This is a genomic window from Streptomyces sp. NPDC002130, assembly GCF_040296465.1.
In the GTDB taxonomy this organism is placed as follows: Bacteria; Actinomycetota; Actinomycetes; order Streptomycetales; family Streptomycetaceae; genus Streptomyces.
Genome location: NZ_JBEOXI010000009.1, coordinates 1 through 57,671 on the forward strand (window position 1 = coordinate 1; position 57,671 = coordinate 57,671).

A 57,671-nucleotide genomic window follows, 5' to 3' on the forward strand; every position below is an offset into this window, starting at 1 on the left:
CAGACGCGGGGCCTGGCACGCGCATCTGCGGCGTTGTCGTCGGTCACCGACGCTCCGCGTCGACTCCCTCCTCCGCCTTGCAGCTCCACGCGCCAAGCCCCGCTCACCGGCGTTGAAAGGATCCGCCGATTCCCTGCGGCCTGATCCAAACGACAGGCCCTAGCCGTCCCTCTTGCGAGCGGTCGCCGATCTCGAAAGCCGACGAGGTGGCCGCCTTCGCCGTCCGCGCGCCCGGTGGCTCGCCGGGGAGTCAGAGCTCCGTGGGATCCAGCACCCCGAGCTGCTGCATCAGCCCCAGCCGGTCGTACTGCCACCAGCCCTCGGCGATCTTCCCGTCCGGAGTGCAGCGGTGGACGGTCGTCCCGGTCATGGTGACCTCCTGACCGGTCGGCGGGATCCCGAGGAACTCCCCGGTGTGCCGCCCGTGGAAGGTCCAGCGGGTGCACACCCGGTCGCCCTGCGCCATCTGGTCCTCCAGGGTGAACGAGAAGTCGAACCCGCCCCGCCACACCTCCACCTCGCGCCGGACCGCGTCCAGCCCGATGACGTCCTGCACATTGCCGGGGTCGTGGTCGTGGTAATCCTCGATGAACACGTCGTTGAACGGCGGCGCGTCCCCCTCGCCGGGCGCGAGCTCGAAGAACCTGCGCGCGGTGGCCGCGTACAGCTGCTCGTCCCGCACCACGTCCAGGTCCGTGAAGGTCGGCGTCTCGTCGCAGAGCGCCACCATGTCCTGGAAGATCCGGTCGGTCTCCGGCAGCCCGGAGTTGCGCATCGCCTCCTCGTACGACGGGAACTCCACGATCTCCACGATGTGTGAGGCATCGGCTCGATCCTTCGCCACCACACTGTGCGACGCGGTCCGCTTCCCCTTGGTCTGCTCGACCCACCGGTCCATCAGCCGGTTCATCTCGTCGAGCCGGCTGGTCCTGCATTCGATGAGCTGTACGAAGGTCATGGCCTCGCCTCCGGCCCCCCTGGGTCCGGCTGAACAGCTCTATTGTCCCAAGAGGCCGGTCCGGGTGCCTCCCGGTTCCGGGGTGGGGGGGAGGAGCCGGCCGGGCCGGCCGCGGGCGCCTACTGCGGCCCGTACTTCCGGCCGGTCTTGGAGGAAACGGCCCCCAGCATCCCGCGCGGCACCAGCTTCGCCGCCCCCATCAGCGCCTTGTAGCGCGGGTCCGGAATGGACAGCGTCTTGCCGCGCGCCAGATCGTGCAGCGCCGCCGCCACCAGCTTGTCCGCGTCGAGCCACATCCAGCCCGGGATGTTGTCGGTGCCCATCCCCGCCCGGTCGTGGAACTCGGTGCGCACGAACCCCGGGCAGAGCGCCATCAGCCGTACGCCGCTGCCGGCCAGGTCGCGCGCCGCGCCCTGCGTGAACTGGACGACCCAGGCCTTGGAGGCGCCGTAGGTGCCGCGGGGCACGAAGGCGGCCACCGACGCGACGTTGACGACGCCGCCGCGGCCGCGCTCGCGCATGGCCTCGGTCGCCGCCGACGTCAGCCGCAGCACCGCTTCGCAGTGCACCTTCAGCATCCGCAGTTCGTCAGCCATGGAGACGTCGAGGTAGCGGCCCTTGTTGCCGAACCCGGCGTTGTTGATCAGCAGGTCGACGGGGTTCTTGCGGTCGCCGAGGCGCCCGGCCACCGCCTCGATGCCCTTGTCCTCGGCCAGGTCGGCCGTCAGCACCTCCGCCTCGATGCCGTGCCGGTCGTGCAGCTCGGTCGCCTGCTCCCGAAGCCGCTTGGTGTCGCGGGCCACCAGCACCAGGTTGTGCCCGTCCGCCGCCAGTCGCCGCGCGAACGCGGCCCCGATGCCTGCCGTCGATCCCGTAATCAGAGCCGTTGTCATGGCAGAAGGTTAGTGACCCGGACTGAGTGCATCCGCTTCCCCTCGGGGCCGTCCGTGGTGAAGGGTCGGTGGACGGGCGTGGTGAGCGGCCGTCAGGCCCCGTACTTCTCCTGATACTCACGGGCCGTCCTCAGCACCTCGGGGTGCAGGGCCTCGCCCGCGGCCACCAGCCGCGGCAGCAGCGTCCGCTCGGTCGTCACCGCCCGGAACTGCAGGGCCACCGTCACGTCGTGGCCGGGCCGGTGCACGATCTCGACGGCATCGCCCGCGCGGATCTCCCCGGGCTCGATCACCCGCAGATACGCCCCCGGCGCCCCCCGCTGCGTGAACCGCTTCACCCAGCCCTTCTCGTCAAGATGGCCCTGGAACGTACGGCACGGGATCCGCCCGGAGGTGATCTCCAGCACCACCTCGGGGCCGATGCGCCAGCGCTCGCCGATCAGGGCACCGGACACGTCCAGGCCGCGGGTCGTGAGGTTCTCGCCGAACGCGCCGTCGGGCAGCGTCCGGCCCAGCTCGCGCTCCCACGCGTCCATGTCCTCGCGGGCCATCGCGTACACCGCCTGGTCGTCGCCGCCGTGGTGCTCCAGCTTGCACACCGCGTCCCCGGCCAGCCCGCTCCCGCCCACGCCCTTGGGCCCGGGCGCGGACACCCGCACCGGCCCGTCCACCGGCCGCTTGTCGATCCCGGTCACGCCCTCCGGGTTGTCCGTGTACGGCACGGCCACGGCACGGCCCAGATTCACTGACAGAAGCCTCATGCCCGAACGGTAGGCGATCGGTCCCCAAAGCGTCGACGCATTATTCGCAACGGAATCAAAGGGGGCCTTATCCTGGAAGGGTGATCGAAGCTCGTCATCTCCGCGTCCTGCGCGCCGTCGCGACCACCGGCTCCTTCTCCGCCGCGGGTCGCGAGCTGGGCTGCACCCAGCCCGCCGTCAGCCAGCAGATGAAGGCCCTGGAAACGTCCGTCGGCACGCCCCTGCTGATCCGCACCGGACGGGAGATGCGCCTGACCCAGGCCGGTGAGGCACTGGTGCGGCACGCCGCCGGGATCCTCTCCGGGCTCACCGCGGCGGAGGAGGAGGTCGCCGCCATCGCCGGGCTGCGCGCGGGACGGGTCCGGCTCGTCTCCTTCCCCAGCGGCAGCTCGACCCTCGTCCCCACGGCCCTCGCCGCCCTGCGCGAGGCACACCCGGGCACCCGCGTCTTCCTGGAGGAGGCCGAGCCGCCCGCGTCCGTCGGCCTGCTGCGCGAGGGTGACTGCGACGTGACGCTCACCTTCCGCTACGAGGGGGCGGCCGGTGCGGAGGAGTGGGACGACCTCGTCGTACGACCGCTGCTGTCGGACCGGCTCGTCGCGCTCGTGCCGGAGCGCCACCGGCTCGCGGGCGCGCAGTCCGTCGCGATCGGCGAGCTCGCCGAGGAGCCGTGGATCGCGGGCTGCCCGCGCTGTCGCGGACAGTTGGTCGAGGTGTGTGCGGCGGCCGGCTTCACCCCGCGCATCGACTTCGCCACCGACGACTACCCCGCGGTCGTCGGCCTCGTCGGGGCCGGGCTGGGCGTGGCCGTCCTTCCCCAGCTGGCCGTCGAGTCGGTCCGGCCCCGGGGGGTGCGCGCCGTGCGACTGGAACCGGCGGTGCGGCGGGAGATCGTCGCGCTCACCCTGCCCGACCTCGCACAGGTCCCGGCCGTGGCGGCGACGCTCGACCAGCTGGCCCGGGCCGCCCGCCGCCAATAGCGGTCCACCCGCGTCAAAAACCAACGGCACGCGTGCGCGTGCCCGTGTGCAGAAACGTTCCTTCAGTTGTTCGAGGCGGTGTGTCCGCCCGGTGCCGACGCCGACACCAGCCGGTTGCGCGCCCGCCCCATCAGCTCTTCGCGCTCGTCCTCGGTCAGCCCGCCCCACACGCCGTACGGCTCACGCACCGCCAGGGCGTGGGCAGCGCACTCCGCGCGTACCGGGCACCTCATGCAGACCTCTTTGGCCGAGTTCTCACGAGCGCTCCTCGCCGCACCGCGCTCACCCTCCGGATGGAAGAAGAGCGAGCTGTCCACCCCGCGACAGGCAGCCAGCAGCTGCCAGTCCCACAGGTCCGCGTTCGGTCCGGGAAGGCGGGAGAAATCTGCCATTACGTGACCCCTTGTAGCCGTTTTGGGCGGATCCGGTGTCTACGACCGTACAACTACGATCTAAGGAGATGAAAATATGACTCATTGCGAATCTAGCTCCAGACACTGGCAAAGCGGAAGAAATGGGTCTGAATGGGGCATAGCTTGTGATGAAAGTTCGAGGGTCTACTGTGCATGTCTGCACCGTGTCCGTCCCCTCACGTAGAGTGCCGAAGAGGGCAGCCGCCCCCGTAACTCTTTCGAGTGACCGTCGTTGAGAGTGCGAGGCGGTTGAAGGAACAAGTGCTCGGGCCTGCGTCCGAGACGGTCGACCGCACAGGTGACGATTTCGTACCAGCCTGGAGGCTCAAGGTGACGTGCATCAGCTGCGGAGGGCGGTCATGACTTCCGTCCTCGTCTGCGACGACTCCCCGCTTGCCCGAGAGGCGCTCCGTCGTGCGGTGGCGACCGTGCCCGGCGTAGAGCGCGTGACGACGGCGGCCAACGGCGAGGAAGTCCTCCGCCGCTGGGGGGCCGACCGCTCGGACTTGATTCTGATGGACGTACGCATGCCCGGACTGGGCGGCGTCGAGACGGTCCGGCGGCTGCTGTCCGCCGACCCCGGTGCGCGCATCATCATGCTCACCGTCGCCGAGGACCTGGACGGCGTGGCCCTCGCGGTCGCCGCCGGTGCCCGCGGCTATCTGCACAAGGACGCCTCCCGCGCGGAGCTGCGCGCGACGGTGACCCAGGCCCTGGCCGACCCGACCTGGCGGCTTGCCCCGCGCCGGCTGCGCTCGGCCGAGATGGGCGCGGCGCCCACGCTCACCGCGCGTGAGATCCAGGTCCTCGAAGGCATGAGCCACGGCCGCTCGAACGCCGAGATCGGCCGCGAGCTGTTCCTCTCCGAGGACACGGTCAAGACGCACGCCCGGCGCCTGTTCAAGAAGCTCGGCGCCTCGGACCGGGCCCACGCCGTGGCGCTCGGCTTCCGGTGGGGCCTGGTGCGCTAGGGCCTGTTGTTCGGATCACGCCCGTCCTACGGATCGGGCCGGTTCCGAGGCGGGGGCTCCGGCCCCGGCCGGAGAGCGGGGGCATGTGGATGCCCCCGCGGGAGCCGCAACCACGCGTGCCGGAGCGGGCGCCCGACGACAGCGCCGGCCGGGGTCCGTCCCTGCCCGCGCGAGGTCGAGAGTTCGGGAGGGCGCGGTCGAGGATCCACGTCCCCGGGCTGATTCGAACGGCAGGTCCCGGCGGTCGTCGTGAGGGCACGGAAAGCCAGGTGGGCACGGGTGGGGCGGGGGTCCGCAGGGTGCCCGCTGCTCGTTTCGCCGCGGATGCCGCATCCTTGAGGGTGTGGAGTTCCTCGGGGACGAGTCGGTCGAGCGGAAGGGGAGGGCGCAGGGGATGAGTGCCGGCGCACCTGCTCATAACGCTTCGGTGCACAACAACGGGCGCGGTGCCGCGGAGCCGGCGGCCGCAAGGCACCATGGACCGATGCGCGACGACGAGGCGGCCCATGCCCAGGGCGCGATCGGTGCGCTCGTCCACCGCGCCGTCGACGGGGACGAGCAGGCCACGCACGACCTGCTCGCCCATGTCCACCCCCTGGCCCTGCGCTACTGCCGCACCCGTCTGTCCCGTCTCCCGGGCGACGCCCGGCACTTCGTGGAGGACCTCGCGCAGGAGGTCTGTGTGGCGGTGCTCCTCGCACTGCCCCGCTACCGGGACACCGGGCGCCCCTTCGAGGCGTTCGTCTTCGCCATCGCCGCACACAAGGTCGCCGACCTCCAGCGCGCGGCGATGCGCCACCCCGGCTCGACGGCCGTCCCCTCCGACGAGATGCCCGAGCGCCCGGACGACTCCCTGGGCCCGGAGGAGCGCGCCCTGCTCAGCAGCGACGCGGAATGGGCCAAGAAACTCCTGGCCAACCTCCCCGAGAACCAGCGGGAGCTGCTGCTGCTGCGCATCGCGGTGGGCCTGACGGCCGAGGAGACCGGCCAGATGTTGGGAATGTCACCCGGTGCGGTCCGGGTGGCTCAGCACAGGGCGCTGAGCCGGCTGCGGGCGCTGGCCGAGCAGTAGCCCTGCTTGAAGAACCCCTCAGTTGAACAGGCGGTGTGCCGCTTCCGTACGAACATACGAAGCCCGGAGCCGACCGGAACCGTGGAATGAGACAGCCGCGCTTCCCGTTAGCATGGACATCCGCACCGATCAAGGCCATTTGGGGAAGGTGTCATGACTGCCAACGTCGACGGAGTGCCCGGAAAATTCGCGACACTCGGGCTGACCTACGACGACGTGCTGCTGCTGCCGGGTGCATCCGAGGTGCTCCCCAACGCGGTCGACACCTCGTCCCGCATCTCCCGCAACGTCCGGGTCAACATCCCGCTGCTCTCCGCGGCGATGGACAAGGTGACCGAATCGCGCATGGCGATCGCGATGGCCCGCCAGGGCGGCGTCGGCGTACTGCACCGCAACCTCTCCATCGAGGACCAGGTCAACCAGGTCGACCTGGTCAAGCGCTCCGAGTCCGGCATGGTCACCGACCCGATCACGGTGCACCCCGACGCGACGCTGGCCGAGGCCGACGCCCTGTGCGCCAAGTTCCGCATCAGCGGCGTCCCGGTCACCGACGGCAACAAGAAGCTGCTCGGCATCGTCACCAACCGCGACATGGCCTTCGAGACCGACCGCACGCGTCAGGTGCGCGAGGTCATGACCCCGATGCCGCTGGTCACCGGCAAGGTCGGCATCTCCGGCGCCGACGCCATGGAGCTGCTGCGCCGCCACAAGATCGAGAAGCTTCCGCTGGTCGACGACGCGGGCGTCCTCAAGGGCCTCATCACGGTCAAGGACTTCGTCAAGGCAGAGCAGTACCCCAACGCGGCCAAGGACTCCGAGGGCCGGCTGCTCGTCGGTGCGGCCGTGGGCGCCAGCCCCGAGGCCCTTGAGCGCGCCCAGGCGCTCGCCGGTGCCGGTGTGGACTTCCTGGTCGTCGACACCTCGCACGGCCACAACAGCAACGCCCTCAGCTGGATGGCGAAGATCAAGTCGAGCGTCGGGGTCGACGTGATCGGCGGCAACGTCGCCACGCGTGACGGCGCCCAGGCGCTGATCGACGCCGGTGTCGACGGCATCAAGGTGGGCGTGGGCCCCGGCTCGATCTGCACCACGCGCGTGGTCGCCGGCATCGGCGTCCCGCAGGTCACCGCCATCTACGAGGCGTCCCTCGCGGCCCGTCCGGCGGGCATCCCGCTGATCGGCGACGGCGGCCTGCAGTACTCCGGCGACATCGGCAAGGCCCTGGCCGCCGGCGCCGACACGGTGATGCTGGGCAGCCTCCTTGCCGGCTGTGAGGAGTCCCCGGGCGAGCTGCAGTTCATCAACGGCAAGCAGTTCAAGTCGTACCGCGGCATGGGCTCGCTCGGCGCGATGCAGTCCCGCGGCCAGGCGAAGTCGTACTCCAAGGACCGCTACTTCCAGGCCGAGGTCGGCTCCGACGACAAGCTCGTGCCCGAGGGCATCGAGGGCCAGGTGCCCTACCGCGGCCCGCTGGCCAACGTCCTGCACCAGCTCGTCGGCGGTCTGCGCCAGACGATGGGCTACGTGGGCGCCGCCTCCATCGAGGAGATGGAGACCAAGGGCCGCTTCGTCCGCATCACGTCGGCCGGCCTCAAGGAGAGCCACCCGCACGACATCCAGATGACGGTCGAGGCACCGAACTACAGCCGCAACAAGTAGCGGCCCGGCCTTCGAGGGCGGCTCCGGAGCATCCGGGGCCGCCCTCGCCGTGCCCGTCGGCGATACTGGAAGACGCTGCAACGCATCAGGGAAAGGCCACAGACGTGACTGAGATCGAGATCGGGCGCGGCAAGCGCGGCCGCCGGGCGTACGCCTTCGACGACATCGCCGTCGTCCCCAGCCGCCGTACGCGGGACCCGAAGGAGGTCTCGATCGCCTGGCAGATCGACGCCTACCGCTTCGAGCTGCCCTTCCTGGCCGCCCCCATGGACTCGGTCGTCTCCCCGGCCACCGCGATCCGCATCGGCGAGCTCGGCGGCCTCGGCGTGCTGAACCTCGAAGGCCTGTGGACGCGCTACGAGGACCCGCAGCCGCTGCTCGACGAGATCACCGGTCTCGACGCGGAGACCGCGACCCGCCGTCTGCAGGAGATCTACGCGGCCCCCATCAAGGAGGAGTTGATCGGGCAGCGCATCAAGGAGGTGCGCGACTCCGGCGTCGTCACCGCCGCCGCGCTCTCCCCGCAGCGCACCGCCCAGTTCTCCAAGGCCGTCGTCGACGCGGGCGTGGACATCTTCGTCATCCGCGGTACGACGGTCTCCGCGGAGCACGTCTCCGGCGCGCACGAGCCGCTCAACCTGAAGCAGTTCATCTACGAGCTGGACGTCCCGGTGATCGTCGGCGGCTGCGCCACGTACACGGCGGCCCTGCACCTGATGCGCACCGGGGCGGCCGGTGTGCTGGTCGGCTTCGGCGGCGGCGCCGCGCACACCACGCGCAACGTGCTCGGCATCCAGGTCCCCATGGCGACGGCGGTCGCCGACGTGGCCGCGGCGCGCCGCGACTACATGGACGAGTCGGGCGGCCGGTACGTGCACGTGATCGCGGACGGCGGTGTCGGCTGGTCCGGCGACCTGCCCAAGGCGATCGCCTGCGGCGCGGACTCGGTGATGATGGGCTCCCCGCTGGCCCGTGCGACCGACGGCCCGGGCAAGGGCCACCACTGGGGCATGGAGGCCGTGAACGAGGAGCTGCCGCGCGGCAAGAAGGTCGCCCTCGGCACGGTCGGCACCCTGGAGGAGATCCTCACGGGGCCGTCCCACACCCCCGACGGCTCGATGAACCTCTTCGGCGCCCTGCGCCGCGCCATGTCCACGACCGGCTACAGCGAGCTCAAGGAGTTCCAGCGGGTCGAGGTCACGGTGGCGGACTCACAGCACCGGCGGTAGTCGGTCTCGACGCTGAGAAGGGCCTGGTCACTCGGGGAGTGGCCGGGCCCTTCTGCATGCCCAAGTGGCTCTGACGGGGCGCGTGTTGTCGTCGGGGGCGCATGGGTGCCTTCGGGCCGTTCTGACCCGTGGAGGGCGGTTCCGAGGGGCTAGTGTCCGTGATCGGCGCCCCGGTTCTTCTGGGAGCCCCCTTCCAAGGACACGGTCCGGACCCCGCCCTCGGGGCCCGGCCCGATTCCGACGTGCCGTCTACCGGGTCAATGGGCGGCGTCGTGGAAGGGGGCGCCCATGGGACGTCACCGCAAGCCCACCCGCTGGGACCGACTCCGTCTTCGGACGGTGCAGTGCCGGAGGAGGTGGATCTTGCGGATTTTCGGATGGTGAGCGGCCGCCCCCAGGAGAACTAGGGGCGGGCACTCCGTGATCCATCCAGGAGCCTGCCGCAGTGACCGCTGCGGTGGGCTCCACCTTGTTTTCGGATGGTGAGCGGCCGTCCCCACGAGGACTAGGGGCGGACACTCCGTGATTTATCCAGGAGCCTGCCGCAGTACCCCCTGCGGTGGGCTCCGCCTGTGTCCGTAAGGTACCCGCGCCGCGTGCCTCATGCCACCAGTCGCCCGGGCGCACGCACCCCGCGCGCCCCCCTTCACAACCGATGCGCCGCCCCCGCGGGCGCCGCACCGCGCGTGTCCAGCAGGAGCTGGGCCTTCACCGACAGGCCTTGGAGGTCGTACGTGCGGTGCTGCTGGAGGAGGATGGTCAGATCCGCGTCGGCGGCTGCCTCGTACAGGGAGTCAGCGCGGGGGATCGGGTGGTCGTAGACGCTCCAGGACGGGACGTACGGGTCGTGGTAGCTGACCGTCGCGCCCAGTTCCCTCAGGCGCAGGGCGATCTCCCGGGCCGGAGTGCCCTGGAGGTCGGCGAGATCCGGCTTGTAGGTGACGCCGAGGAGGAGAACGCGGGCGCCCCGGGCCGACTTGCCGTGTTCGTTGAGGAGTGTGGCGGCGCGCTGGACGACGTAGCCGGGCATGCGGTCGTTGACCTGCCGGGCCAGTTCCACCATGCGCAGTCCGCGGCCCCCGGGAGCGGTCAGGTCCTGGGGGACGGAGTGGCCACCGACGCCGGGGCCCGGGCGGAAGGCCTGGAAGCCGAACGGCTTGGTCTCCGCGCAGCGGACGACGTCCCAGAGATCGACGCCGAGGTCGTTGCAGAGGGCGGCCATCTCGTTGACGAGGGCGATGTTCACGTGCCGGTAGTTGGTCTCCAGCAGCTGCACCGTCTCCGCCTCGCGCAGTCCACGCGCGCGTACCACCTTGTCCGTCAGCCGTCCGTAGAACGCCGCGGCCGACTCGGTGCAGGCCGGGGTGAGGCCGCCGATGACCTTGGGGATGGTGGCCGGTGTGACGTCACGGTTGCCGGGGTCGACCCGGCTGGGGGAGTACGCGAGGTGGAAGTCGCGCCCGGCGCGCAGACCGGAGCCCTCTTCGAGGAGTGGACGCAGGAATTTCTCCGTCGTCCCCGGGTGCACCGGTGACTCCAGGATCACCGTGGTGTGCGGACGCAGGTGGCCGGCCAGGGTGCGGGCGGCCGCCTCCAGCTGGCTCAGGTCCAGCCCGCCGTCCGCTCCGGGCGGGGTCGGCGCGCAGATGACCGCCGTGCGGACTCGGCCGAGCTCGGCCGAGTCGGTGGTCGGCCGGAAGCCCCCCGAGAGCATCCGGCGCAGCTCGGCGGGGCTGAGCGAGCCCGCCTCGGGTCCGGTCCGGTAGCCGATGGTGGGGATGCCGGCCGCGACGGCGGCCTGGGCCAGGGGCAGGCCGTACGGGCCGAGTCCGATGACGGCGAGATCTGCGGGCATGGCGGCCGTCCTTCCCGATAGCCGAAGTGGGACAGGTGCGCAAGCCCTGTGGACAGGACGGGCGAGCGCAATGTCAGACTAGGAGTAAATATGACCGATATGCGGGATTGCCCGGCCGAGTTTCGGTGAGTGTTCCGTGAGTGTTGTCCACAGGCTGCGGGCCCGTGGTGGCTGAAGCCGGGCAACCCGGTCAGAATCTGGGCAGGGGGATACGGACGGGGCCTCACCCGACGGGTGCGGCCCGCGCGACCGATGAGCGGGAGGCAGCGGTGAGGACAGCGACACTCGGACCGGCGCAGCGCGCCGAGTCACTCGCATCTATGGCCGAGCGCGAGCTGGACGTGCTGGTGGTGGGTGCAGGCGTGGTCGGTGCGGGCACCGCGCTCGACGCCGTGACCCGGGGCTTGTCCACCGGTCTGGTCGAGGCGCGCGACTGGGCGTCCGGCACCTCCAGCCGGTCCAGCAAGCTCATCCACGGCGGCCTGCGCTATCTGGAGATGCTCGACTTCGCACTCGTCCGCGAGGCCCTGAAGGAACGCGGACTGCTGCTGGAGCGACTCGCCCCGCATCTGGTGAAGCCCGTGCCGTTCCTGTACCCGCTGCAGCACAAGGGCTGGGAGCGGCTGTACGCGGGTTCGGGCGTCGCCATGTACGACGCCATGTCCATGGCCCGGGGGCACGGCCGGGGCCTGCCGATGCACCGCCACCTGACGCGCTCTCACGCCTTGCGCGTGGCCCCCTGCTTGAAGAAGGACGCGCTGGTCGGGGCGCTGCAGTACTACGACGCCCAGATGGACGACGCCCGGTACGTGACGAACCTGGTGCGCACGGCGGTGGCCTACGGCGCGAAGGCCGCGAACCGTGCTCGGGTGACGGGCTTCCTGCGCGAGGGTGAGCGGGTCGTCGGAGCGAAGGTGCAGGACGTCGAAGGAGGCGGCGAGTACGAGATCCGAGCCAAGCAGGTGGTCAACGCCACCGGCGTGTGGACGGACGACACCCAGGCGATGGTCGGGGAGCGGGGCCAGTTCCACGTCCGGGCGTCCAAGGGCATCCACCTGGTCGTGCCGCGCGACCGGATCCACTCCACCACCGGGCTGATCCTGCGCACGGAGAAGTCCGTGCTGTTCGTCATCCCGTGGGGCCGGCACTGGATCGTCGGCACCACGGACACCGACTGGGACCTCGACAAGGCCCACCCCGCCGCGTCCAGCGCGGACATCGACTACCTGCTGGAACATGTGAACTCGGTGCTGGCGGTGCCGCTCACCAGGGACGACGTCCAGGGCGTGTACGCGGGTCTGCGACCGCTGCTCGCGGGTGAGTCGGACGCCACCAGCAAGCTGTCGCGCGAGCACACCGTGGCGCATCCGGTGCCCGGGCTGGTCGTCGTGGCGGGCGGCAAGTACACGACGTACCGGGTCATGGCCAAGGACGCGGTGGACGCGGCGGTGCACGGGCTCGACATGCGCGTCGCCGACTGCGTCACGGAGGACGTGCCGCTGCTGGGCGCCGAGGGCTACCGGGCGCTGTGGAACGCGCGGGCGCGGATAGCTGCCCGGACCGGACTGCATGTGGTGCGGGTCGAGCACCTGCTGAACCGCTACGGGACGATGACCGAGGAGCTCCTCCAGCTCATCGCCGAGGACCCGTCGCTGGGCGAGCCCCTGATCGCTGCCGACGACTATCTGCGCGCCGAGATTGTGTACGCGGCCTCCCACGAGGGGGCGCGGCATCTGGACGACGTGCTGACCCGGCGGACGCGCATCTCGATCGAGACCTTCGACCGGGGCGCCCGCAGCGCACGTGACGCCGCCGAGCTCATGGCGCCCGTGCTCGGCTGGGACAAGGACCAGATCGAGCGCGAGGTCGAGCACTACCAGAAGCGGGTGGAGGCCGAGCGGGAGTCGCAGCGGCAGCCGGACGACCTGACGGCGGACGCGGCGCGGCTGGGGGCGCCGGACATCGTGCCGTTGTGATCCTGCGGGGTGCGGCTGGGCTGTGCGGGGTGCGGCCGGCCGCACCGGGTGCGGTTGGTGCTGTGTCAGGTGCGGTCGGGCTGTGCCGGGTGCGGTTGCTGCTGTGCGGGGTGCGGCCGGGTCCGGCAGGCCTTGCCGGGGCTTGGTCTGCCGGACATCACCCGAACGAGTGTCAGGAAGCGGGATCTTCGTTCGGAACCCGGTCGTTCTACGAGGTGCGGGGGCAGAACTCGGCCGCGAGCACCGCGGGTTCGAGACCGGGATCGGCTATCGCGTCCGTGTTCACGCGGAAGGTGAGGACACGCCGGCCGTCGACGGTGGCTGCGGTGCGGACGTAGCTGCCGGATATGTGCCCGTTGTGTCCCCACACCGTCGTGCCGCACGGAAGCTTCTCGGGAAAGAGCCCCATGCCGTACGCGCCGTGTGTGGCACGGGTGTCGAGCATCTCGCGCAGCCGGTGCGGGGGCAGCAGCCGACCGCCGAGCAGGGCTCCGTAGAAGCGGTCGAGGTCGGCGAGCGTGGTCACCAACTCGCCCGCGGCTCCGGCCACCCGAGGGTCGAGTTCGGTGACGTCGGTTCCGTCGGCGGCGTAGGCGCGGCCGTGCGGGGAGGGCAGCGAGGAGCGGGATCCGGGGAAGGAGGTGCCCGTCAGACGCAGGGGAGTGATGATGCGCCGCTCGGCCTCCGTGGCGTACGAGTGGCCGGTGACCCGCTCGATGACCAGGCCGAGCAGGACGTAGTTGGTGTTCGAGTACGAGAAGCGGCCGCGTTCGGCCGGAGGGTGGGTGAGAGCGAGGTTCAGGGCCTGACGAGGTGTGACGGGCGCGGCTCCGTCGGTGTCCTTGGTGAAGTCACGCAGGCCGCTGGTGTGGGTGAGCAGGGAGCGCAGGGTCAGCGCGCTGCCGTCGTTGCCGGCTCCCCGCACCAGGCCGGGCAGGTGCTGCTCCACCGTGTCGGACAGTGACAGCCGGTGCCCGGCGGCCAGTTGCAGCACGACCGTCGCGATGAACGTCTTCGTGACGCTGCCCGCGCGGAAGTGGTCCGACCGGGCGATTCCCGAACCGGCGGCGGCATAGCGGGCGGTGGTGCCCTCCTGGGCGAGCAGGGCCGCGGCCGGGGCCCGGCCCTGGGCCACCAGCAGGGGCAGCACCGCGTCCGTGGGCGGCATCGTGAGGGCCGACGAGTCGGCCGGGGGCAGACCGAACAGGGCGGCGGCCACCGGCAGGGCCAGCAATGTCCGAATCGGTGGCATACGGGCTCCTCCCTGGTCAGAGCCCATCATGCAAGGCGGTGTGGGGCCTGCCGCACCCGGGTTCGCGGGGGGCGGGGCCGCCCGTGTCCGCCAGGGGGCCCCTGGGCGCCGGGCACTTGTCGGGTGAGAGACAATGGAGGCTCTGTCAGGGCGGGTTGTATGAGGGGACGCATGTCGGAGGCGGAGCGGGCGGGCACATCTCGTCAGGACACTCGTCAGGACAACAGGGAGCGTCTCCTCGCGGGGCGTTACCGGTTGGGCAAGGTGCTCGGCCGCGGCGGCATGGGCACGGTGTGGCGGGCCCAGGACGAGACCCTCGGGCGGACGGTCGCCGTCAAGGAGCTGCGGTTCCCGTCGAACATCGACGAGGAGGAGAAGCGGCGGCTGATCACGCGGACGCTGCGCGAGGCCAAGGCGATCGCGCGGATCCGCAACAACAGCGCCGTGACGGTCTTCGACGTCGTCCAGGAGGACGACCGGCCCTGGATCGTCATGGAACTCGTCGAGGGCAAGTCGCTCGCCGAGGTCATCCGGGAGGACGGCCTCCTCGACCCGAAGCGTGCCGCTGAGGTCGGGCTCGCCGTCCTCGACGTGCTGCGGTCCGCCCACCGCGAGGGCATCCTGCACCGCGACGTGAAGCCGTCGAACGTGCTGATCGCCGAGGACGGCCGGGTCGTGCTCACCGACTTCGGCATCGCTCAGGTCGAGGGCGACCCGTCCATCACCTCGACCGGCATGCTCGTCGGCGCGCCCTCGTACATCTCCCCGGAGCGGGCGCGTGGGCACAAGCCGGGTCCGGCGGCCGACCTGTGGTCGCTCGGCGGCCTGCTGTACGCGGCGGTGGAGGGCGCGCCGCCGTACGACAAGGGGTCGGCCATAGCGACTCTCACGGCCGTGATGACCGAGCCGCTGGAGGAGCCGAAGAACGCCGGTCCGCTGAAGGACGTCATCCACGGGCTGCTCACCAAGGACCCCGCGCAGCGGCTCGACGACGCGGGTGCCCGGGCGATGCTGAACTCGGTGCTGCACGCGCCGGCGACGGCCGAGCCGGAGCCGATGGACGCGACGAAGGTCGTGCCGCTGCCCGCGCAGCCGGACAGGTCCTCGCGCAAGGGGAGTTCGGCGGGCGCGGGGAGCAAGCGCGGCGAGGAGGCCGGGGAGCGGCTGCGCGGAGCACTGCGTTCCGTGCGCAAGGCCGCGTCGGGATCCGCTGCTGCGGGATCGGCTGCTGCGGGATCGACGGCGGCTTCCGCCACGTCCGCCTCTGCCGGGTCCGGTGCCGACGAGGCCGCTGCCGGGCCGGCGGGTACGGCCTCCTCCGCGTCGGACAGCGGCGCGGGGCGGGCCGGGGGCGCGGGTGCGTCCGTGGCGCAGTCGGGCTCGGCGGCGGCCGCGGGCACCGGTGAGCGGAGTGCGCCGGAGTCCAAGACGGCCTCCGGAGGGCGGAGTTCGGGATGGCCCGTGGTGCCGCCGCCGGACCTGCCGCCGAGGCCGGTGCCCCGCGCGCCGCTCACCGACGTGGTGCCGCGGCGGACCCTGATGATCATCGCGGTGGTCGTGGTGCTCGCCGTGATCGGCACCGTGCTCGCCATCGCGCTCAGCGGTGACGACAAGGGCTCGGAGGGGGCCTCCGGCAAGGGCGGCGGGAAGACCGTCGCCACCGCGTCGAGCAGCGCGGACACCAAGGGCGACGAGAGCGATGGCACGCGTACGGACGGCACGGAGACCCAGGCGGCGCCGTCCGGAGCCGCCTCGAACAGCAAGCCGGACGGCCAGGCGAGCGGCTCGTCGGACGAGGGCGGCTCCGGCGGGAAGGGCACCGCCGCGGAGTCGACTCACCAGGGGAACCAGGGGTACTCGATCGGTCTGCCGAAGGGCTGGAAGTACCAGTCGACGGGTGCGGCGGGCGACCGCTTCACCGGGCCCGACGGGCAGAAGCTGCTCATCGCCTGGACGTCCACGCCCAAGGGCGACCCGGTGGCGGACTGGAAGAACCAGGAACGCTACATGGTGCGCGCGCAGTACAAGAAGATCCGCATAGAGAAGGTGGACTACCGCGGCTGGAACACGGCCGACTGGGAGTTCACCTACTCCGACGGCGGCACCAAGTACCGGACGATCGACCGGGGGTTCGTGGTCGACGACCGGCAGGGATACGCGCTGATGTACACGGCGAAGGCGTCGGACTGGGACGGCGCGCTCCGCAAGGAGACGTGGCGGACCCTGACGAAGACCTTCGAACCCAAGTCCTGAGCATGAGGCCCCCGGGGTTTGGGGAGTGAGATCTGGCATCCCAGCATTGCGGGTTGCCTGCGGCACGTATCGTAAATGTTTGCGGACCGTGCGCAGTCGAAGCGGACCGTGGGGCGAACGGATGTGACCGACCGGGCTGCCGGGGGAGGCAACGTGGACGACTACGCGGGTCGGGTGCTGGCCGACCGCTACCGCCTGCCGCTGCCGCCGTCCGACGAGTACGAACTCACCGAGACCCGGGCCTTCGACACCTACAGCGGACAGGAAGTCCTGGTCCGGCAGGTCCCGTTGCCCGAGGTGGTCGAGGCCGAGGTGCTCGACGCGGAGGGGTTGCCCGACGGTTTCACGGCCAGGGACGGCGGTGCGCGGCGGTCCGGCACGCGGGGTGGCACCCGGCGGCCCACGGACCCGGTGGTGCGGCGCGCGGTGGAGGCGGCGCAGGCCGCCGCGGCCATTCCCGACCACCCCCGGCTCGACCAGGTCTTCGACGTGTTCGCCGAGGGCGGCTCGCTGTGGATCGTCAGCGAGCTGGTGGCCGCGCGCCCGCTGGCGGCGCTGCTCGCCGAGAAGCCGCTGACGCCCTACCGGGCGGCCGAGGTGGCCTCCGACGTCCTGATGGCCCTCCGGGTGCTGCACGCGCACGGCTGGGTGCACCGGAACATCACCGCGCGGACGGTGCTCGTCTGCGACGACGGCCGGGTGATGCTGACCGGGCTGGCCGTGGGTGCTGCCGAGGAGGCCCTGTGCGGGTACGACCCGGTTCCGGAACCGGCCTTCGAGGAGTCCGAGCGGGGGCCGGGGCAGGAGGGCGGCGGTGCCGGGCCGGTCCAACGCCTCGGTGCTCCGGGAGCTCCCGGGCCGGCCGGTGGCGCGGGTGATCCCGAGGCCGCGCGGCGCGCTGCCATAGAGGCCCGTGAGGCCAGAGGGCTGCCCTCGGCGGGGGGTGACACGGCGGGCGGTGGACCGGTGGTGCCCGCCCGCGGGCCGGTGCAGGGCAGCGGGGACCCGCGGGCGGCGCGTGCCGGGGCGATCGCGGCCTACCGGGCGGGCGCCCGGGCCGCCGCACGGGTGCAGGAGGTTCAGCAGGGCGGGCGGGCGGCACTGCCCGGAGCCCGGCCCGCCCCGGAGGGCGACGCCGCGCCCTACGGCAACGGATCGTCACAGTCGCCGTACATCCCCGGGCAGGGCACGGCCCCCGGAGCCGTACCGCCGGGGCGGATCGCCGACCCCTACGGTGTGGGCGGCGGTCCGCGGACGAACGCGTGGCATGGTGCGACACCCCGTGGCACGACCGGTGGCGCCCCGGCGCCGCGCGGTGGGGAGCAGGCGGCGCTCCCGCCGGCCCCGGACACCGCGGCCCCGGGCGAGTCCACCCGGTGGGACGACCTGGTCGCCGGCACCCCCGCCCCCCGGCGAGGCCCGGCCACGGCGCTGGCCGCCGAACGGGCGCGGCAGGCGCGGATGGCCGTGGTCGGGCCGGTGACCGAGCGCTGGGCGCCGGAGCAGGCCGGACCCGTGCACGAGAACTGGCAGTTGGCGGCGCCGATCGGTCCCGCGACCGACCTGTGGGCGCTCGGCGCGCTGCTCTTCAGGGCCGTACAGGGGCATGCGCCCTACCCGGAGGAGTCGACGGCCGAGCTGGTGCAGATGGTGTGCGCGGAACCGCCCGCCTACGCCGAGGAGTGCGGGCCGCTGCGGCCGGTCGTGGAGTCGCTGCTGCGTCAGGACCCAACCGAACGCCTCGACTTCGAGGAAGTGCGGGGCTGGCTGCGCTCATTGGTGCGCTCGGCGCCCGAGCCGGAGGCCGGGGTGCACGTCGTAGCGGCGCCGCCCGTGGACGCCAGCCGGCTGCCCGTCGTACGGCGCCGGGGCGAACTGGTGCGCCGGCGGAAGGCAGGGTTGCCCGCGCATCACGGGCGGCACAAGCGGGCCAGGAAGGAGTCCGGTTCGCCGCGCCGCCTCGGCCGTACGCTGCTCCTGCTGGTCCTGCTCGCGATGGCCGCGGCGATCGCCTACGCCATGCTCTTCATGCCCAAGTCGGACAGAGAGGGCCCGGACGGCACGGACCGCACCGGTGCCGCCGGCGAGGTCGGTCAGGCGCCCGAGCCGGACGCCAGCAGCGAGCCGCGGCCCGAGCAGACCTCGCCCGAGCCGGAGAAGAGCCCCTCGTCGTCGGCCGACACCACCGAGACGCAGACCACCGGCCCCGACGTGGGCGACGGTTTCACCCTGCGCAAGGACCCGGCGGGCTTCCAGGTCGCCGTCGCCAAGGGCTGGGACCGCGCCGCGCGGAGCGGCAGCGGCCAGGTCGTCTACACCAAGGGCGATTTCGAGCTCGTCGTCGTACCGGGCCGGGACAGCGCGGCGGAGCACGGCCGTGATCCGATGGCCTACCAGCGGGAGAAGGAGCCGGAGCTGCAGCCGTACCGCGACTCCAGCTGGGCCACCTCCACCGGGCTCAAGACGATCGAGGTGGGCGGACGGACCATGGCCGAGGGGCAGTTCACCTGGACCGGCGGCGACGGGGGCGAGCTGTACGTCCGCAACCTCGCGATGCTGGTCGAGGGGCGCTACCACGTGGTCCAGGTGCGCGGCCCGGAGTCCGAACGGGACGAGGTGACCCGGCTCTACGAGCAGGCGGCGGCGACGTACAAGGCGACGAAGTGAGCGACCGGCGCGCCGCCTGTACGCCGCAGTTCACACTCTGGTTGCCTCCCGTCCCAACAGGCGACAACCGTCACAGTGCGGTCACCGTGGTACCCCGCTTGTTCCCTGGGTGAGGGCGGGTCCTTACGCTGACCCTGTCAAGACCATTGCGGGGCAACGTGAATCAGATGCAGGGCCTGCTCGTCGCGGGCCGCTACCGGCTGGCCGAATCCATCGGCAGTGGCGGCATGGGCCGGGTCTGGCGTGCGCATGACGAGGTGCTGCACCGGTCGGTCGCCATCAAGGAGTTGACGGCCGCCCTCTACGTCTCCGAGAGCGAGCAGGCGATCCTGCTGGCGCGCACCCGGGCGGAGGCCAGGGCAGCCGCGCGGATCAACCACTCCGCGGTCGTCACGGTGCACGACGTGCTGGAGCACGACGGCCGCCCCTGGATCGTGATGGAGCTGGTCGAGGGCCGTTCCCTGGCCGACGCGGTCAAGGAGGAGGGGCGCGTCGAGCCGCGCGAGGCGGCGCGCGTCGGCCTGTGGGTGCTGCGGGCCCTGCGCGCCGCGCACACCGCGGGCGTCCTGCACCGCGACATCAAGCCGGGCAACGTCCTGCTCGGCAACGACCGGCGCGTGCTGCTCACGGACTTCGGCATCGCCCAGATCGAGGGCGACACGACCATCACACGCACCGGAGAGGTCGTCGGCTCGGTCGACTACCTGGCGCCCGAGCGGGTGCGCGGCCACGACCCCGGCCCCTCCTCAGACCTCTGGGCACTCGGTGCGACGCTCTACACGGCCGTGGAGGGCCGGTCGCCGTTCCGCCGCACCACACCGCTGACCACCATGCAGGCCGTGGTCGAGGAGGAGGCCGCCGAGCTCCGGCACGCCGGTCCGCTCGCCCCCGTCATCACCGCCCTGCTGCGCAAGGATCCGGCCACCCGGCCCGACGTGTCCGAGGCCGAGCAGATGCTCGCCGAGGCGGCGGAGGGCCGGCGGCCGAACGGGGCGCAGGCGTACGTGCCGACGCAGTACGCGGGGACGGCGCCGTTCCGGGACCACCCCAGCGGAACGGGCGCTGGACCGGCCCCCACCGGTATGGCGACCGGTACGTCCGGCACCGGCCCGATCGGCACCGGCTCGGGGTCGCACACCGGGACGCCGCTCCCTCCACTGGCCGGCACCTCGGCCACCGGGACGTCCACGGCCGGTACTCCGCCCTACGGCCCCACCGTGGTCGGCCCGGTGGCGGGTTCGCAGCCGACCGGTCCGGGCAGGCGTCGCCGGCTGCGCACCCTCGCCCTGGTGGTCGCGCTCGCGGCCATCATCGGCGGGGGCACGGCCGTGGTGCTCCAGCAGTGGAACGGACCGTCGCAGGGCGACGGATCCGGCTCGACGACTTCCACGAGCACGCAGGCGAGCGGCGGATCGGTTCCGGACAGCTGGATCCGCTACGAGGATCCCGTGGGGTTCAGCCTTTCCCTGCCCAAGGGCTGGAAGCGCAAGCCCTTCGGCCCGCAGGGTGAGCTCAAGCAGATCGACTACTCGCCGGACGGCGGCCGGCACTTCGTCCGCATCGCCATCGACGCGTCACCGGACTTCGCCGACGCCAGGTCCCACCAGGAGGACCTCGAGCAGCAGGTCCGGCGGCTGGTCGACTACAAGCGGGTGACCATGGAGGACAACACCTACCGGGACCGCAAGGGCTCGCTGTGGGAGTACACCTGGACTGCGCTGGCCAAGGACCCGCCCTATGTCGCCGGGCCGCGCCACGCCGTCGAGGAGACGTATTTCTCGCGGGACGGCGTCGAGTACGCGATCTACATGTCCTCGCCGGAAGAGGACTGGGCGAAGACGAGCAAGCAGTTCAAGTGGGTGCTGCAGGGGTGGCAACAGCCCCGGTAGGCACACCCTGGTGCCGGGCGGCGACCGGATTTCGTGGGCGTTGCCGCTCTCTGCGGCATGATGGGGCGCATGGGGACCGAGGGAGCCGACTTCCGTGTGGTCGCGGGGCGTTATCGCCTGGAGGCAAGGCTCGGTCGTGGCGGCATGGGAGTGGTCTGGCGGGCGACCGACCAGCTCCTCGGCCGGAGCGTGGCCGTCAAGGAGCTCCCCTACGACGAGACGCTCTCCGCGGCGCAGGCGCGCCGGCAGCGGGACCGCACCCTTCGCGAGGCCCGGGCCGTCGCCCAGCTGAGCCACCCGCACATCATCGTCGTCCACGATGTCGTCGAGGACGGCGAACGTCCCTATATCGTCATGGAGTTGATCGAGGGCGGCTCGCTCGCCGACCGGCTCGCCCACCAGGGCCCGGTCGACGCCGCCGAAGCGGCCCGCATCGGCATCGCCCTGCTCGGCGCGCTGGGCGCCGCGCACGCGGCCAGGGTGCTGCACCGCGACCTGAAGCCGGACAACGTCCTGCTGGAGACCGGCACCGACCGCGTCGTCCTCACCGACTTCGGCATCGCCCAGGTCGCGGGCGCTCCCACGCTCACCGAGAACGGAGCCTTCGTCGGCTCGCCCGAGTACACCGCGCCGGAGCGGATGTCCGGGGTCAGGACCGGGCCCGAGTCCGACCTGTGGTCGCTGGGTGCGCTGCTGTGCGCGGCCCTCAGCGGGGAGTCGCCGTTCCACCGCGACTCGCTGGGGGGCATCCTGCACGCGGTCGTCGTGGGCGACATCCAGCCGCCCGCCCAGGCCGGACCGCTCCTGCCCGTCGTACGCGGTCTGCTGGAGCGTGATCCGGACCGGCGGCTGGACGCGGACCGGGCGGAGCGGATGCTCCGGGCCTTCCGTGACACGGGCCGTATGCCGCCGATGCCGCCGCCCGGGTACGCGCCGACGGTGGGGGCCGCACCGCGGAAACGGGCGCAGGATTTCGCCGTTCGGCAACCGCCCGTGCCGCCGGTGGACCTGCGCGCTCCGCACCGGCCGGAGGAACCCTTCCTCCGGCAGCCCGCGCGGCGCGCCCTCATCGCGGCGCTGCTGGTCGCGGCGATGGCGGGAGCCGGGGTGTCCGCGGCGGCGCTGCTCAGGGACGGGAGCGACGGGGACGTCGGCCCCACGCCGACGAGTACCGCACCGGCCACGGCGAAGACCCCGGCGACCCGGCAGGCCTCCCCGAGCACACCCGCGCCCACCCCGTGACCGCCGGAGCCCGTACCGCCCCATAGGCGGAGAACCCCACCCCGAAGTACCGGCGGAGGCGCGAGGTGGCGAGCGCGGCGATCGCGAACCCGGACACCGACGAGACCTGATCCCGCCGGTCCAACGCCCCCGGAAACGACCCGCGTCGACAAGAAAGCGTCCCGCGGGGTACTGATGGGGCATGAGCAACGACGGGGGCGGGACGGACGACGCCCGGGGCCGGACGGTCGGCGGACGGTACCGGCTGATCGAGCGCATCGGCTCCGGCGGCACGGGCACCGTCTGGCGGGCCCTCGACGAACTCGCGCAGCGTGAAGTCGCCGTCAGACAACCCCTGTTGCCGGGCGGCCCGGCGGACGAGAGCCACCGGCGGGCAGCCCACCGGCTCCATCGCGAGGCCCGGGCCGCCGCCCGCGTCGACGATCCCGCCGCCGTCGCCATCCTCGACGTGGTCGTCGAGCCGGAGCAGCGGGACGAACGCCCGGGCCCCGTCGGCCCCGACGAGCTCGACGCGGCCGAGGCGCTCGACGGACTGCCCTGGATCGTCATGGAGTTGGTCCACGGCGAGTCCCTCCGCGACAGGCTCCGACGCGGCCCGGTCGACGTGCCCGAAGCCGCCCGGATCGGTCTCGCCGTCCTCGGTGCCCTGCGCGCCGCGCACTCCGTCGGCATCGTGCACCGGGACGTGAAACCCGCCAACGTGCTGCTCGGCCCGGACCGGCGCGTCGTCGTCACCGACTTCGGCATCGGCCACGGTCAGGGCGAGGATTCCCGCACGGGGAGCGGGGAGGTCGCCGGCTCGCCGGAGTTCGTCGCGCCCGAGCGGATGTCGGACCGTATGGCGGGGCCCGCATCCGACCTGTGGTCCCTGGGCGCACTGCTGTACGCGGCCGTTGAGGGCTCGTCCCCGTTCCTGCGGACCACGCCGGAGGCCACGCTCGCCGCGGTCCTCGCCGCCGAACCGCCCGAGCCGACGCGGGCCGGGCCCCTCGGCCCGCTGATCGCCCGACTGCTGGTGCCGGACCCCGAACGGCGACCGGACGCGGAGGAGGTCGCGAAGGAACTGGAGGCGGTGGCCGGACCGACACGGACCGAGGCACCCAGGGCGGCCGAGCACACAGGGCACCCCGCCGGCCGGACCGCACGACAGCCCGCGCCGGCCGCCCCGCGCGGTCCGGCGCCTGCCACCCCGCCCACTCCGGTGGCCGCCGCAGGCCCCGGCCCGCTCTCCCCGGCGCCTGCCGCGGATTCCGGCCCGGTGCCCGCGGGGGTGGGCGTGGGGGTGGGGGCGGACGAGGCTGCAGGCACCGGACCGGACGCCGCGCAGCAGCACGACTCCACCCCCCTCACGCAGCAGGACGCCACGCTCCTCGCGCAGCAGGACGCCACATCCCTGGCGAGCCAAGCCCCCATACCCCTCGCGCAGCAAGACCCCACACCCGTCAAACGGCAAAGCCTCCTCCGCCCCGGCCCCCTCGCCCTGCTCTCCGCGTTGCTCGCCGGTGGCATAGGGGCCGTCACCCAACTCGCCGACACCAGCAGCGCGGAGAGTGCCGGACAGGCCGCCGACGTGACCGACGCCTGGACCCCGCATGCCGAGCCGGACATGGCGGCCGTCCTCCGCCTCCCCGGCCACTACCGCCCCCTCGGCCGGACCGGCGGCGCGGCCGACCAGCCCCGCACCGCCCTCTACGGCGACGCGCCGACCGGCACGATCCAGGTCCGCCTGCTCGCCTGGGACAAGGCCCCGGCCGCGCCGATGGAGCAGGCCAGAACGCACGACACCGGGGGAGAAACCCGGTACGTCCGCACCAGCGTCCAGGGCCACGAAGCCGTCCTCGCCGACACCGCCTACCGTCGGGGCGAGACCTCCAGGCGGCTCATGCGGGTGGTCGTCCGGACCGACGACGACCGCATGTACGAGCTGCGCGTCGACATGCCCAGGGGTACACCGGAGGAGAAGGAGGGCACCTCGGTGTTCGAGGGGGCCCGGGAGCGGCTCGGGATCGTAAAAGGCTGAATCAACCCGGCGGTCACCGCACAACGTCCTGATCAGCGCATTTGTTGCCAGCAGTCACTGGCGTCGTGTGTGCACTCGGTGAAGCGGTATTACCGACGGGTACCCAAAGCCCCCGCCGCGGCATACCCTGCGCCTCATGACGGACGCGCAGGCCGCCGAGAAGACGGCAGAGACCGGTACGGCACAGACCGGTACGAACCCCCTCGCCCCCGCCCCGGAGGGCGCCCGCACCGCCGCGGACGTGGTCACGCCGGAGCTGGTCGCCCAGCTCACCAAGGGGGTGATCGGCTCCGGCCGAACCACCAACCACACCCCGCTCACCGGCGAGAAGCTGGCCGACCTCCCCGAGTCGACGCCCGAGGACGTGGCGAGGGCATTCGAGCTGGCCCGCGCCGCCCAGGCCGTGTGGGCGCAGACCCCCGTACGGCAGCGCGCCGTCGTCCTGCTCCGCTTCCACGACCTGGTGCTGGAGCGCCAGGCCGAGGTGCTCGACCTGATCCAGCTGGAGACCGGCAAGGCCCGCCTGCACGCCCACGAGGAGGTCCAGGCCGTCGCGGTCGCCGCCCGGCACTACGGCCGCAAGGCCCCCGCCTACCTCCGCCCCAAGCGGCACGCCGGCGCCATGCCGACCCTCACCAAGGTCACCGAACTGCGCCACCCCCGCGGTGTCGTGGGCCAGATCGCCCCCTGGAACTATCCGCTGGAACTGTCGGTGGGTGACGCGCTCCCGGCCTTCGCCGCGGGCAACGCGGTCGTCATGAAGCCGGACACGGAGACCTGCCTCACCGCGCTGTGGGCCCGTGACCTGCTCATCGAGGCCGGTCTGCCCGCCGACGCCTTCCAGGTGGTCCTGGGCGACGGCCCGGTCGTCGGCCCCGAGGTCGTCCGGCACGCCGACTACGTCTCCTTCACGGGCTCCACCCGCACCGGCCGCGAGGTCGCCCAGGGCGCCGCCGCCCGGCTGATCGGCGTCTCCCTCGAACTCGGCGGCAAGAACCCCATGCTGGTCCTGGAGGACGCCGACATCGAGAAGGCCGCGGCCGGCGCCGTCCGCGCCTGCTTCTCGTCGGCAGGCCAGCTCTGCATCTCCATCGAGCGGCTCTTCGTCCACGAGTCGATCGCGGACACCTTCCTGGAGCGCTTCGCCGCCCGGACGAAGGCGATGCGCCTCGGCACGTCCCTGGCGTACGGCGCCGACATGGGCTCCCTGGTCGGCGAGCGCCAGCTCGAGACGGTCACGCGGCACGTGGAGGAGGCCGTGGCCAAGGGCGCGAAGGTCGTCGCGGGCGGTGTGGCCCGCCCGGACATCGGCCCGTACTTCTTCGAGCCCACGATCCTCGACGGGGTCGTCACGGACATGTCCGTCTGCGGGGAGGAGACCTTCGGCCCGGTCGTGTCGGTCTACCGGTTCACCGACGAGGACGAGGTCATCGAGCGCGCCAACGCCACGGCGTACGGCCTGAACTCCTCGGTCTGGACGAAGAACGGCCGCCGCGGCCAGGAGGTCGCGGCCCGTCTGCGCACCGGCACGGTCAACATCAACGAGGGCTACGCCCCCGCCTACGGCAGCGTCCAGTCGCCCATGGGCGGGATGAAGGACTCGGGCCTCGGCCGCCGCCACGGCTCCGAGGGCATCCTCAAGTACACCGAGGCCCAGACGGTCGCCCACCAGCGCGTGCTCCCCATGGCCCCCTCGCTCGGCATGGACGACGAGAAGTACGCCCAGTTCATGAGCCGCAGCCTCCGCCTGATGAAGGCGTTCAGGTTCCGGTAGACCACCCGCACTGCACACTCAAAGGGGAGACGGCACGTGCCTCAGGACGCTCACGACTACGACGTCATAGTCGTAGGCTCCGGCTTCGGCGGCTCCGTAACCGCCCTGCGCCTCACAGAAAAGGGATACAAGGTAGGCGTCCTTGAGGCCGGCCGCCGCTTCACCCGCGAGACCCTCCCCAGGAACTCCTGGGACCTCAAGAACTACCTCTGGGCGCCGAAGCTCGGCATGTACGGCATCCAGCGCATCCACCTCCTCGGCAACGTCATGGTCCTGGCGGGCGCGGGCGTCGGCGGCGGTTCCCTCAACTACGCCAACACCCTCTACGTCCCGCCGAAGCCGTTCTTCGAGGACCCCCAGTGGCGTGACATCACCGACTGGCAGGACGAGCTGGCGCCGTACTACGACCAGGCCCGGCGCATGCTCGGCGTACGGCTCAACCCGACCATGACCCCGTCGGACGTCCATCTCAAGGCGGCGGCGGAGCGGATGGGATGCGGCGACTCCTTCCACCTGGCCCCGGTCGGTGTCTTCTTCGGTGACGGCGAGGACGCCGACGGCACGGTGAAGGCGAAGCCGGGCCAGGAGGTGCCCGACCCGTACTTCGGCGGGGCGGGACCGGCTCGAAGAGCCTGCGCCGAGTGCGGCGAGTGCATGACCGGCTGCCGCCACGGCGCGAAGAACACCCTCAACGAGAACTACCTGCACCTCGCCGAGAAGGCCGGCGCGGTCGTCCACCCCATGACGACGGTCGTCTCGGTCACCGACGACTCGCGCGGTGGCTACGCCGTCGCCACCCTGCCCACCGACGACCGCGGCAAGAAGAAGGGCCGCACCTTCACGGCCCGCCGGGTCGTCCTCGCCGCCGGCACCTACGGCACCCAGACCCTGCTGCACCGCATGAAGGCGGGCGGCCAGCTGCCGTACCTCTCGGATCGGCTGGGCGAGCTGACCCGCACCAACTCCGAGGCCCTGGTCGGCGCCCAGACCGACGACCGGCGCTACCGCAAGGCGCACGGCGTGCCGAAGGCCGACTTCACGCGGGGCGTGGCCATCACGTCCTCGATCCACCCCGACGCCGACACCCACATCGAGCCGGTCCGCTACGGCAAGGGCTCCAACTCGATGGGCGGCCTGTCCATCCTCCAGGTCCCCTACGCCGGGACGGACTCGGGCCCGTCACGGGTCCTGGGCTTCCTCGCCCACGCGGCGAAACACCCCTTGCTGGTGCTGCGCTCCCTGTCCAACCGCCGCTGGTCGGAGCGGACCATCATCGGCCTGGTGATGCAGTCGCTGGACAACTCCCTGACGACGTACGTGAAGCCGTCGGGAATCGGCCGCGGCCTGCTCACCGCCCGCCAGGGCCACGGTGCCCCCAACCCCAAGCAGATCAAGGCCGCGACGGAGGGCGCCTCGGCACTGGCCGCCGAGATCAACGGCTTCGCGGGCTCCAACGTCGGCGAGCTGATGGGCACCCCGCTCACCGCCCACTTCCTGGGCGGCTGCCCCATCGGGGACTCCCGCGAGTCCGGCGTGATCGACCCGTACCACCGCCTCTACGGCCACCCCGGCATCTCGGTCGTCGACGGCGCGGCGGTCTCCGCCAACCTGGGCGTCAACCCTTCCCTCACCATCACCGCCCAGGCCGAGCGGGCGATGTCGTACTGGCCGAACAGGGGCGAGCCCGACCCCCGCCCCCGGCAGGGCACGGCCTACGAGCGGCTCCAGCCGGTCGAGCCGAAGTCCCCGGCGGTCCCGGCGGAGGCATTCGGCGCGCTGCGGCTGCCGTTCCTCGGCATGCCGGCCGTACCGCCGAAGAACTGAGCGACACAGGAAGACAGAAGAGGGACCTGCGCCCCCCTCCGAGCGCAGGTCCCTCTTCTGCTTGGTGCTGCGGCCTGTCGGCCGCTGTGGCTTACGCCTGGGCGCCGGCCTTGCGGCGACGGACCACGAAGATCGCGCCGGCACCGGCGACGACCGCGGCACCGCCGACGAGGCTGATCATCGGCAGGGCGGAGCTGGAGCCGGTCTCGGCGAGGCTGCCGGTGACCTCCGGCGTGGTGCCGCTCGGCTTCTCGTCGGTGACGGGCGCCTTGCCGCCTTCCTGCGGCTTGGTGCCATCGGTGTCCGTACCGGCGGAGACGATCTGGAACTTGTACGACACGTCGCCGAAGCCGGTGCACTCGGCGTCGTTGTCGCCGTAGATCGTCGCGCCGAGCGAGAAGCCGGCGCCGACCGGGGCGGACTTGCTGACGTTGAGGCGCAGCGGGATGTCGACCTCGTAGTCGGGCTTCAGCTCGTCGGTGTAGCCGACGTAACCGACCGCGTAGCCGCCCTCGTTGAGGTCGACCCAGATCTTGCTGTCGGGGTCCCAGGCCTGGAGCTTGACCTGCTTGCTGGTGAACAGCTCCTCGCCGTTCTTGTCGGGGGAGGCCCCGGCGAAGAAGTCGAGGTCGTTCAGCGTGGAGTCGGAGTTGTTCAGCACGTTCAGCGAGAACTTGTGCCAGCCGCTGCCCGCCGCGATCTTGCCGGGCAGGCCGGAGATGCTGACGTCGACCTTGGTGTCCTCGCACACCGAGGGCTCGGGGTCCGGGGACTCCGACTCCTCGGGCTCGGACGCGCTCGGCGCCGGGGAGGACTCGCTCGCGGACGCGCTCGGCGAGCTGGACGTCTCGGGAGCGGACTCGCTCACGGAGGCGCTCGGAGTCGGCGTCGTCTCGGCGGGGGTGGACTCGGTCGCCGACGGCGAGGGCGACGTCTCGGGAGCGGACTCGCTCACGGACGCGCTCGGAGTCGGCGTCGTCTCGTCGGTCGCGTACGCGGCCGGTGCCGCGAGCAGTGCCACCGGGGCTATGACCGCCGTAGCGGCCGCTGCTGCCATGGCGCGGCGAAGCTTCATGAAGACCTCGGAAAGTCCGGCGTACCGCGGGATGCGGTACGAACGTTGGGGGAGGCCTCCGCGTGTGGGGCGCGGGAGTGGCCCTTGGTACGGCAGGTTTGATCCGTGAAACCTGTGAATGGTTGTGCTGGCATTCACAGAATTCTTATGTGGGCTGAGTCACACCGAAGACCTTTCGGTGAAGGCTTGTGAAGGCGCTTTCCGCCCGCTTAGATCTTGGCTTCGTGTCTGAAAAGCCGTCCGACGATCAGCCGTCGGCCTCGGAGATCCCCGACGACGTCTGGGAACAGTTCACCCGTGACACCGAGCGGGACATCCGTTCCTCCGCTCCCAAGGAGCCGTCCGCGCGGGCCCGCATGGTGACCGAGCGGCTGCGTGAGCAGGACGCCCGGGGCGAGTTGCCGCCGGGGTGGCGCACCGGTCCCGCCATGGGGGTCCCCCCTGCTCGAGCGAAGCCGAGAGCTTGGGGGAAGGAGATGAACGGGCGGGCCGCCCGGCGCCGCAAGCTGTGGGCCGTGCTCGGTGTGGCCGTCGCCGTGGCCGTGGCACTGGTGGCACTGAAGCCCTCGCTGCTGCCCGGCGACCCCTTCGGCACCGGGGAGTCCCAGGCCGCCTCACCGCTGCCCGCCGAGTCGACGGCGCCCACCGCCGCGCCCGGCGCGTCCGCCCCCGAGACGCCCACGCTGGACCGGCCGTTCGCCGGTTCCCCGGCCCTGCGCTGGGCCGACGGCGAGTCCGGCATCGTCCTGCCCGAGGCGAAGGCCGTCGGCGCGGTCTCCGCGGACCGGGTGGAAGAGGCGCTGAAACTGACGAAGAAGCTGCTGGTGGGCGCCAACCTCGACCCGAAGACCGTACGCGGTGCCCGCCCCACGGCCGCACTCTCCGTGCTCGACCCCAAGCAGCCCGAGCTCCTCGACGATCTCGACACCGGCCTGCGCTCCCCGAGCGAGAAGCACGACCCGGTGACGCTGTTCAGCCGCTTCGACCCCGACGAGGTGCGGCCGGCCGGCGACGTGATCAAGACCCGGGGGCGCATGACGTTCAAGAAGGGCACGCAGGGAGGTGTGGCTGTACGCGCCGACTACACCTTCGTCTACCCCGTCGTCCGGGCGGACGGCCCCACCGAGGTCACCCGCACCATCGTGCGCCGGGTCATCGACGTCGAACTCGCCGACCCCCGCCGCTACGAGGTCACCCCCGGCCGCCTGCTCCTGATGAACTACGACCAGGAGATAGGCAACTCCTCCTGCTTCGTCAACGACGGCTACCTGCACCCGGAGTTCTCGTCGAGCAGGTCCGCGGGCCCGGACCCGAGCGGCCCGGCGACGGATCCGTACGACCGGAGCAGGGAGCTCGAACACGGCGACGGCGGCGACTGCGGGACGGTGACCCGCACCTGAGCAGAGCGAAGGACCCCGCGGGGTGGAGCCGCGGGGCCCTTCTTCTCGTCAGCACCGACGTCAGGGCAGCGCCGGTGCCTGGAAGCGGCGCCGGGGGGTTGCGCCGCTGGTCCGTACCTCTGGCAGTGGGGCAATGCGGGGGTCCGCGGGGGGACTTGGACTGTGTACGCATCGTGCTGGATGAACGCGGCGCCCGCAACCGTTTGACCCAGACTTGTGCATTTATGCAAGGTCCGCCGGTCGGCCCCGGGCGTCCCCGGAGCCGACCGTTCTCTTGGGTGACCGGGCTGCTGTCCCCTGCCGTCCGGTCACATCCCTGGAGCGAGGTCCCACGACGCACGGCACGATCCGTGCGTCTCATCGCTCCAGTGAGCCACGCGTGGTTCTTTCGGGCCCGCCCCTGGCTGGCACGGACACCGGGACCAACGACGCGGCGCTGGGGCGGTCACGCGCCGTACGGGTGAGAGGGATGCGCACGTCTGTCCCGGGAACAGGGACCCGGCCCTCGGGGCTTCAGATCTTGCCGCGGCACAGTTCCAGCAGGGTCATCGCGAGCGCGGTCCCCGGCTTGCCCAGTGCCTCCCTGTAGTGGCCGAGCACGTCCATCTCGCGGGACAGGTTCACCCGCCGGCCGCCGGAGGCGATCCGCGCCTCCTGGATGACGGCCGAGACGGCCACCCGCTCCTGGATCAGGCCGATGATCCGGTCGTCGAGCGCGTCGATCCGCTCGCGCGCGCCGGTGATCACCTCGGCGGCCTCGGGGGTGCGGGCGCCGGTCACGTCGGTGACGGTGGTGGGAACGGTCATGGGAGGAGCTCCTCGTCGTCAGGGGCTGCCCCGGAGCGGCAAGGCCCCGACGACGGCAGACGCCCCGGGCCTTGTCGGCCCGGGGCGCCTGGGAAGTCGCTTGTCAGTAGCTCAAGCAGCACGACCATGGCGTCCGGCGGGCCGGATGCCATAGGTAAAGACGAACGTCTGGTGCTTGAACATGGGGGCAAGTATGCACCGCCTCCGGGGGCCGTCCAAGCCGGTTCGCATCCTGAGACGGGCCCGCAGCCCGGCACACGGGAAGAGCCCCGCGGCCCCCCGGTAGAATCGGGTGGCACAAGACCCCCGCCCCACCGCCGGAAGGCACCCCGTGTCATCAGCGACTCCCGCTGCCAACGCCGCCGACACCGTCCTGGTCGTCGACTTCGGCGCGCAGTACGCCCAGCTCATCGCCCGTCGCGTCCGCGAGGCGCGGGTCTACAGCGAGATCGTGCCGAGCACCATGCCGGTCCCGGAGATGCTCGCCAAGAACCCCGCGGCGATCATCCTCTCCGGCGGCCCCTCGTCGGTCTACGCGGAGGGCGCGCCCAGCCTGGACCGCGAGATCTTCGAGGCCGGCGTCCCCGTCTTCGGCATGTGCTACGGCTTCCAGCTGATGGCGAGCGCCCTCGGCGGCACCGTCGACAACACCGGCGCCCGCGAGTACGGCCGCACCGACCTGCACGTCTCCAAGGTGTCCTCCACCCTCTTCGAGGGCACCCCCGCCGAGCAGCCCGTCTGGATGTCGCACGGCGACGCCTGCTCCGCCGCCCCCGAGGGCTTCTCCGTCACGGCCTCCACGGACGTCGTACCGGTCGCCGCCTTCGAGAACGACGAGAAGAAGCTGTACGGCGTCCAGTACCACCCCGAGGTGATGCACTCCACGCACGGGCAGCAGGTGCTGGAGCACTTCCTGTACCGGGGCGCGGGGCTCACGCCCAACTGGACGACCGGCAACGTCATCGAGGAGCAGGTCGCCGCGATCCGCGAGCAGGTCGGCGACCGGCGCGCCATCTGCGGCCTGTCCGGCGGCGTGGACTCCGCGGTCGCCGCGGCCCTCGTGCAGAAGGCCATCGGCTCCCAGCTGACCTGCGTGTACGTCGACCACGGCCTGATGCGCAAGGGCGAGACCGAGCAGGTCGAGAAGGACTTCGTGGCCGCGACCGGCGTGCAGCTGAAGGTCGTGGACGCCGAGGAGCGGTTCCTCAAGGCGCTCGCCGGGGTCTCCGACCCAGAGGAGAAGCGGAAGATCATCGGCCGCGAGTTCATCCGGGTCTTCGAGCAGGCCCAGGCCGAGATCATCGCCGATGAGGGCCCGGCGGTGGAGTTCCTTGTGCAGGGCACGCTCTACCCGGACGTGGTCGAGTCCGGCGGCGGCACCGGCACGGCCAACATCAAGTCCCACCACAACGTGGGCGGCCTCCCCGAGGACCTGGAGTTCAAGCTCATCGAGCCGCTCCGCAAGCTCTTCAAGGACGAGGTCCGCATGGTCGGCCAGGAGCTCGGCCTGCCGGAGGAGATCGTCCAGCGCCAGCCCTTCCCCGGCCCCGGCCTCGGCATCCGCATCGTCGGCGAGGTCACCAAGGAGCGCCTGGACCTGCTGCGCGAGGCCGACGCCATCGCCCGCGAGGAGCTCACCGCGGCCGGCCTCGACCGCGACATCTGGCAGTGCCCGGTGGTCCTGCTCGCCGACGTCCGCAGCGTCGGCGTCCAGGGCGACGGCCGCACCTACGGCCACCCCATCGTGCTGCGCCCCGTCTCGTCCGAGGACGCCATGACGGCCGACTGGTCGCGCCTGCCGTACGAGGTCCTCGCCCGGATCTCCACGCGGATCACCAACGAGGTCAAGGACGTCAACCGGGTCGTCCTCGACGTGACCTCGAAGCCGCCGGGCACCATCGAGTGGGAGTGAGCCTCCCGCCTAGGTGCGCTTGATCGTGCGCAGGGGCCGGCCGGGCGTCCAGACCTGGACGACGAGGTACGTGTCGTCCTCGACGTAGGTCCTCACGACCTCCGTCAGCTCGGTGCGGAAGAGGTGGAACGGCTCCGGCGGTTCCACCTCTTCGACGTATCCGGCCTTGGTCTCCACATCCTCGACCTCGATCGCCCGGCCGCTGACGCGGACGTCGCCGCCGCCCATGCCCGTGCCCTCCCCGGGGTTCGTCTGGAGCGCGAAGCGCGGGTCGCGGCGCAGGTCGAGGGCCTTGAGCGAGTCCGGCATCATGCCGAGCCACAGCTCGCCGCTCAGGAACCGCACCTCCAGGCCGCTGGTGCGGGGCGAGCCGTCCTTACGGAGGGTGGCGAGGATGTGGTGCGTATAGGCGCCGAAACGCTTCTCGACGGTGTCGGCCAGACCCGGTTCGGCCGCGGCGAAAGCCGCCCAGTTCGCTGTCATGGCAAGAGTGTCGCGCCGAATTCCGACATCCTCTGTCGGCTATTCGTGGGGTGTGGGATCCAGGGGGCACACGTATGGACACAGGGTGCTCACAGGGGGCGCTCGTGGCATCTTCACGAAACGCTTCTGTTCTTCCCGGCCTCACGGACGGTAATTTCCGCCCGTACGCAGAACCACTGCTGGAGGACCTATGCACGGGCCCACGCCGCCCCTGCCCCTGCCCACCGACCGGCTGCGGTTCGCCATGCCGCCGATGCACGAGTCGGTCGAGGACGAGCGCCGGCACCGCAAGGAACGGCTCGCGGGCGCCCTGAGGATCTTCGGCCGGCTCGGCTTCGAGGACGGCGTCTCCGGGCACATCACCGCACGCGACCCGGAGTTCACCGACTGCTTCTGGGTCAACCCGTTCGGGATGCCCTTCCGGCACGTCACCGTGAGCGACCTCGTGCTCGCCAACCAGGACGGCCAGGTCGTCGAGGGCGGCTACCACGTCAACCAGGCGGCCTTCACCGTGCACGCCCAGGTCCACGCCGCCCGGCCGGACGTGGTCGCCGTCGCCCACTGCCACTCGGTGCACGGCAGGGCGCTCGCGGCCCTCGGCGAACTGCTGGAGCCGATCACCCAGGAGAGCTGCGCCTTCTACGAGGATCACGCCCTCTACGACACGTACACCGGCGTCTCCGTCGACGCCGAGGAGGGGCGGCGCATCGCCGAGGTGCTCGGCTCGCGCAAGGCGCTCGTCCTGCGCAACCACGGGCTGCTGACCGTCGGCGACTCGGTGGACGCGGCGGCCTGGTGGTTCGTGTCGATGGAGCGTTCCTGCCAGGTGCAGCTGACGGCGCAGGCGGCGGGGCGGCCGGTCCGCATCGATCACCGGATGGCCGTGGCGACGCGGGAGCAGCTGGGCGGCGACCTGGTGGCCTGGATCAATTACCAGCCGATGTGGGAGGACGTCAGCCGGAGCGAGCCGGGCCTGCTGACTTGAGTGGCCGTCTCACGTGGCGGGTCCGCGGTAGCGGATGAGGGTGCAGGCGGCGATGTCGGTCGCACCCGCTCAGCCGGCCGACGTGTCCTGTGTCGCCTCGCGTGCTTCGGTGAGGGCTCGCTGCCCGACGCCGCCGAACAACTGGATCGTGGTGGCGGCCAGGATGTCATCCCTGCCGATGGTCCGCCTGTCCCCCCTGCGGACGGACAGGGCCAGGAGGGAATCCTCGAGGGGCGGGGGTGGGGTCGTTTCGCCCGGTATCTCCAGGATGACCGTCCCGAATCGTTTGATCCCGCCCTCGCGGACGACCATGGCCGCGTCCCGGGCGAGGTCCGTCAGGAACGCGCTCGCGATTCCGTCCAGGTCGCGGGCCATCACCGGGACGGCCGCCGCCCCCTGGCTCCGCAGCAACTTCTTGACCCCGGCCTCGAACCTGTGGGCGCCGACCACAGCACTCGGTTTGCGTGATCTGCTGCGCTTGCCGTGAAACGTCGGGCTGTGGCCGTACCACTCGCTCCCCACCTCGAGCTCGACGTTCCGGCCGATCGCCGAGAGAAGGTCCCCGGGAACCAGCTTCTTCCGGGCCTCCTGCGCCGCCGCTCTCCTCGCGCCGTCGATGATCTCCGTCAGCACGGTCCGCGTCACCGACGCGGCGGCCCATGCGGCCGACCGAGAGACGTGCATCGGGGTCACGTCCCTGAACACCGCTTTCACGAGCGAAGGCTTGAACGGCGAGACATCTATGACCGAGGTGGTCTCGGGACCGGTGCGCTCAAGGCGTGCGGGCTGTGCGGTCATCGGAGGAAACGCTCCCTGTCGGCGGAGTTGTCAGAGGCCCACACTTCACCACGCAGACCCGCTCTCTTGTACCCGGCAGCAGGTGCCGTCGGGCTGGATGATCCCGGGCATAGGGGAACCCTCCCGGCGGGGTCAACAGGGCGCGCCGAACTTCACCCGTGTTGACCAGACCGAGCGGACTTGAACCGGGTGGTGTAGGGCACAATTCGCAGTCGTCGCAGGGCAGTTGTAGCGGTGTTTCCGGCATCCGGAAGGCCGGCGGTGGTTGGGTCGCGGGAAGGCGGGCGTCGGGCGTGGCGGTGCGGGAGGCGAGGCAGGGCGGCGCGGACGCGGGCGCCTGCGCCGAGGGGTACGCGGGTGGCCATGGCAGGGGGTGCCCGGCCGGTCACCCGGTCGGGTCCGGGGGCGCACACCAGGGCGGGTGTGCCTGCGGGGACTGCCCGCACGGGGCGCGAGAGGGACATCGGAGGGCCGTGGCCGCGTTCCTGCGCCGACGGGACGAGTTCGCCGCCGGGCTCGGACTGCCGGCCGCGGTGGCCCACTCCGCGTCGGCCTCCCGCCAGTGGATCTCGGAGGAACTGGCCCACTCCGCCGAGCAGGTCGCGGAGCGGGGGCGAGCCGAGGGGCTGGCCTGGCTGACCGGCCTGTGGCGGCGCACGGCGGGTGTGGTGGGGGCCGCCGTGGTGCTGTTGCTGCTCGGGCAGGCCCTCACCGCGGTCGGTGCGGGCTGGACGGCGGCGCGCACGGCCGGATTTGCCGCCGCGCTGGTGACGGCCTTGTCGCTGACCGCCGCGTCCTGGTTCCACCGGGCGAAGGGCGGGGTGCTGGCGCCCCTGATCGGTGAGGACAACCGGCTGTCCACGTCCCGTACGGTCGCCGCGGCGTGGGTGCTCTTCGTGGCCTACTCCGTGCTCGTCCTCGCGGGTCGGCTGGCCGCAGCCTCCCGGCACCGGGAGCGGGACACGCTGCTCTCCGGTCTGGAACTCGCCCGCGGCGCCGGGGTCGTGACCGTGCTAGCCGTGGTGTGCGGGATCGCCGTGCTCGTGCGGCGGGTGGTCGGACTGCGGGTGCTGGGCGGGCGGCTGCAGAAGGTGCGGGCCGACCGGCCGCGGGCCGCCGACCTGCTGACCGACGACGCGGGGCGGGGCACCTTCACCGACATCCAGTACGTCGCGATCAGCGCGGTCGCCCTGGTCTACGCAACGGTACGGCTGGCCAGACACCCGGAGCAGCTGCCTGATCTGCCGTGGGGGCTGGCGGTGGCGGTGCTGGTGTCGGGCGCGACGTATCTGGCCGGCAAGTACGCGGAGGGCGGCCGGCCGGTCATCCTCTCCGTGGTCCGGTCCCGGGAGGCCGGTGACCTGGACGGGCCGATCCGCACCGGGGACGACATCGAGATCCGGGGCGCGGGGTTCGTGCCGCCGGGGGCGCAGGGGGCCGATCGGCTGGCCCGGATGGTGGTGCGCGTGGGTGCGGTGCACGTCCACGTGCCGTTGGTGCCGGTGCCCGGCGGGTTTCGCAACCCGACGGACACGCTGCTGACCCTGCCGGTTCCCGCGGACGTGGAACCGGGGCGGGTGGAGGTGCAGGTGGTCACCGCGGCGGGAGTGGAGACGAACCGGTACACGGTCGACGTGACGGAGTGAGGGGCGGTGGCCCAGAGGCACCCGTGCCACCGGCAGGGCAATCAGAACGGTTCGCGCATGATTGAGCGCGCTCCGTTCACCGTACGTATCGTCTGTTGAGGGGTCTCGGCACCGGCGGGCGAGAGGCGGCTAGCAGCGATGACTCACAGTATGCGGACGGACACGCACACCCCCCACTTCGGCGACGGGGGAGGCTGGCGCGACAACGCCACCCGCTATGCCCTGCTGCCGCTGCGCCTCTTCCTCGGCGTCACTTTCATCTATGCCGGCCTGGACAAACTCACCGACAGCGCCTTCATGAGGGACTCCGGTACCGGGTCGATCGGCGACATGATGCGTGCCGTACGCGACTCCTCCGCCATCCCTGCCCTGGTCGACCTCTCCCTCAAAAGCCCCGCGGGATTCGGCTACGCCATCGCCTTCGGAGAACTCGCCGTCGGTATCGGCACCCTGCTCGGCCTCCTCGCCCGTCTGGCCGCACTCGGCGGTGCTCTGATCTCCCTCAGCCTGTGGCTGACCGTGAGCTGGGCCTCCGACCCGTACTACTACGGCAACGACCTCGTCTACCTCATGGCCTGGATCCCGCTGATCCTGGCGGGCGCGCCCCTGCTGTCCCTCGACGCCGCGCTGCGGTCGCGACGACGGCACCACAGCGGCGGCTACCGGTAGGAGCCGCTCACCGTCAGGCCGTGTCGGCGCCCGTACGGCCTCCTCGGCGACGCCGGCGCACGAGGCCCGTCAGGAGAGCCACCGCACCCGCCAGGCACAGCCCGCCCGTGACGAGGGGGATCGCCACGAACCACGGGGTCTGCCAGGCGCCGCCCGCGTCACCGGCGTAGAGGACGCCCGCCACCACGAGGACGGTGCCGGCGAGCAACTTCCCGGGCTGGAGTTCATGACGCAGCACGGGTCACCTCCGCCTGTCCCGAGCCGACCTGGAGGTCCAGGTCGATGGTGCCGGACTCCTCGACGCCCCCGGCGGGGGAGAGGGTGATCTCCTTGTGCCGTCCCGGCTGCACGTCCACGTCCTTCGGGTCGTCGCCCGGCAACTGAAGGTCACCGACGCCCACCTCCACGTTCAGCCGCACGCTCACGTCGTCCGGCACCAGCACCCTGACCTTGCCGAAGCCGACCTCCGCCCGCGTCGTGACCGTCTGCTTCCCGGACAGGTCCAGCCTGCTGAGGTCCAGGGTGCCGACGCCGGTACCCAACTCGTAGCTCTGGCGTACGTCCGCCACGGTGGCGGGCTGCCAGGTGGTGCGCACCCAGTGCGTGTCGACGCTCTTGGGCAGGGCTGCCGCGCCGGCCAGCAGACCGGCCGTGATGATCGCCAGGAAGATCGACCCCGCGCCGGTCCGGCCCAGGAAGGCGCTGACGGCTATGCCCAGGCCGAGAACCGCGAGCGCACAGGACAGGCCCGTCTGCAGGCTGGTGCCGAGCGGATGCCCGTCCCAGGTGAGGCTCGTGCCGAGAGCTGCGGCGAGCAGGGCCAGCAGGAAGATCCAGCCGCCGATCCAGCGGGGGCCGCGTGGCCGGGGCGGCCGTGGGCGCTCGGCGGGTATCTCCTCACGGGTGCCGGGCCGGATGCCGAGGCCGATGTTGACGGCTGCGGCGGCATCCAGGTCGCGGGTGTCGCGCGGGCCCCACAGGTAGCCCGTGCCGCCGATGTGGGTGCCGTCCTTGACGATCGGGTCGCGCCACCAGGAGGGGGTGGTGAGGAACACCGGCGGCGCCTGCGGCTCCGGCGGGGCGTCGGCGACGGCCTGGGCGGCCAGAGGATCGGGACCGGGCTCACCGCGCCGGCGCGACCAGTACCCGGCGCCCGCGAGGACGAGAGAGAGGACGACGGCGAAGGTCAGCACCCCGCCGTTGTTCAGCATGGTCAGGAACACCCCGCAGCCGACCAGCGCGAACAGCACGGCCGCCAGGGCCTGGCCGTCGACGCGGCCGGTGAGCAGCTTGCGGACCTCGTTCTCCTCCTCGTCGTACGGGACGAAGAGCCAGGCGAAGCCGTAGAAGATGAGACCGAGGCCGCCCGTGGCGGAGAGCACGGCGAGGGTGATGCGGAAGATCACCGGGTCCATGTCGCACTGCCGCCCGAGCCCGGCGCAGACGCCGGCCAGGGTCCTGTGACGGCGGTCGCGGCGGAACGCGTGGGGCGGCCCGGCCGGGACGGCTTCCTCGGCGGGGGCGGCCGTACCGGGTGCTCCTTCCTGTCCTGCCGCGCCCGCGCGCCCGGGTGCGGAGCCCGCGGCGGGCTCGGCATCCCGCGGCCCGGCGCCCGGGGCGGGGCGCGGGCCGGAGCCGGGTCCCGGACCCGTCGCGGCGTGCTCGTGATCGGTCATGGGTCCATGGTGACGGGCGCGGCGCCCCGGCGGGAGTCGGAACGACCCTGGCCGGACCCTGATATCGGCCCTGAGATGCGGCTCGGGAAGCGTTCGAGGGGCGGCCCGCGGAGATCAGGGGAGCTTCAGGGGCCGACCCTGATGCTCCGGCCTCTCGCACGTGTGACCATCAATGGCATGTCGGAAGCCGCAGCAGCGCCACTCGCCGAACCGCGGCCACCGCGCAAGCTCTACCGCAGCAGTGACGGACGCTGGCTCGGGGGCGTGGCGCGGGGCCTCGCCGGGCATCTCGGGCTGCCTGTGATCTGGGTACGGCTCGTCTTCGTCGGCCTCTTCATGGCCGACGGCCTCGGCGCGTTGCTGTACGCCGCGTTCTGGTTCTTCGTCCCGCTCGGCGTCGGCGGGGTAGAGGCGCAGAAGCCGCCGTCGCCGGTGGCCTCGGAGACATCGCCCGACGGCCGCCGCAGACGCGTCGCGCGCAGGCCCGACAAGGGCCAGATCGTGGCCCTGCTCCTCATGGTCGTGGTGGCCATGGTCTTCGTGGGCAACGTGAACCTCAGCGGTGGGGCCCGGGCCTACCTCTGGCCGACGGTGCTCGTCGGCGCGGGCGTCGCCCTGGTCTGGCGGCAGGCGGACAACGCCCGCCGGGCCCGCTGGGCCGAGGTCGGCCGCCGCCGGCGCACGGTCACGCTGCTGCGCTCGGTGGGCGGGGTGCTGCTGGTGACGGCCGGCGTCTCCGGCATCTTCGTCCTGCAGGGCTCCGCGGCACACCTCGGTTCCGTCCTGCAGGCGGCCCTCGCGGTCCTCGTCGGGATAACGCTGCTCGCCGGGCCGTATCTGGTGCGCATGACCCAGGACCTCTCCGAGGAACGCCTTATGCGCATCCGTGCCCAGGAGCGCGCGGAGGTCGCCGCCCATGTGCACGACTCGGTGCTGCACACCCTGACCCTGATACAGCGCAACGCGGAGAACGCCGGCGAGGTCCGCCGCCTGGCCCGCGCCCAGGAACGCGACCTGCGCACGTGGCTCTACAAACCCGAAGGCACCGGCAAGGACGAGGCCGACGAGCCCACCACCCTCGCCGACGCCGTCCGGCGCAACGCCGCCGAGGTGGAGGACAAGCACGGCGTGCCCATCGAGGTCGTGGTCGTGGGCGACTGCCCCCTCGACGAGGGGATCGCCGCACAGATGCAGGCCGCGCGGGAAGCGATGGTGAACGCCGCCAAGTACGGTGGCGAGGGCGGCGCCGTGCAGGTCTTCGCCGAGGTCGAGGGGAAGACGGTCTTCGTGTCCGTCCGGGACCGCGGCCCCGGCTTCGACCTCGATTCGATACCCGCCGACCGGATGGGCGTCAGAGAATCGATCATCGGCCGCATGGAGCGCAACGGCGGCACGGCGCGGCTGCGCGCGGTGCCGGACGGCGGCACGGAGGTCGAGCTGGAGATGGAGAGGGCGGAGAAGACGTCATGAGCGACCCGACCGAGGGGAACGGTACGGCGGGATCGGCGGAGGCGGCGGGGCCCGCGCAGGAGGGCGGCGGCCCGGGGCGTCATGTTCGCGTGGTCCTCGTGGACGACCACCGCATGTTCCGTACGGGGGTCCAGGCCGAGATCGGACAGACCGCGCAGACCGGAGTCGAGGTCGTCGGCGAGGCCGCGGACGTCGACCAGGCGGTCACGGTCATCACCGCGACCCGGCCCGAGGTGGTCCTCCTCGACGTGCACCTGCCCGGGGGCGGCGGTGTCGAAGTGCTGCGCCGCTGCGCCCCGTTGATGGGCGACACCGAGCAGCCGGTCCGCTTCCTCGCGCTGTCCGTGTCGGACGCGGCGGAGGACGTGATCGGCGTGATCCGCGGCGGGGCCCGTGGCTACGTCACCAAGACCATCACCGGCACGGACCTGGTGAACTCCATCTTCCGCGTCCAGGAGGGTGACGCGGTCTTCTCCCCCCGGCTGGCCGGGTTCGTCCTGGACGCCTTCGCCTCCACGGACGCACCGCCGGTCGACGAGGACCTGGACCGCCTGACCCAGCGCGAGCGCGAGGTACTGCGGCTCATCGCGCGGGGCTACGCGTACAAGGAGATCGCCAAGCAGCTGTACATCTCCGTCAAGACGGTCGAGTCGCACGTCTCGGCGGTCCTGCGCAAGCTCCAGCTGTCGAACCGGCACGAGCTGACGCGGTGGGCGACGGCGCGCAGGCTGGTGTGACACAGGGCCGGGCCCGGCACCCGGCCCCCTGCTCACCTCACCGACGCGCCCGCTCACACCACCCGCGTCGCCCCCGCGAACGGCATGTCGTCCAGGGGGGCGACGCGGACCGGCGCGGACGGGTTGGGGGCGTGGATCATCCGGCCGTTGCCCACGTAGATGCCGACATGGCTGATGCCGGCGTAGAAGAAGACCAGGTCGCCGGGGAGGAGTTCGGAGCGGGAGACGCGGCGTCCGGCGGCGATCTGGGAGTACGTCGTGCGCGGCAGGGAGACGCCCGCGGCGCGGTACGCGGCCTGGACGAGGCCTGAGCAGTCGAAGGCGTTCGGGCCGGTGGCGCCCCACACGTAGGGACTGCCGAGCTTCTGGTGGGCGTAGGAGACGGCAGCGGCCGCACGGGAGTTGGGCGCCTCGGACGAGGCGGAGCCGGGGGCCGCGAGAGTGTCCCGGACGCCCGCCGCGCGCGAGGCGCGGTCCTGCGATACGCCCGGCCGGGAACGTTCCTGCGCGTCGAGCCGGGACAGCAGCCGCCGTGCCGAGCCCAGCTTGCCGGTGATCGTCTTCTTGTGCCGCTTCAGCTCCGTCTGCCGTGACTTCAGGGAGGTCAGCTCGATGTGGGCGGCTCCGCGCAGCTGCTCGATCTCCCGGAGCCGCTTGCGCACGCCCGCGACGGCGGCGTTCTGCCGGTTGCCGGCCCGCTCGACGAACTCGGCGTTCTCGAGGTACCGGTCGGGATCGTCGGACAGGGCGAGCTGCACCGCCGGGTCGAGACCGCCGGCTCGGTACTGCGCGGCGGCGACCGAACCCAGGGCGTCACGGGCGGAGTTGAGCCGCTCCTCCTTGCGGGCCGCCTGGTCCTGGAGGTCCTTCAGCCGCTGCACGGCCGCGTCGGCCTTCTCCTTCGCGCCGTTGTACTTCTCGGTGGCGGCCTCCGCCTCCTGGTACAGCCGGTCCACCTTGGCCTTGATCTGGCCGGGGGTGAGCTGGGGTTCGGCGTGTCCGGTCCCGTCGAAGCCCGTCGCCGTCGCCGCGCCCGCTAGGGCGATCGAGGCGGCCGTACGGGCCTTGCCGCCACCCATTGCGCGCTGTCGGGGCTTGCGGTGCGCTGCCACGTGGAGGCCACGTCCTTTCCTCGACCGCCGAGGGGTGTATGCGGCCGCCGGGGGGAGCGGACGGGCGGCCTGCGCGTCCGGCGACGGCCCGCACAGGGGAAGCGGACCGCCGCCGGACCTTTTCGGCGGTGGTGTCCGACTGCCGCCCCTGGCCCGGGCGGCGGTGGGGAGCCGGGCACCTGGTGGAGGACGCTAAATGCCGCCGCGGCGGGCCGGGGGCGGGTGTGCGGAAGTGTCGTGAGAGGACCGGCGGTGACCGTATGCGACCGTGGCCCCACCCCGGCGCCGCCTACTTCACTCAGCGTGATGACCGATGCGGTCGATTCATGAGCGAGTGACCGTGATCGGGTGCTATGGGGCGCATTTATGCATCCCTGGGCCGGTGTAGGTGGCCTCGGAGCCCCTGATTAGGCTCCGGCCTCATGGACGTACTCATCCACCTCTTCGTCGGCCTCCACATCATCGGCATCGCCTCGCTCCTGGGCGGCTTCCTCACCCAGATGAAGGCGATGGGCGAGGGTACCGCCCGCTTCTCCCCCGCGATGCTGCACGGCGCGCTCACGATGCTGGTCACCGGTGTGATCCTGGTCGGCCTCAACCAGGCCGACGACCAGACCGTGAACAACATCAAGATCGGTGTGAAGCTGGCCCTGCTGATCGTGATACTCGGCCTGGTCTATGTGAAGCGGGACGACGAGAAGGTGGACAAGGGCCTCTTCGGTCTGGTCGGGCTGCTGACCACGGCGAACATATTCATCGCCGTGCTCTGGACCTGACCCGGGAGCGCCGGGCGCCGGCCCGGGCGGAGGCGAGAGCCCAGGCGGTGCATCCGAGCCAGGCGGCCACCGCGCACCACAGCAGCACTTCCCCGGCGACGTCGAGCCAGGGGGTGTCGAGGGCGGCGGCGACCGCGAGGGTGGCCGCCGCGGTGACGACCGCGGCGAACACGGTCGCCCAGCGCCGCACGTCGTAGTGGTGCCGGGGCCAGAAGAGCTCGGCGAGGAGCAGGGCCACGCACGCGATCAGCGCGAGCACGAGCAGCGAGACGGTCGTCGTGCGCAGGGTGTCGGCGTTCTCCTCGTTCCACAGGTACAGGCGCGAGCTGTCGGCGCCGAGGAGTTTCGCCCCGGCCAGTGCGGAGACGGCGAGGGCGCCGGCCGCGAGCCAGTGGTCCCCGCGCCCCTCCTCCACCTGCCGGGGCTGGAAACGGAACAGGGCGAAGCAGTAGAGCGCGAGCCCCAGCCAGAACAGCACCACGGCCGCGTGGGCGAGCCAGGCCACCGCGTCGGCCGCGGCGAGCGTGGCGCCGAGCACGGCGAGCCCCTCGGTGGCCACGCAGCGCAGGAACACCGTTCCGCGCCGCCCCTCGGCCTCCGCGGTGAGGAGCACCGCCCAGAGCAGCATGGCGAGCGCCAGCAGCGCCTCGGCCAGGGGCTGCTGCCCGGCCGCGGAGAAGCCCGTGCCCAGGACCGCGGCCGCCGCCACGGTGGTGAGCGCGGCCGGTGTCTCCACCCGCCACTCGCCCCGCGTCCGCTGGGCGAGGCCCGCGGCCGCCGCCAGCCAGGCCGCGCAGGCCAGGGCCAGGGCGATGCGGGCGAGGACCGCGTACCCCGCCGAGTCGAGACCGACCGACATGCTGCCGGTCGCCAGCGCATACGTCGCCCACCAGGTGGCAAACGGGGAGGGACCGGACATAGCGCCGATGCTAGAGAGCGGTGCGCGCGTTACGAGAGGGGCACGCGCGCGTGCCCCTCAAAAACCTGACGCGACCTCTTTGCCCGCAGGCTTCACTCAGGCCGGGCGCACCACGCTGTGGATCGCCGACTCGCCGTCGTAGTAGATCGACTCCTCGCGCACGTACGTGCCGGGCTTCGGCGCGTGGATCATCATGCCGTTGCCGATGTAGATCCCTACGTGGGTGACGTCGTCGTAGAAGAAGACGAGGTCACCGGGTTGCGCCTGGGAGAGCGGGACCGTGCTGCCGGCATTGACCTGGTCGTAGGTCGTGCGGGGCAGGGTGACGCCCGCGGCCTTCCAGGCGGCCTGGGTGAGGCCGGAGCAGTCGTAGGAGCCGGGGCCGACGGCGCCCCACACGTACGGCTTGCCGATCTGGGCGCGGGCGAAGGCGAGCGCCTTGTCGGCCTTGGTCGCGTACGAGGAGTCGGCCGGGGCCGTCGAGGAGGACGAGCCGGAGCCCGACGGCCCCGTCGATCCGGACGTGGAGGACGCGCCGTCCTGCTGCCGGGCGGCCTCCTCCTGCGCCTTCTGCTGCGCGGCCTGCTGCCGGGCCAGCTCGTCGGCCTTGCGGGCGGCCTCCGCCCGCTTCTCCTTCTCGATGGCCGCGAGCCGGGCCTTCTCCTCGGCGGTCAGCTTCGTCATCAGCTCGCGCGCGTCGGCGAGCTTGCGCTGGACGGTGGCCTTGGCCGTCTTCAGGTCACCCTGCGAATCGGTGAGCGTCTCGAGGCTCTCGGTGGCCTCCTGGCGCTTCTTCATCGTCTCGGACTGCTGCGTGACGTAGTCGTCGACCGCGACCTTCTGACGGCCGGTCATCCGGTCCATCAGCTGGGTCTGGTCGAAGTAGTCCTGCGGGGTGTCCGCGAGCAGGAACGTCGCCGTGTCCGGGGCGGCGGCACCGGTGCGGTACTGGGCGGAGGCGAAGGAACCCAGCTCCTCGCGTGCCTCGTTGAGCTTCTGGGTGCGCTGGGCGACATCGTCGAGGAGGGTGTCGACGCGCTTGCGCTGCTTCGCGGTCTTCTCCTTGGCCGCGTTGTACTTGTCGGTCGCCGACTCGGCCTGGCGGTACAGGTCGTCGACCTTCTTCTCGACTTCCTCCAGGCTGGGCTTGTCGTCGGCCTCGGGGGCGGCGTTGGCCGACTGGGACAGCAGGGCCACGGAGGTGAGGGCCGCCGTTGCGAGGGCGGGGGTCCGTATGCCTGCCATGCGCGTACCCGTAGGACGCGACTTGCGGTGCGACGCCAAGGGAGGCGACTCCTTCCATGTTCCGCCTACCGGGTTAGCTGTCGGGTTCGGGCGGGTGGTTCGGAAGGTTTGCCCTACGGCCTTCTCCGCACAGGAGTCGGGCCGATTCACCCCAGGTTCACGGTTGGGTCCCCGGCTCCGGCTGCCGCTGCGGCACACCGGACTCGGCGGAGGCCGCGCGGCCCGGCGACGTTCGCCGGTGGGGGTCATGCGGCCTGGTCGCACCGTAGCCAACTCGTGTGGCCCCTGTGAAGGTTGATGGGTGATATGCCCGATACATTTTCGTGACCTTATTCCCGAGCGTTGCCGAGAGTGAACGATCAAGGGGGATTGGGCGGGAAAAGTCCCTACATGCCGGGTGTGTAGCAGGGCGTGATCGCGCCGTCATGGAGGGCGACAACGCGCCGCCGGGCGGTCGGCGGGACCCCGGGCGCGCGGCGATGTTCTCAGGGCGGCGGCGGGCTGTCAGTGGGGCGCCCTAGACTCGGAGAGCGATGAGCAGCCTCTTTGACGACAGCTTCCTGGCGAACCTCCAGGCCCAGCGGGGCCCCGCGGACGAGCCCCCGCCGCCACCCGAGGACGATCACGTTCCGGAGCCGATCCCGGACGATCTGTTCGGCGGGAAGTTCGACGCGCCCCCGGACCGGGACGCCTACTACCGGGACGGAGCCCCCCGCCCGGTGGTGGACACAGCCGCCCTCCTGGAGGGGCTGAACGACAACCAGCGCGCCGCCGTCGTCCACTCCGGCTCCCCGCTGCTCATCGTGGCCGGCGCCGGCTCCGGCAAGACCCGTGTGCTCACGCATCGCATCGCCCACCTGCTCGCCGAGCGGGACGTGCACCCGGGCCAGATCCTCGCGATCACCTTCACCAACAAGGCCGCCGGCGAGATGAAGGAGCGCGTGGAGCAGCTCGTCGGCCCGCGTGCGAACGCCATGTGGGTCATGACCTTCCACAGCGCGTGCGTGCGCATCCTCAGGCGCGAGAGCAAGAAGCTCGGCTTCACCTCGTCCTTCTCGATCTACGACGCCGCCGACTCCAAGCGCCTGATGGCCCTGGTCTGCCGCGACCTCGACCTCGACCCCAAGCGCTTCCCGCCGAAGTCCTTCAGCGCCAAGATCAGCAACCTGAAGAACGAGCTGATCGACGAGGAGGACTTCGCGGCCCAGGCCACCGACGGGTTCGAGAAGACCCTCGCCCAGGCCTACGCCATGTACCAGTCGCGGCTGCGCGAGGCGAACGCCCTCGACTTCGACGACCTGATCATGACGACGGTCAACCTGCTGCGCGCCTTCCCGGACGTCGCCGAGCACTACCGCCGCCGCTTCCGGCACGTCCTGGTGGACGAGTACCAGGACACCAACCACGCGCAGTACGCCCTCGTCCGCGAGCTGGTCGGCACCTCGGAACACCCCGTCGACGTGCCGCCCGAGGCCGAGATCCCGCCCGCCGAGCTCTGCGTGGTGGGTGACGCCGACCAGTCGATCTACGCCTTCCGCGGCGCGACGATCCGCAACATCCTCCAGTTCGAGGAGGACTACCCGGACGCGACGACGATCCTGCTGGAGCAGAACTACCGCTCGACGCAGACGATCCTCAGCGCCGCCAACGCCGTCATCGAGCGCAACGAGTCCCGCCGGCCCAAGAACCTGTGGACCAACGCCGGCTCCGGCGCCCGGATCACCGGCTACGTCGCCGACACCGAGCACGACGAGGCGCAGTTCGTCGCCGACGAGATAGACCGCCTCACGGACGCCGGAGAGGCCAAGGCCGGCGACGTCGCCGTCTTCTACCGCACCAACGCCCAGTCCCGTGTCTTCGAAGAGGTCTTCATCCGCGTCGGCCTGCCCTACAAGGTCGTCGGCGGTGTCCGCTTCTACGAGCGCAAGGAGGTCCGGGACGTCCTGGCCTACCTGCGCGTCCTGTCCAACCCCGAGGACTCGGTACCGCTGCGCCGGATCCTCAACGTCCCCAAGCGGGGCATCGGCGACCGCGCCGAGGCGATGATCGACGCCCTGTCCCAGCGGGAGAAGATCAGCTTCCCGCAGGCCCTGAAGCGCGTCGACGAGGCGTACGGCATGGCCGCGCGCTCCACCAACGCCGTCAAGCGGTTCAACACGCTGATGGAGGACCTCCGCACCGTCGTCGAGTCCGGCGCCGGACCGGCCACGGTGCTGGAGGCCGTCCTGGAACGCACCGGGTACCTCGCCGAACTGCAGGCCTCCACCGACCCGCAGGACGAGACCCGGATCGAGAACCTCCAGGAACTCGCCGCCGTCGCCATGGAGTTCGAGCAGGAGCGCGGCGAGGACGAGCAGCCTTCCCTGTCCGACTTCCTGGAGCAGGTCGCGCTGGTCGCCGACTCCGACCAGATCCCCGACGAGGAAGACGGCGACGGCGTCATCACACTGATGACCCTGCACACCGCCAAGGGCCTGGAGTTCCCGGTCGTCTTCCTGACCGGCATGGAGGACGGCGTCTTCCCGCACATGCGCGCCCTCGGCCAGACCAAGGAACTGGAGGAGGAGCGGCGCCTGGCCTACGTCGGCATCACGCGCGCGCGGGAGCGGCTGTACCTGACGCGGTCCACGCTGCGCAGCGCCTGGGGCCAACCGTCGTACAACCCGCCCTCCCGCTTCCTGGAGGAGATCCCGCCGACCCACGTGGAGTGGAAGCGGACGGGTGCGACCGCGCCCGCGTCCTCGGGGCCGGTCTCGGCGGTGGCGGCGTCGCTGTCGTCGTCCCGCTCGCGCTCGTCGGCGTCGGGTGCCTCCGGTTTCGCCACCCGCCGCACCTCCGAGAAGCCGGTGGTGTCACTGGCGGTCGGGGACCGCGTCACGCACGACCAGTTCGGGCTCGGGACCGTCGTCGCGGTCAAGGGCACGGGCGGCAACGCCGAGGCGACGATCGACTTCGGCGACACCAAGCCGAAGCGGCTGCTGCTGCGGTACGCGCCGGTGGAGAAGCTGTAGCGCCGTGAGGTGAACCGGTGGGCCCCTGCGCGCTCGGCGCGGGCGGGGGCTGCCGGGGCGTTACGCCGGGTCGATGCCGTGGCTGCGCAGCCACGGGAGCGGGTCGATCGCCGAGCCGCCGCCCGGGCGCACCTCGAAGTGCAGGTGCGGACCGGTGGAGTTGCCGGAGTTGCCGGAGCGCGCGATGGGATCGCCGGCCTTCACGGTCGTACCCGAGGGCACCGTGTAGGTGGAGAGGTGGCAGTACCACGTCTCCGTGCCGTCCTTCGCGGTCAGGATCAGCATGTTGCCGTACGCGCTGTTCCACTGCGTGCGGACGGTGCCGTCGGTCGCGGCCATCACGGTCGTGCCGTACGAGACGGGGAAGTCGATGCCGGTGTGCAGGGACATCCAGTTGATGCCGGACTGGCCGTAGTAGGCGCTGAGTCCGTGCCGGGCGACCGGCAGGGCGAACTTGGGGCGCAGCCGCTCCTTGCGGGCCGCCTCCTCCGCAGCGCGCTTCTTCTCGGCCGCCTGCTGGGCCTTGAGGTCGATGCGCTCCTGCGTGCGGCTGGCCCGGTCGGCGAAGTCGTCGGCGCCGGCGGAGAGGCTCTGCAGCTGCGTGTCCAGCTTGTTGTTGGCCGCGGCCGGCTTGACCGGCTGCGCGTCCGCCGCGGTCGTCTGCGCTTCGGCGGCACTGTCGTCGGAGAGGGCGCCGACGGATGCGGCGGCGATCCCGGCGACACCCATCACGCACGCCGAGGGCACCGCGATGGTCATCAGCGCCGAGCGCTTGGGGGGCGTGCGGCGGCGGGAGCGGGAGCCGGCGCGCGAGGCCGCCCGCGAGGACGGGGCCGGGGTGACGTCCTCCTGGCCGTCCAGGAGCGGGGTGACGACGGGCAGTTCGCCGGTGGTGGCCGGCTCGCCGCCGTCCGCGTCGGGGGCGGGGTAGCCGGCTTCGGCGGCATCGTCGTACGCGACCTGGTCGAAGGCCGCGGTCTCGTGCTGGTCGAAGGTTTCGGCAGGGTGCTCGTAGGCGTCGGGAGCAGGTGCGGCGGTGCCGTCGGAGTTCCACTGCGTCGCGTCGTAGGCGCCTGTGTCGAAGGTCTGCGTGCCCCACTCCCACTGCTGGGTGTGGTCGGCCGGGTTGCCGGACTGGTCGGGCTGGAGCCAGGGGCCGGTCTCCCACTGCCCGGTGGCGTCGGGGGAGGGGGCCTGGGACGGGATGGCCGACATCGGCTGCTGCCCGGCCGTCCAGGAGGTCGTGTCGTAGACGCCGGTGTCGTAGGCGGCGTGGTGCTGGGCCGCGTATGCGTCGTAGTGCACGTTCTCGTGCGTGCCCGTGGGCCAGTGGCCGGTGTCGTACGTGCCCGAGTCGTGACCGCTGCCCGGCATGTCGCCGAAGAGGGGGTCGGTCGCGAAGCTCGCGGTGGCGTGCCCGGTGGCGTCGAATCCGGTGGCGGTGTGGTCGCCGTACGTGGTGAAGTCGCCGTACTGGGCTTCCTGGGTGTTGTACGACGCGTAGTGCGCGGAGGCGGCGTCGGAAGCCGGAGCCGGGGTCATGGTCCCCGACGGGTGACGGTCGTTCACCAACTTCTCTTTCGCCTCGACAACAGGGGCTGCCAGAGCAGTGCGGCGACTGTACCCGGCGGTACGCGGGCACGACAATCTTCGGCAGGTTTCGCGTGCGCAGGAAACGGGCATTCGGCCGTGTTTTGGCGGACGGCGGGCACGGGTTTGGCCCTGTGTTCGAAGTTTGTTCGAGGTTGATCGGTGCTGTGGCGTCGAGTGACCGCTGTATGACGAGTCTCAGGCGACTGTCAGATCGTCGGTGTGTTCGGCGGACGGTTCACCCGGGAGGGCCGTGTCGAGAACCTGCCGCACGCCGTTGGCGACGGCGGGGTGCACGGGCAGGGCGAGATGGCCGATGCCGGTCACGCGCACGTTCTGGGCCATCAGATCGGGATGGTCGATGCAGGCCGTCTCCAGCGGGTCCATCACATGGTCCAGATCGCTCCAGAAGCTGACGAAGTGCGTACGGCAGTCAGGGGCGGGCGCACTGAGCTCCTCGAGCACCGGTGAGCCGGGGCGCATCTGGCGCACGATGGGGTGCGCGTTCGCGAAGGGCACCACCCGGGTTCCCGAGTGCGGCGTGCCGAGCGTGACAAGAGTCCGCACATGCCTGTCACCGCCGAGGCGCTGCACGTAGTAACGCGCTATCAGGCCGCCCAGGCTGTGCCCGACGATGTCGATCTGACGGGCCCCCGTGCGCTCGCAGAGCTCCTCGACGCGCCGGCCGAGCAGTTCGGCGGCGGCGCGTATGTCGCAGGTCAGCGGCGAGTAGTTGAGGGACTCGATCTGCTGCCTGCCGTGCTGGGCGAGGCTGCGGCGCAGCAGGACGAAGACCGAGCGGTTGTCGATGAAGCCGTGCAGCAGGAGGACCGGTGGCTTGGCCTGCGTGGGCAGTTGGGCGGCGCCGTCCGCGGGCAGCGCCGGGACGGGAGCGCGCCGCTCCTGGGTGATGCCGGACGGATAGAGAAGGAGATGCCCGGCCAGGATCGCGATCTCCAGGGCGGTGGCCTTCAGGAGGGCCAGGGACAGTCCCGCCAGCCGGCCCGGCAGCAGGCGCTCGCAGAGCGGAAGAAGGGGCAGAGCAGCCCTGGTGACCTTCATGGCCGACCTCCTGTCGGCACGCGGCAGGACGGCTCCGCCCCCCGTGTGCCCTCGTGGAAAGCAGCTGCGAAGACGGCCGGCCATGACCGCGGGAGCGGCGTGAGCCGCGTGAGCTGCGGGGGCAGAGCACGGCGTGTGGCGTGTGTGACGCCGGTGGTGCGACGGGGGTCCCCGATCGGTGGGGTGACGAGGCTCCCCGCCGGTGCGCCGTGTCTGCCTTGCGTGCTGTGTGTGCGGTGCTTGCCCTGCGTGCCTTCGCCGAGGTGTCCTGCCGCCGCGGTGCGTGGATGACGCGGCGGGACGGCGACCTCGATGCGGCTCCCCTTGCGCTTGTCCCATCGTGTGATTTCCCCCTCGGTATCCACCGCGAAACTGCCGGTTGCGGGATCCTGGAGATAACGTTCGTTCACTTGCCCGGACGTTTCGGGGCGGGATGTCCGTGCGGTGCGGCGTGTACGGCTTGCCTGATGTGTGCGGTACTTGTCGGTACGGATGGATGTAGTCGCTTCATGGAGGCAGTGATGGGTGTGGCAGCCGGTCCGATCCGCGTGGTGGTGGCCAAGCCGGGGCTCGACGGTCACGATCGCGGGGCCAAAGTGATCGCGCGGGCCCTGCGCGACGCCGGTATGGAGGTCATCTACACCGGCCTCCACCAGACTCCCGAGCAGGTCGTCGACACGGCGATCCAGGAGGACGCCGACGCGATCGGGCTGTCCATCCTCTCCGGAGCGCACAACACGCTCTTCGCGGCCGTGATCGACCTGCTCAGGGAGCGGGACGCCGAGGACATCCTGGTATTCGGCGGCGGGATCATCCCCGAGGCGGACATCCCTCTGCTCAAGGAGAAGGGCGTCGCGGAGATCTTCACGCCCGGCGCGACGACGGCGTCGATCGTGGACTGGGTCCGGACGAACGCGCGCCAGCCTGCGGAGGCGTAGGTCTACGGCGGTCCCGCTCGGGCGTCCTCGCCCGGCGGCCGGAGCCGACCGGGGTGGCTGGTTCGGCGGGAGTCCGGCAGTGGCTGTCCCCGGTGACCGTCCCGGTCGTCGGCATGCCCGGCGGCAACGGCATGCCCGGCGGCGACCGGTCGCGGGAGGGTACCCGTCGCCGGATGCCGCGGGAGGCCCGTCGGCGAGGGTGTCGCGGGGGTCTTCGCCGGGTGCCGCGGGGCGCCCGGAGGCGAAGGTGTCGTTGTGGCCTGTGCCGGGTGACGCCGGGTGCCCTTTGGCGAGGGTGGCGTCGCGCGCTGCGCCGGATGCCGCGGGGGGCCCGTCGGTCGGTGTGGCGTCGGGCCCGTCGCCGCATACGCGGACAGGGGTCAGGCCGCTCCCAGCTCCTCGGCCATCGCCGCGCGCAGACGCAAGGTCGTGACCAGACGCTGGAAGGCCTCCGCCCAGTAGCCGCCGGCTCCCGGGGAGGCGTTCTCCGGCTCGTCGGGTACGGCCAGCAGGGCGTCGAGCCGGGAGGCCTCGGCCGGGTCCAGGCAGCGCTCGGCCAGTCCCATCACTCCGCTGAAGCTCCATGGATAACTCCCTGCGTCCCGAGCGATGTTGAGGGCGTCCACCACGGCCCGGCCGAGCGGTGGTCCCCAGGGCACCGCGCACACCCCGAGCAACTGGAAGGCCTCGGACAGGCCGTGTGTGCCGATGAAGCCGGCCACCCATTCGGCCCGTTCGGCGGCGCCCAGCGCGCCGAGCAGCTTGGCGCGTTCGGCCAGGGACACGGCACCCGGCCCGCCCGCTTCCGGCGCCGACGGATCGCCGAGCAGCGCGCGTGACCACTCGGCGTCCCGCTGGCGTACCGCCGCCCGGCACCACGCCGCGTGCAGTTCGCCCTGCCAGTCGTCCGCCACCGGCAGCGCCACGATCTCCTGGGGCGTGCGGCCGCCGAGCCGCCGCGACCAGGTCCCGAGCGGTGCCGCCTCCACCAACTGGCCGAACCACCAGGATCGTTCACCGCGTCCTGCCGGGGCCTTCGCCACGACGCCGTCGCGTTCCATGCCCGGATCGCACTCGTGCGGCGCCTCGACGGCGATTGTCGGGGTGGCCTCCGTGGCTCCTACGGCTCCCACGGTTCCCATGGCTCCGGTGGTCCCAGTGGCTCCGGTGGCCGCCGTGGCCGGCGCGGTCCCTCCGGGCCCCGCGTCGTCGTGGCCGGTTCGCAGGGGCCGCCGTGTCTGCATGTGGTCGATGGCCACACATGCCTCCGCCCTGACCGCCATCCGCGCGGCGAGCGCCGAACCCGGCAGGGCCGACAGCAGTTCCGCCGCCGTCGCCCGGACGTTGCGGCTGCGGTCGGCCAGGGCCTGTTCCAGGAACGGCTCGTCGTCCGGGCCCAGGCCCCTGCGCAGCGAATCGAGGAACATCAGCCGGTCCTCGGCCCGTTCCGTCGCCCAGGTCGTCGCGAGCAGGTCGCGTGCGGCGGCCGGTTCGCGGGAGCGCAGGGCGGACAGCAGGGCGACGCGTTCGGCGAACAGGCCCTCCTGCCAGAGCTGCTGGACCCTGTCGTCGTCCTCGGGGTGCGGCAGGGCCGCGCCGCCGCCCGGGGTCGCGCGCAGGGCGAACCGCCAGTCCGGGTTCAGCCGTGCCAGCCACAGGGCCCGGGGCCCCGCGAACTCCAGTGCCGTCGGACGCAGGTCGGTACGCCCCCGGGCCGCGTCCAGCAACGCCGGAAGCAGCTGCGGAGGCGGTGCAAAACCACGGGCGTTCGCCGCCGCGAGCCACTGGGGCAGCAGTTCCGTCAGGTCGGGCGCGGTGCCCCGTCGGCCGCCGCCGGACGGGCCGGGGCGGTCGGCCAGCAGCATCGCGAGTCTGCGGGCGGCTGCAGGCGGCAGTGCCGGACGGGGGTCCGGCGGAGCCGGCTGTGGCCGCTCGGCCGCCCGCGCCGGGCGCAGACCGGCCCGTCGTCGTACCGTCTCCACGGCCGCCGCGTCCAGCAGGGCCGTGGGTGCGGCCGGACCGGGTGCGGTGCCCGGCGGGGTGCGCCGGTCCGTGCCGAGCAGCGCGGTGGTGACGAGCCCCTCCCAGGCGTTCGCGCCGGGCGCGTCCACAGACGCGGAGGTCCTGGTCATGAGCTTCCTTTCCGCGGGGCGCCCGGTAGTTGAAGGCTCGCCCTTACCGGTTGTCCCGTGATGCCTGAAAGATGCGTGAGTCTGTGGGATGGGTGAGTCTGTGGGGTCGGTGAGGCGGGCCGAAGGGCCGCAGGCCGAGCCGCTGCGACGGGCTCAGCACAACGCGACAGCGTCACCCGGGCCCTCCGGCCAAGCCGTCAGCGGAGTGAAGCCCTGGTGGCCGCATTCGCCGAAGACCCTGACCGGGGCCCCGCCCGACAGGGCGACCAGCCGCCACAGGCCCGGCCTGGAACGCGCCACCGGAGTGAGTGGCAACGCCGCGTCCTCGTCGGCGTCCGCCAGCTGCCAGGAGTCGCCGTCCGGGGCCGGAACGACCCGGTCCAGCGTCACCGGGACGGACTCCAGCCACGGGTCGTCGCGCAGGGCGTCGCCGTACCGCGCCACCGCCTGGGACGTCGTCATCCCCGGAGGGCGTATCGCCGAGGGCGCGGCCGGGGCGAACTGCTCGCCCAGGGCCACCCGCGGCTGCCCGGCGCCCGGGTACGCGGACACCTCGGCGTCCAGGGCCAGTCCCACCGGCAGCGCCTGCTCCGGGGCGCGGCCCGCGGCGCCATAAGAGAGGAGCAGGACGGTGCGGTGCGAGTCGGTGCCGTGCAGCCAGATCCGGCGGGTCGTCAGGCGCGGGTCGGTCGTGTCGTACTGGGCGAGGACCAGCCAGCGGTCGCGCAGCGGCGGGCCGTCGGCGGAGGCGGGCAGACCCACGCGGGAGCGGATCGTGGCGGCGAGGCCGTCCGGGAGCCGCTCGCGGCGCAGCCAGCCCTGACCGAGGAGGTGCAGCAGCGCGCACTCCTCCAGCAGCCGCACCGGCCAGCCCGGACCCGTGGACGGTATCGCCCCCAACTCCCGCACCCGGCCTGCCAGGCCCTGTGCCTGGGCGTCGACCATGCGGGCCGCCGTCTCCTCCCACAGGCCGTACCCCGACTGCTCCGCGGTCGCCAGACCGCCGCGCAGCAGGTCGGCCAGACGCTGCTCCAGCTCCACCGCGCCCGCCGTGACCCGCTCGGCCCGGCGCTCCGCCCGGCGCCGCCCCGCCTCCGGATCAGCGGCACCGGACGGCGCCCCGGAGCCGTCCGCGGCCTTCTTCTCCTCCGCGCGTCTGCGCCGCCCCGCCGTCCACTGTCCGGCCCACTCCGGAGCCTGCCCCGGTGGGACCGCCGCGTCGTCGGCGGCCCAGAGCAACAGCAGCCCGAGCGCGTGTTTGCACGGGAACTTGCGGCTCGGACATGTGCACTTGTACCCGGGTCCCGCGGCGTCCGCGAGGTCGACGATCGTCTGATACGGCTTGCTTCCGCTGCCCTTGCACAGCCCCCACACCGTTCCCTCGTCGGAACACCCCGCCTCGGACCACGGCCCCGCCGCGCCGAGTTTGCTTCCCGCTTTGCGTGATGCCGCGTCAGGTGCCAGTGCCAGCACCTGGTCCGCGGTCCAGCGCACCCCCTGCTGAGTCATGCCGACGACGTTAGATCCCGCCACTGACAATCGGGTCCGCGAGCGGCTCCGGCGGGGCGTTTTCGCAGGTCGGAACGCATTGTCAGTGGTGTGGTGCAACGTTGGTGCCAGATCCGAACCGGCCGAGCTGGAGGGGGACTTTGCCATGACTGTGTCCGTGGAGCCGACGTCCGTCGAAGCGGGGGAGACGGAATCGACCCAGGCGTTGCGACCGCACGCCGAGGACGCCTTCGCCGCGGAACTCGCCGCGCTGGCCGCCCAGGACGACCGTCCGCGCCCGGCCCGCTGGAAGCTGTCGCCGTGGGCCGTCGCGACGTACCTGCTCGGCGGGACGCTGCCGGACGGCACGGTGATCAGCCCCAAGTACGTCGGCCCGCGCCGGATCGTCGAGGTCGCCGTCACCACGCTCGCCACCGACCGCGCCCTGCTCCTGCTCGGCGTGCCGGGCACCGCGAAGACCTGGGTGTCCGAGCACCTGGCCGCGGCGGTCAGCGGCGACTCCACGCTGCTGGTGCAGGGCACCGCCGGCACCCCGGAGGAGGCCATCCGCTACGGCTGGAACTACGCGCAGCTGCTCGCCCACGGCCCGAGCCGGAACGCCCTCGTGCCCAGTCCCGTCATGCGGGCCATGGCGGAGGGCATGACGGCCCGCGTCGAGGAACTGACACGTATCCCGGCCGACGTGCAGGACACGCTCATCACGATCCTGTCGGAGAAGACGCTGCCCATACCGGAACTGGGCCAGGAGGTGCAGGCGGTCCGCGGCTTCAACCTGATCGCCACGGCCAACGACCGCGACCGCGGGGTCAACGACCTGTCCAGCGCCCTGCGCCGCCGCTTCAACACCGTGGTGCTGCCGCTGCCGGAGAGCCCCGAGGCAGAGGTCGACATCGTCTCGCGGCGCGTCGACCAGATCGGCCGCTCCCTCGACCTGCCGGCCGCGCCCGACGGGCTCGCCGAGATCCGCCGGGTCGTCACGGTCTTCCGCGAGCTGCGCGACGGGGTCACGACCGACGGCCGGACGAAGCTGAAGTCGCCCAGCGGCACGCTGTCCACGGCCGAAGCGATCTCCGTCGTCACCAATGGCCTTGCCCTCGCCGCCCACTTCGGCGACGGCGTGCTGCGGCCGGGCGACGTCGCCGCGGGCATCCTCGGCGCGGTGGTCCGCGACCCGGCGGCGGACCGGGTCATCTGGCAGGAGTACCTCGAGACGGTGGTCCGCGAGCGCGACGGCTGGAAGGACTTCTACCGGGCCTGCCGCGAGGTGAGCGTGTGAGCGACGCGGGGCGGAGCGGGCCGGTCGGCACCCGGGCCGCCCAGTACGCCGGGACGGCCTCGACCGCCGCGGCCAGGACGCCGGTGTGTGGGACGCCGGTGCGTGGGACGGCGGTCGTCGGCCGGTCCGAGACAGGACATGCGGGACGGGACGTACGGAACGTGCGGGACGGGGCGGGAGGTGGGATGAAGTGACCGGTGTGGAAAGGGCCGCGGGTCAGAGGGCCGGAGCGGGCCCGGTGCTGCTCGGGGTGCGGCACCACGGGCCGGGGTCCGCGCGAGCGGTGCGGGCGGCTCTGGAGGAGATCCGGCCGCGGATCGTGCTGATCGAGGGCCCGCCCGAGGCCGACGCGCTGATCCCGCTCGCCGCCGACGAGGAGATGCGGCCACCGGTCGCTCTGCTCGCCCACGCCGTGGACGAGCCCGGCCGCTCGGCGTTCTGGCCGCTGGCCGGGTTCTCCCCGGAGTGGGTCGCCATCCGCTGGGCCCTGGAGCACGACGTCCCGGCCCGCTTCATCGACCTGCCGGCCACGCACACGCTGGCCTGGGGGAGGCAGGAGGACGAGGCGGGGGAGGAGCGCTCTCCGGACGCCGAGACGGCTGCGGACGGGGACACCGGCCTCGGCCCGGCCGATCCGCGGATCGACCCGATCGGAGTGCTCGCCGAAGCCGCCGGCTACGACGACCCGGAGCGGTGGTGGGAGGACGTCGTGGAACACCGCGGCGCAGGGGAGGGCGACGCCCTCGCGCCGTTCA

Annotated in this window: 44 protein-coding genes and 1 riboswitch (1 of these 45 running past the window's edge); of the genes, 25 read left to right on the top strand and 19 right to left on the bottom strand. The window is 72.0% G+C overall.

The features are described 5' to 3' along the window. Window positions 1-250 precede the first annotated feature (250 nt). The 3 genes from ABT116_RS02890 to ABT116_RS02900 form a co-directional block, all read right to left on the bottom strand. Window positions 251-958: an ester cyclase gene (locus ABT116_RS02890; protein ID WP_351626878.1), complete on the bottom strand. Its 708-nt coding sequence runs from the start codon at window positions 956-958 to the stop codon at window positions 251-253. 119 nt (window positions 959-1,077) lie between these two features. Further along, window positions 1,078-1,851, bottom strand: a complete 774-nt coding sequence (locus tag ABT116_RS02895; protein WP_033311560.1) for an SDR family NAD(P)-dependent oxidoreductase — start codon at window positions 1,849-1,851, stop codon at window positions 1,078-1,080. A 92-nt stretch (window positions 1,852-1,943) separates the two neighbouring features. After that, a complete protein-coding gene (locus ABT116_RS02900) occupies window positions 1,944-2,612 on the bottom strand; it encodes an MOSC domain-containing protein (RefSeq protein ID WP_351626881.1) in 669 nt (222 codons plus the stop codon). A gap of 80 nt (window positions 2,613-2,692) precedes the next feature. On the opposite strand from ABT116_RS02900, the gene ABT116_RS02905 reads away from it, so the two are divergent. Further along, window positions 2,693-3,592 carry a LysR family transcriptional regulator gene (locus tag ABT116_RS02905; RefSeq protein WP_351626884.1) on the top strand — a complete coding sequence of 300 codons (900 nt, stop codon included), beginning with the start codon at window positions 2,693-2,695 and terminating at the stop codon, window positions 3,590-3,592. A gap of 62 nt (window positions 3,593-3,654) precedes the next feature. Here the strand turns inward: ABT116_RS02905 and ABT116_RS02910 are convergent, their stop codons facing one another. Further along, complete coding sequence (locus ABT116_RS02910) at window positions 3,655-3,984, bottom strand: WhiB family transcriptional regulator (protein WP_351626887.1); 330 nt, start codon at window positions 3,982-3,984, stop codon at window positions 3,655-3,657. 380 nt (window positions 3,985-4,364) lie between these two features. On the opposite strand from ABT116_RS02910, the gene ABT116_RS02915 reads away from it, so the two are divergent. The 4 genes from ABT116_RS02915 to ABT116_RS02930 all read left to right on the top strand — a co-directional run bounded on the left by ABT116_RS02915 (window position 4,365) and on the right by ABT116_RS02930 (window position 8,936). Continuing rightward, window positions 4,365-4,976 carry a response regulator transcription factor gene (locus ABT116_RS02915; protein ID WP_003948568.1) on the top strand — a complete coding sequence of 204 codons (612 nt, stop codon included), beginning with the start codon at window positions 4,365-4,367 and terminating at the stop codon, window positions 4,974-4,976. A gap of 484 nt (window positions 4,977-5,460) precedes the next feature. Continuing rightward, entirely contained in the window at window positions 5,461-6,048 is a 588-nt protein-coding gene (locus ABT116_RS02920; RefSeq protein ID WP_033311556.1) for a sigma-70 family RNA polymerase sigma factor, read from the top strand. A gap of 153 nt (window positions 6,049-6,201) precedes the next feature. After that, complete coding sequence (gene guaB / locus ABT116_RS02925; protein ID WP_351626889.1) at window positions 6,202-7,707, top strand: IMP dehydrogenase; 1,506 nt, start codon at window positions 6,202-6,204, stop codon at window positions 7,705-7,707. A 104-nt stretch (window positions 7,708-7,811) separates the two neighbouring features. Further along, on the top strand, window positions 7,812-8,936 hold the full coding sequence (locus ABT116_RS02930; protein WP_033311552.1) for a GuaB3 family IMP dehydrogenase-related protein: 1,125 nt from the start codon (window positions 7,812-7,814) through the stop codon (window positions 8,934-8,936). 646 nt (window positions 8,937-9,582) lie between these two features. Here the strand turns inward: ABT116_RS02930 and ABT116_RS02935 are convergent. Then, window positions 9,583-10,791 (bottom strand): nucleotide sugar dehydrogenase, encoded by a 1,209-nt coding sequence (locus ABT116_RS02935; protein WP_351626894.1) that lies wholly within the window; start codon window positions 10,789-10,791, stop codon window positions 9,583-9,585. 269 nt (window positions 10,792-11,060) lie between these two features. On the opposite strand from ABT116_RS02935, the gene ABT116_RS02940 reads away from it, so the two are divergent. Next, entirely contained in the window at window positions 11,061-12,767 is a 1,707-nt protein-coding gene (locus ABT116_RS02940; RefSeq protein ID WP_351626895.1) for a glycerol-3-phosphate dehydrogenase/oxidase, read from the top strand. A 208-nt stretch (window positions 12,768-12,975) separates the two neighbouring features. On the opposite strand, the gene ABT116_RS02945 is transcribed toward ABT116_RS02940, so the two are convergent. Further along, window positions 12,976-14,019 (bottom strand): serine hydrolase domain-containing protein, encoded by a 1,044-nt coding sequence (locus ABT116_RS02945; protein WP_351626898.1) that lies wholly within the window; start codon window positions 14,017-14,019, stop codon window positions 12,976-12,978. Between the two features lie 171 nt (window positions 14,020-14,190). Between ABT116_RS02945 and ABT116_RS02950 the strand changes: the two genes are divergently transcribed. The 7 genes from ABT116_RS02950 (at window position 14,191) to ABT116_RS02980 (ending at window position 27,688) form a co-directional block, all read left to right on the top strand. Beyond that, window positions 14,191-16,272 (top strand): serine/threonine-protein kinase, encoded by a 2,082-nt coding sequence (locus ABT116_RS02950; protein WP_351626900.1) that lies wholly within the window; start codon window positions 14,191-14,193, stop codon window positions 16,270-16,272. A 153-nt stretch (window positions 16,273-16,425) separates the two neighbouring features. After that, the gene (locus ABT116_RS02955) at window positions 16,426-18,939 is read left to right on the top strand and encodes a serine/threonine kinase C-terminal domain-containing protein (protein ID WP_351626902.1); all 2,514 of its coding nucleotides are present in this window, start codon (window positions 16,426-16,428) and stop codon (window positions 18,937-18,939) included. A 167-nt stretch (window positions 18,940-19,106) separates the two neighbouring features. Beyond that, window positions 19,107-20,828, top strand: coding sequence for a serine/threonine-protein kinase (locus ABT116_RS02960; RefSeq protein WP_351626905.1), 1,722 nt, complete (start codon window positions 19,107-19,109; stop codon window positions 20,826-20,828). A 69-nt stretch (window positions 20,829-20,897) separates the two neighbouring features. Further along, entirely contained in the window at window positions 20,898-22,070 is a 1,173-nt protein-coding gene (locus ABT116_RS02965; RefSeq protein ID WP_351626907.1) for a serine/threonine-protein kinase, read from the top strand. A gap of 181 nt (window positions 22,071-22,251) precedes the next feature. Next, window positions 22,252-24,090: a serine/threonine-protein kinase gene (locus tag ABT116_RS02970; protein ID WP_351626910.1), complete on the top strand. Its 1,839-nt coding sequence runs from the start codon at window positions 22,252-22,254 to the stop codon at window positions 24,088-24,090. A gap of 136 nt (window positions 24,091-24,226) precedes the next feature. Beyond that, window positions 24,227-25,864, top strand: coding sequence for a succinic semialdehyde dehydrogenase (locus ABT116_RS02975; protein ID WP_351626912.1), 1,638 nt, complete (start codon window positions 24,227-24,229; stop codon window positions 25,862-25,864). Between the two features lie 36 nt (window positions 25,865-25,900). Next, window positions 25,901-27,688, top strand: a complete 1,788-nt coding sequence (locus ABT116_RS02980; protein WP_351626915.1) for a GMC family oxidoreductase N-terminal domain-containing protein — start codon at window positions 25,901-25,903, stop codon at window positions 27,686-27,688. Between the two features lie 91 nt (window positions 27,689-27,779). On the opposite strand, the gene ABT116_RS02985 is transcribed toward ABT116_RS02980, so the two are convergent. After that, window positions 27,780-28,763: an LAETG motif-containing sortase-dependent surface protein gene (locus tag ABT116_RS02985; RefSeq protein ID WP_351626916.1), complete on the bottom strand. Its 984-nt coding sequence runs from the start codon at window positions 28,761-28,763 to the stop codon at window positions 27,780-27,782. Between the two features lie 224 nt (window positions 28,764-28,987). On the opposite strand from ABT116_RS02985, the gene ABT116_RS02990 reads away from it, so the two are divergent. Then, on the top strand, window positions 28,988-30,163 hold the full coding sequence (locus tag ABT116_RS02990) for a hypothetical protein (protein ID WP_351626918.1): 1,176 nt from the start codon (window positions 28,988-28,990) through the stop codon (window positions 30,161-30,163). A 513-nt stretch (window positions 30,164-30,676) separates the two neighbouring features. On the opposite strand, the gene ABT116_RS02995 is transcribed toward ABT116_RS02990, so the two are convergent. Then, window positions 30,677-30,970, bottom strand: a complete 294-nt coding sequence (locus ABT116_RS02995) for a chorismate mutase (RefSeq protein ID WP_351626921.1) — start codon at window positions 30,968-30,970, stop codon at window positions 30,677-30,679. Window positions 30,971-31,301: 331 nt separating this feature from the next. Between ABT116_RS02995 and guaA the strand changes: the two genes are divergently transcribed. Then, window positions 31,302-32,882 carry a glutamine-hydrolyzing GMP synthase gene (guaA, locus tag ABT116_RS03000; RefSeq protein ID WP_351626927.1) on the top strand — a complete coding sequence of 527 codons (1,581 nt, stop codon included), beginning with the start codon at window positions 31,302-31,304 and terminating at the stop codon, window positions 32,880-32,882. A 9-nt stretch (window positions 32,883-32,891) separates the two neighbouring features. Here guaA and ABT116_RS03005 read toward each other — a convergent pair whose 3' ends face one another. Further along, complete coding sequence (locus tag ABT116_RS03005; RefSeq protein WP_351626930.1) at window positions 32,892-33,365, bottom strand: pyridoxamine 5'-phosphate oxidase family protein; 474 nt, start codon at window positions 33,363-33,365, stop codon at window positions 32,892-32,894. Between the two features lie 190 nt (window positions 33,366-33,555). Between ABT116_RS03005 and ABT116_RS03010 the strand changes: the two genes are divergently transcribed. Continuing rightward, a complete protein-coding gene (locus tag ABT116_RS03010) occupies window positions 33,556-34,350 on the top strand; it encodes a class II aldolase/adducin family protein (protein ID WP_351626932.1) in 795 nt (264 codons plus the stop codon). A gap of 69 nt (window positions 34,351-34,419) precedes the next feature. Here ABT116_RS03010 and ABT116_RS03015 read toward each other — a convergent pair whose 3' ends face one another. Continuing rightward, the gene (locus ABT116_RS03015) at window positions 34,420-35,148 is read right to left on the bottom strand and encodes a hypothetical protein (protein WP_351626933.1); all 729 of its coding nucleotides are present in this window, start codon (window positions 35,146-35,148) and stop codon (window positions 34,420-34,422) included. Between the two features lie 293 nt (window positions 35,149-35,441). Between ABT116_RS03015 and ABT116_RS03020 the strand changes: the two genes are divergently transcribed. Next, window positions 35,442-36,794, top strand: a complete 1,353-nt coding sequence (locus ABT116_RS03020; protein ID WP_351626935.1) for a hypothetical protein — start codon at window positions 35,442-35,444, stop codon at window positions 36,792-36,794. A gap of 138 nt (window positions 36,795-36,932) precedes the next feature. Further along, the gene (locus ABT116_RS03025; protein ID WP_351626936.1) at window positions 36,933-37,463 is read left to right on the top strand and encodes a DoxX family membrane protein; all 531 of its coding nucleotides are present in this window, start codon (window positions 36,933-36,935) and stop codon (window positions 37,461-37,463) included. Between the two features lie 13 nt (window positions 37,464-37,476). Here ABT116_RS03025 and ABT116_RS03030 read toward each other — a convergent pair whose 3' ends face one another. Continuing rightward, entirely contained in the window at window positions 37,477-37,701 is a 225-nt protein-coding gene (locus tag ABT116_RS03030) for a hypothetical protein (RefSeq protein ID WP_351626938.1), read from the bottom strand. Beyond that, the gene (locus ABT116_RS03035) at window positions 37,688-39,139 is read right to left on the bottom strand and encodes a PspC domain-containing protein (RefSeq protein ID WP_351626940.1); all 1,452 of its coding nucleotides are present in this window, start codon (window positions 39,137-39,139) and stop codon (window positions 37,688-37,690) included. The genes ABT116_RS03030 and ABT116_RS03035 overlap by 14 nt, the downstream gene beginning before the upstream one ends. Before the next feature lie 177 nt (window positions 39,140-39,316). On the opposite strand from ABT116_RS03035, the gene ABT116_RS03040 reads away from it, so the two are divergent. Both ABT116_RS03040 and ABT116_RS03045 read left to right on the top strand, forming a co-directional pair. Further along, window positions 39,317-40,609, top strand: coding sequence for an ATP-binding protein (locus ABT116_RS03040; RefSeq protein WP_351626942.1), 1,293 nt, complete (start codon window positions 39,317-39,319; stop codon window positions 40,607-40,609). After that, window positions 40,606-41,346: a LuxR C-terminal-related transcriptional regulator gene (locus ABT116_RS03045; RefSeq protein WP_351626945.1), complete on the top strand. Its 741-nt coding sequence runs from the start codon at window positions 40,606-40,608 to the stop codon at window positions 41,344-41,346. The genes ABT116_RS03040 and ABT116_RS03045 overlap by 4 nt, the downstream gene beginning before the upstream one ends. Before the next feature lie 53 nt (window positions 41,347-41,399). On the opposite strand, the gene ABT116_RS03050 is transcribed toward ABT116_RS03045, so the two are convergent. Then, window positions 41,400-42,458 carry a C40 family peptidase gene (locus tag ABT116_RS03050; RefSeq protein WP_351626948.1) on the bottom strand — a complete coding sequence of 353 codons (1,059 nt, stop codon included), beginning with the start codon at window positions 42,456-42,458 and terminating at the stop codon, window positions 41,400-41,402. A 422-nt stretch (window positions 42,459-42,880) separates the two neighbouring features. On the opposite strand from ABT116_RS03050, the gene ABT116_RS03055 reads away from it, so the two are divergent. Beyond that, window positions 42,881-43,234 carry a hypothetical protein gene (locus tag ABT116_RS03055; protein ID WP_351626951.1) on the top strand — a complete coding sequence of 118 codons (354 nt, stop codon included), beginning with the start codon at window positions 42,881-42,883 and terminating at the stop codon, window positions 43,232-43,234. On the opposite strand, the gene ABT116_RS03060 is transcribed toward ABT116_RS03055, so the two are convergent. Beyond that, on the bottom strand, window positions 43,212-44,153 hold the full coding sequence (locus ABT116_RS03060; protein ID WP_351626954.1) for an SLAC1 family transporter: 942 nt from the start codon (window positions 44,151-44,153) through the stop codon (window positions 43,212-43,214). The genes ABT116_RS03055 and ABT116_RS03060 overlap by 23 nt on opposite strands. A gap of 96 nt (window positions 44,154-44,249) precedes the next feature. Then, window positions 44,250-45,437, bottom strand: coding sequence for a C40 family peptidase (locus ABT116_RS03065; protein ID WP_351626957.1), 1,188 nt, complete (start codon window positions 45,435-45,437; stop codon window positions 44,250-44,252). An 8-nt stretch (window positions 45,438-45,445) separates the two neighbouring features. Next, window positions 45,446-45,617: riboswitch (cyclic di-AMP (ydaO/yuaA leader) on the bottom strand. Between the two features lie 314 nt (window positions 45,618-45,931). Between ABT116_RS03065 and pcrA the strand changes: the two genes are divergently transcribed. Next, on the top strand, window positions 45,932-48,409 hold the full coding sequence (pcrA, locus tag ABT116_RS03070) for a DNA helicase PcrA (protein WP_351626964.1): 2,478 nt from the start codon (window positions 45,932-45,934) through the stop codon (window positions 48,407-48,409). Window positions 48,410-48,469: 60 nt separating this feature from the next. Here pcrA and ABT116_RS03075 read toward each other — a convergent pair whose 3' ends face one another. Next, entirely contained in the window at window positions 48,470-49,978 is a 1,509-nt protein-coding gene (locus tag ABT116_RS03075; RefSeq protein WP_351626966.1) for a M23 family metallopeptidase, read from the bottom strand. A 219-nt stretch (window positions 49,979-50,197) separates the two neighbouring features. Continuing rightward, the gene (locus tag ABT116_RS03080) at window positions 50,198-51,061 is read right to left on the bottom strand and encodes an esterase/lipase family protein (protein WP_351626968.1); all 864 of its coding nucleotides are present in this window, start codon (window positions 51,059-51,061) and stop codon (window positions 50,198-50,200) included. A 521-nt stretch (window positions 51,062-51,582) separates the two neighbouring features. Here ABT116_RS03080 and icmB point away from each other — a divergent pair. Then, window positions 51,583-51,999 (top strand): coenzyme B12-dependent isobutyryl CoA mutase small subunit, encoded by a 417-nt coding sequence (gene icmB, locus ABT116_RS03085; RefSeq protein WP_351626969.1) that lies wholly within the window; start codon window positions 51,583-51,585, stop codon window positions 51,997-51,999. A 380-nt stretch (window positions 52,000-52,379) separates the two neighbouring features. Here the strand turns inward: icmB and ABT116_RS03090 are convergent, their stop codons facing one another. Then, a complete protein-coding gene (locus ABT116_RS03090) occupies window positions 52,380-54,131 on the bottom strand; it encodes a DUF5691 domain-containing protein (protein WP_351626971.1) in 1,752 nt (583 codons plus the stop codon). A 153-nt stretch (window positions 54,132-54,284) separates the two neighbouring features. Next, a complete protein-coding gene (locus ABT116_RS03095; RefSeq protein ID WP_351626972.1) occupies window positions 54,285-55,640 on the bottom strand; it encodes an SWIM zinc finger family protein in 1,356 nt (451 codons plus the stop codon). Between the two features lie 145 nt (window positions 55,641-55,785). On the opposite strand from ABT116_RS03095, the gene ABT116_RS03100 reads away from it, so the two are divergent. Beyond that, window positions 55,786-56,916: an ATP-binding protein gene (locus ABT116_RS03100; protein ID WP_351626974.1), complete on the top strand. Its 1,131-nt coding sequence runs from the start codon at window positions 55,786-55,788 to the stop codon at window positions 56,914-56,916. Between the two features lie 190 nt (window positions 56,917-57,106). Next, a protein-coding gene (locus ABT116_RS03105) for a DUF5682 family protein (RefSeq protein WP_351626977.1) crosses the window boundary here: on the top strand, window positions 57,107-57,671 show its start. It continues 1,826 nt past the right edge of the window; the window shows 565 of its 2,391 coding nt (coding positions 1-565); its start codon is at window positions 57,107-57,109; its stop codon lies beyond the right edge, outside the window.

What these genes read in the sequence shown, in the direction of transcription:
- ABT116_RS02890 (WP_351626878.1), bottom strand. Translation starts at nt 958, where the DNA reads ATGACCTTCGTACAGCTCATCGAATGCAGGACCAGCCGGCTCGACGAG.
- ABT116_RS02895 (WP_033311560.1), bottom strand. Translation starts at nt 1,851, where the DNA reads ATGACAACGGCTCTGATTACGGGATCGACGGCAGGCATCGGGGCCGCG.
- ABT116_RS02900 (WP_351626881.1), bottom strand. Translation starts at nt 2,612, where the DNA reads ATGAGGCTTCTGTCAGTGAATCTGGGCCGTGCCGTGGCCGTGCCGTAC.
- ABT116_RS02910 (WP_351626887.1), bottom strand. Translation starts at nt 3,984, where the DNA reads ATGGCAGATTTCTCCCGCCTTCCCGGACCGAACGCGGACCTGTGGGAC.
- ABT116_RS02915 (WP_003948568.1), top strand. Translation starts at nt 4,365, where the DNA reads ATGACTTCCGTCCTCGTCTGCGACGACTCCCCGCTTGCCCGAGAGGCG.
- ABT116_RS02920 (WP_033311556.1), top strand. Translation starts at nt 5,461, where the DNA reads ATGCGCGACGACGAGGCGGCCCATGCCCAGGGCGCGATCGGTGCGCTC.
- guaB (WP_351626889.1), top strand. Translation starts at nt 6,202, where the DNA reads ATGACTGCCAACGTCGACGGAGTGCCCGGAAAATTCGCGACACTCGGG.
- ABT116_RS02935 (WP_351626894.1), bottom strand. Translation starts at nt 10,791, where the DNA reads ATGCCCGCAGATCTCGCCGTCATCGGACTCGGCCCGTACGGCCTGCCC.
- ABT116_RS02945 (WP_351626898.1), bottom strand. Translation starts at nt 14,019, where the DNA reads ATGCCACCGATTCGGACATTGCTGGCCCTGCCGGTGGCCGCCGCCCTG.
- ABT116_RS02950 (WP_351626900.1), top strand. Translation starts at nt 14,191, where the DNA reads ATGTCGGAGGCGGAGCGGGCGGGCACATCTCGTCAGGACACTCGTCAG.
- ABT116_RS02960 (WP_351626905.1), top strand. Translation starts at nt 19,107, where the DNA reads ATGCAGGGCCTGCTCGTCGCGGGCCGCTACCGGCTGGCCGAATCCATC.
- ABT116_RS02965 (WP_351626907.1), top strand. Translation starts at nt 20,898, where the DNA reads ATGGGGACCGAGGGAGCCGACTTCCGTGTGGTCGCGGGGCGTTATCGC.
- ABT116_RS02970 (WP_351626910.1), top strand. Translation starts at nt 22,252, where the DNA reads ATGAGCAACGACGGGGGCGGGACGGACGACGCCCGGGGCCGGACGGTC.
- ABT116_RS02975 (WP_351626912.1), top strand. Translation starts at nt 24,227, where the DNA reads ATGACGGACGCGCAGGCCGCCGAGAAGACGGCAGAGACCGGTACGGCA.
- ABT116_RS02985 (WP_351626916.1), bottom strand. Translation starts at nt 28,763, where the DNA reads ATGAAGCTTCGCCGCGCCATGGCAGCAGCGGCCGCTACGGCGGTCATA.
- ABT116_RS02995 (WP_351626921.1), bottom strand. Translation starts at nt 30,970, where the DNA reads ATGACCGTTCCCACCACCGTCACCGACGTGACCGGCGCCCGCACCCCC.
- ABT116_RS03005 (WP_351626930.1), bottom strand. Translation starts at nt 33,365, where the DNA reads ATGACAGCGAACTGGGCGGCTTTCGCCGCGGCCGAACCGGGTCTGGCC.
- ABT116_RS03010 (WP_351626932.1), top strand. Translation starts at nt 33,556, where the DNA reads ATGCACGGGCCCACGCCGCCCCTGCCCCTGCCCACCGACCGGCTGCGG.
- ABT116_RS03015 (WP_351626933.1), bottom strand. Translation starts at nt 35,148, where the DNA reads ATGACCGCACAGCCCGCACGCCTTGAGCGCACCGGTCCCGAGACCACC.
- ABT116_RS03025 (WP_351626936.1), top strand. Translation starts at nt 36,933, where the DNA reads ATGACTCACAGTATGCGGACGGACACGCACACCCCCCACTTCGGCGAC.
- ABT116_RS03035 (WP_351626940.1), bottom strand. Translation starts at nt 39,139, where the DNA reads ATGACCGATCACGAGCACGCCGCGACGGGTCCGGGACCCGGCTCCGGC.
- ABT116_RS03040 (WP_351626942.1), top strand. Translation starts at nt 39,317, where the DNA reads ATGTCGGAAGCCGCAGCAGCGCCACTCGCCGAACCGCGGCCACCGCGC.
- ABT116_RS03045 (WP_351626945.1), top strand. Translation starts at nt 40,606, where the DNA reads ATGAGCGACCCGACCGAGGGGAACGGTACGGCGGGATCGGCGGAGGCG.
- ABT116_RS03055 (WP_351626951.1), top strand. Translation starts at nt 42,881, where the DNA reads ATGGACGTACTCATCCACCTCTTCGTCGGCCTCCACATCATCGGCATC.
- ABT116_RS03060 (WP_351626954.1), bottom strand. Translation starts at nt 44,153, where the DNA reads ATGTCCGGTCCCTCCCCGTTTGCCACCTGGTGGGCGACGTATGCGCTG.
- pcrA (WP_351626964.1), top strand. Translation starts at nt 45,932, where the DNA reads ATGAGCAGCCTCTTTGACGACAGCTTCCTGGCGAACCTCCAGGCCCAG.
- ABT116_RS03080 (WP_351626968.1), bottom strand. Translation starts at nt 51,061, where the DNA reads ATGAAGGTCACCAGGGCTGCTCTGCCCCTTCTTCCGCTCTGCGAGCGC.
- icmB (WP_351626969.1), top strand. Translation starts at nt 51,583, where the DNA reads ATGGGTGTGGCAGCCGGTCCGATCCGCGTGGTGGTGGCCAAGCCGGGG.
- ABT116_RS03090 (WP_351626971.1), bottom strand. Translation starts at nt 54,131, where the DNA reads ATGACCAGGACCTCCGCGTCTGTGGACGCGCCCGGCGCGAACGCCTGG.
- ABT116_RS03095 (WP_351626972.1), bottom strand. Translation starts at nt 55,640, where the DNA reads ATGACTCAGCAGGGGGTGCGCTGGACCGCGGACCAGGTGCTGGCACTG.
- ABT116_RS03100 (WP_351626974.1), top strand. Translation starts at nt 55,786, where the DNA reads ATGACTGTGTCCGTGGAGCCGACGTCCGTCGAAGCGGGGGAGACGGAA.